The organism is Pseudomonas sp. D2002 (assembly GCF_013385735.1).
Lineage (GTDB): Bacteria > Pseudomonadota > Gammaproteobacteria > Pseudomonadales > Pseudomonadaceae > Aquipseudomonas.
On sequence record NZ_JACAPL010000014.1, the window covers coordinates 1 to 57,671 of the forward strand.

Genomic DNA, 57,671 nt, shown 5'->3' on the forward strand with positions numbered 1-57,671 from the left:
CCGCCGTAAGGGCGGAACCCATCTCAGCCATCACCCAAATAACGGATATGCCCCCGCCAGCACAAAGCCCCTAGCCACCACGCCAACACCCCCTCTAAACTGACCCGCCACGTGTTTTTCAAAGGATGAAACACAATGCACACACCTGAACCCCATATCGTCATCCAGCGCTTCACCGAGGCCCATCTTGAAGGCGTCGCTGCGCTCTATAACGAACCGGCCGTATGCCGTCAGGTGCTGCAAATGCCTTTCCAGTCCGTGCAGGCCTGGCGCAACAAGCTGGAGCTGGATAACGAGCGGCGCCTACAGCTGGTGGCCGTGCACGCCGGTGAAGTAATCGGCCAGCTTGGCCTGGAACAAACCCTGCGTGTACGCCGCAGCCATGTCGGCTCGTTCGGTATGGGCGTGGCCACCGCCTGGCAAGGCAAAGGCGTGGGTTCCAAACTGTTGACCGCCGCGCTGGACGTGGCCGACAACTGGATGAACCTGCGCCGCGTCGAACTCACGGTGTACGCCGACAATGAAGCCGCGCACAACCTCTACCGCAAGTTCGGCTTCGAAGTCGAAGGCCGGATGCGCGATTACGCCCTGCGTGACGGCGTATTCGTCGACACCCTGAGCATGGCCCGCCTGCGCCAGTCGGCTTAAGCCCCCAGCGCAAACGCCACCGCAGCCTGCGCATGCAGCTCGGTGGTGTCCAGCAACGGCAAGTCGCTGTGCTCCGGCTTGATCAGCAGACCAATTTCCGTGCAGCCCAAAATGATGGCCTCGGCGCCACGCGCAGCCAGTGACGCGATCACCCGCTGATAAGCCTCGCGTGACGCATCGCTGATCACACCGACACACAACTCCTCATAGATAATCCGGTGCACGGCCTGGCGCTCGTCTGCGTCGGGCACCAGCACGTTCAAGCCCTGCGCGGCCAGGCGCGACTTGAGAAAGTCCTGCTCCATGGTAAATGCCGTGCCCAGCAAACCAACCGTCAGCGTGCCGGCTTTTACGGCAGCAGCACCCGCCGCATCGGCAATATGCAAGAACGGAATCGACACCGCCGCCTCGATACGCGGTGCCACCAAATGCATGGTGTTGGTACACAGCACCACACAGTCGGCCCCGCCAGCCTGCAAGCGGCGTGCGGCATCCTCGAGAATCAGCGCGGCGTCATCCCAGCGCCCGGCATGTTGGGCCTGTTCCACCGGGCCGAAGTCCACGCTGTACATCAACAGCTGCGCCGAGCGCAGTGGGCCCAACTGGTCGCGCACGCGCTGGTTGATGATGCGGTAATACTCGGCGCTGGACTCCCAGCTCATGCCGCCGATAAGGCCGATGGTGCGCATGCGATGCTCCTGACAAGGAATGTCGCCTCACCTTACCCATCGGCCGCCGTTTAGTCATACGCAGTTGCCTGCAGAATTACCGGTGCAGTTTCATCTCTGAACGCGCGCGCTGTTGCGCAGGCGTTAATCATACGGCCAACCGCCGCATCTGCCATGATCACAGTTCGCAACCTGGCTCACCCAAGGAATTTTGCAATGGACGATGTACAGCAACTGGGCGAGATGCTTCGTCATTACGCCGACAGCGAAGCGCACAAAAAACAGCAATTCGACCTGCAATCGGCGCGCTGGGCGCAAAAACTCGGCGAGCTGTTCGGGCAAATCGAGCAGTGGCTGGAACCGGTCAAGACCGTAGGCCTGCTGGAAGTCCAGCGTGAAGCCTATGTGGCCAGCGGCCCGAGCCTGCCGGTTGAGGCGTCGAGCTTCAAGACCGAGAAACTGACGGTGCAGATCACCGGCAAGACCGTGGAGTTCGTACCGGAAGTCATGGGCGCCGGCGGCGCGATTGCCGTGTCGGTGATGGGCCTGACCGCCGCGCGGCACGGTAGTGTGTCGCTGGTGCTGCCAGCGGATAAAAACGACTGGCTGTGGAAGAAAACCAACGGCCTGAAAGACCCGGACACCTACGCCTTCGACGCCAACTTCCTGGCCATGCAGTTACAGAGCCTGATCCCGCGCGAACGCGGTTGAGCAAATTAACGCGGCGTTAGCTATACCTAAGGCTCGATGGTTCGATGATGCCCCTCAGGGAGGTCAATAATGAAACCAAGGCTAATGGTCAGCGCGCTATGCGTCGCGTCAATCACACTGGCAGGCTGTGCCAGTAAGGTCACCCAGCCGGATGAGTATTCCGGCTTTCTGTCGGACTACAGCCAACTCAAGGAAACCAAGTCACCTTCGGGGGCCGAGGTGATGCGTTGGGTCGATCCCGACTTGGACCTGAGCCGCTACACCGCGGCGTTTATCGAACCGACCCAGTTCTATCCCAAGCCCCAGGCCACCGCGAAAATCCCCGACAGTACCCTGAACGGCATCAACAGTTACTACAACCAGGCGCTCAAGCGTGAACTGGCCAAGTCGCTGCCGATTGCCAACGCGCCCGGCCCGGGTGTGATCGTGGTGCGCGCAGCCATTACGGCGGTCAGCAGCAAGACCGAAAGCCTCAAGCCCTACGAATATGTGCCTGTGGCGCTGGTCGCGGCGGCAGTCAGTACCGGCACCGGCATTCGTGACCAGGAAACTACCTTGGGCACCGAAGCGCAGTTCCTCGACGGTGCCAGTGGCAAGGTGATTGCCCAAGTGGTGCGCAAAGGCACCGGCAAGCCGCTGTCCAACGACTCGCAGGTGATGAAGGCCGATGACGTCAAAGGCGTCATCGATGGCTGGGCCTCGGACCTGCATCAGTCCTACGTGATGCTGAAAAAACAGTAACGGCTAAAACGCATTCCTTGCTGGCCGGTTGTAGTAGCTGAGCAGGGCGTCGTAGCGGCGGGTGATGAGGTAGTAGTCGTCACTCAGCTGTTGCGGCGGCGCGTGCTCGAGCCAGTCTTGAAGCATGCTTTGCAAGGCTTTGAGGTAGTCATCCGCGGGAGCTCTGAGGGTGTACCAGAGGTGCAGGGTTTCGTCGTTGAGATTTTTATCCGGGATGCGTTGCACAAACGCGGCACTGCGCTCATTGGCGCGCTGGACCGCAGCGGTCAATGCCGCCAGGGCCTTGGGTGTGAGGCTGGCGTCGCGTACGCCGCTGTCAATCAGCTCGACTGCCCGGCGCGCGGTAATCATGTAATCGAGCAACTGCCAGTGCAGGTCCTGCCCCAGGCGCGCCTCCAGCAAGTCCCGCTGTGCAGGGCGCAGGCGTTGCTCTTCGAGCGCCAGTGCGTTGCGCAATTGGCTGGAGAGGGCGATGTAGGCTGCGCCATTTCTGCTCAGGTCTTCCTCGTAGCGTTGCCGCATTACCTCGCCGAACACCTGCAGTCGAGACGAAGCGCCCAACGTCGAGGTGATTTTTTTCAGGCTCGACAGGTACTCGGCGGTCATGCCGATCAAGGGGCTGTCAGGTTGTTGATGCTCAAGTTTGGCGGTGATGGTGGGCGCACAGACGTCTTTCTGGATCTGCCGTGCCTGCGGCTCGTTATTGTCGCCGAACTCTTCGCGTGAGCGCGCATAGCGGCCCACCGGCAACGACGTTTGCACTTCAGGTTCGGCATCGGCCTGTGGCGGGTGAGCGGCCCGCTGGTAGGTCAGCCGTGTGTCACGGTCGACGCGGTTCATGCAATCGATAATCGGCGCCAACGCACTGGCGGTAGCCGTTTGCGGGCTGTCGAGCTGATCCACCCATAACTCGATCAGCTGGATGTGCTTGCCGGCGCCAGTCAGGCCGAACAGCATCAACATAAAAACTACGCCAATCGGCAATAACAGTCCCGGGTTCATTGTGTGGCCTCCTGGCCGTACCATTGCGCGTGTGTGGCCGGGGCCTGGCAGGCCTCGGCGTTTCGCGGCATGCGGCTGCACACGCGCTCGGTCCATTGCTGCAAGCCCTGGTTGCGACTGACCTGATGACGGCTGTCGAGGTATTTGAACGCGCCGAACACCAGCGCAAAGGCAATCGCGCCCAGGCCGATGGCACCCATGGCCTTGCGTGGAAAAATCGCCGCCCATTCCTTCACGCTCAGGCGTGCACGGCGTTTGCCCGCACCGACGGCCGCCAATACCGCCACCAGCGTCAGGCCGGCGACGGGGCCGAACTGCAGGCTGATGGCGATGCTCATGGCGGCACCCGGGATCAGGTCGCGCACCGGCAACAGCGGCAGACGAGTAGGGCTCAACCAACGCGGCAGTTTTGCCGCCAGGCGTTCATCCAGCACGCGCAGCCGATGTGCCAGCGGGCGCCACACCTGCCAGGCCAGCGCGCCACCGGCCATATAGGCGATTGACCACGCGAACGCGTCAGCGGCGGTGCTCACCAGTACGCCTGCCTGCCAGGGCGCCTGGAACAAGGCACCGGCCAGGCAGCCCACTACAATCGCCAACAGCAGCGGCAGGGTGTCGAAGGCGGTTTCCCAGTCTTGCCAAAAATACGGCGTGCCACCCGGCATGGCGAATGCCACCTCGGGATGGTCAGCTTTCAGGGTTGCGGCCAAGGCTCGGCACGCGTCCCAGTCTTGCTCACTCAAGCGCTGGGCAAAGGCGCGGCGCTGGCCCAGGGACATCGGCGCCAGTAACAACCGCGCGGCGCGCTGTTGTGGGGTGTCCGGCGCCGTGGCCGCCAACGCACGCTGATGGGCCATGAACACCGGGCCTTGCTGGCGCCGTAACAAATGCTGCCATTCGTCTTCAGGGCACCCGTGCGCGCTGCCATGCCAGCCCTGGCCGACGCGCACCGCTTCAAACACCGCAGGCGACCAGAAATGGCTTTCGGTCAGCATCGTCGCCAGCATCTGGTTAAACCACTGGGTATGTGCCGGCTGCTTGAGCCACGGTTGATCAAAGCGCGCCGCATAGGCCGCGAGAAACCCCGCTTCGTCACGCTGGGCCATGGCCAGCGCCAATGAATATTGGAGTGCTTTCTTGCAGCGGTTGGCCAGGGCGTCGATCAAGTCTTGCGGCAATTCCAGGCGTTGCCAGGCGCTGAGCCACTGGAACGTCTCGAACGCCCAGCGGCGATCTTCTTCGCTGACCTCGTCGTCAGCGATACAGCGCTTGAGCAGCGCCACTTCGAATTCCAGCCCAAGTCCTGCGGCCATCGCCTGCTGGTAGTGCGCCTGCAAGGTATCGGCGACTGGCGCCACGACCGTTGACGCCACAACCTCGGCCACGGTGACGGTGTCCTGCTCTTGCGCCCATTGCTGCCAATTCAACGCTTCTTCGTAGGCTTCACGCAGCCGCTGAAACCCCTCGGGGTCATCATCCGGTCGGGTTCTCTTCAACAACGTCGCGTATTGGCGCTTGATCGTACGGCCATCGGCATCCGAGGGCAGGCCGAGGACATCCCAGCAAGTCATGTGCGGTACGACTCCATTAAATCACCGCGCGCACCTTACTCGTTTTATTGGCCGATAAACCAGCATAAGTCAGCGAAGGCAGTGCCCGACCGAATCCTGTTGCGGCCGGGCGCCTGGTATTACTTGAGAGGCGTCAACGGCGGCAGTTTCCATTGGCCCACTTCAGGTTTGGGCAGGTAGATCCGCAGTACGGCGTAAAACGGACCGGGCGGTGCTGGCAGCCAGTTGCTCTGTTCGGCTTTCGGCGGCTCATGGTGCTGCAATGCCAGCGTCAGGCCGCCGTCGGCGTCCAGCTTGAGATTGGGCAGCATCTGCGAATTGATCTGGTAGCGTTTTTTGAGGTTGGGTGCCAGAAGTTTGGTCTTGGCGTCGTACATGGTCAGCGACCAGAACGCTTCGGCAGGCGGCAACTGGTCCTTGGCAAAGTGCACGGTATAGCTGTGACGCGCACCATTGGCGGGTTTGCCTTCACTGTCGACGCGGTAGCTCAGGTAGACGGCTTCATCGGGGGAGTTGCCGAAAATGCCCAGGTCAGCACCCGCGTAGCGGTAAAGGTAGTTGTTTTTGAGGCGGTCACGGCTGCCAAACAGATCGCCGCTGGACACTTGGTGAGTGTCGATCTTGTCTTTCTTGAAGGCGGCAAACTCAGCCCTGGCGTCGGCAATCCCGTCTTCCAGGGCTTTGCGTTGTTCGGCGGTCAACGCTTTGAGCTTGAATGGCGCTCCCGGGGCGATGCCGATCTTGGCAAAGCGCGCGAGCAGGTCTTTTTCGCTGTCTTGCGGCGCGGCGAAGGACAGCATGAAGTTCAAGTAGCGAAACAGCTGCGGGCCTTCAGTCATGGTGGCCATCGGCTTGGGCCAGACGATTTTCGGCACCGGGGCCGGAGCGGGCTGTTTTACATAGCTGCTCAGCGGCTGGACTTTGTAACCGGCCTGGATCTGCTTGACCTTGTTCAGGTCCTTTTCATCAAACAGCTGCGTGCGGTACAGGGCGTAGGCGATATTGCTTTCGCTGTAGACCACGCGGTCGATGTCGACCGGCTGCTGACCTTTCCAGTCGGGGCCGGCGATCATGTAATGGCCACCGTTGTTGCCGGTGCTGCGCGTGCCCAAGTACGCCATGTTCTGCGTGTAGAGGTCGATCAACTGCACCGAGTAGTAACGGTTGTCTTCGATTTTGGGCAGGGTCAGCACCAGCGGCTCTTTGCGCAGGTCCATCCACACGAAGGAGTAGGGCGTGTCCGAGTTCGGGGTGACGAACGCCGTGTCCTTGGGGGTGAACACCTGGGCGGTATTGCCGATATGGTTAAACGGAGCCTTGAAGTTGGCGCCGCCCTTGTCGACGGCCTGGGTGTAGAGCGTCTTGTACATCGCCACAACCGGGTAGCCATACAGGTAGGCCTCCTTGGCAATGGCCCGGGCTTCGGCAGGGGTTGCCGTGAAGTCGGCCAAGGCGCCGGTACTCATGAATATCGAGAGGCTCGCCAACAGCAGGCGCGTCGGTTTTCCAATCATGTTGTTGCGTCCTTCCAGAGTTCTTTTAGAGGGCGGGGAGATCAAAGCGCCGAGTTTCCAGTTTTATTTGCCGAACGTCACGTTAATCCCTGCAAACAACGTGAACTGCGGCAGACCGCCACCGTCCACTGCGGTTCGAGGCAAGCGGATGGGGATGTAATGGGGGCGGGGCGGTTTCACAAAGGTTATGAGGTATGCCGTTTGAAACTAGCAGCTATATTCATCCGCGCCAGCCATTCGACTGAAGAGCGTTCAGCCGTGGGCGTAACAACTCCATGTTGCACTACGTGCGAGGGGCTGACACACCGCTCCAACGGAGCGGCAGCAAAGGCTGGGAGACGATCAGGCTGCAAGCATGCCTTTGACTTTGTCGCGCAATTGATCGATGGAGAAGGGTTTGGCGATCACCTGCATGCCGGACGGCACATCGATGTTTTCAGCATAACCGCTGGCGAACAGGATCGGCAGGGAAGGGCGCAACTCGCGCACCTTGGTTGCCAGCTGTTTACCGTCCATATCGGGCAGGCCCACGTCGGTCATCATCAGGTCGATGACCAAGTCGGTAGTTTCGACGATCTTCAGCGCCTCTTCAGCATCTGCAGCTTCAACCACCGTGAACTCCAGTTCTTCGAGTACATCGACGATCAGCATGCGCACGATGGCGTCGTCTTCGACTACAAGGATGGTGGAGGGAGTGGCAGGCATAATGAAAATTCCCGAGAAATGGAGGGGCAGGTCTTTAGCGGTTGAAAGACTATTCTCTAATGAGTCGTGTCAATCTCGGCAAGTTCCGTTGGATGAGGCATTGTGAAGCGATTGGCCGCAAAAGTCGCGTGCAAGAAAATGCGTAGCGTCGGCGCGTCAATGGCTGACGATCTCTGACAGCCATTGACGCACGCGACTCGAACGAGGGCTAGAGCGTGGTGTTGAAGAGGGCGTATGGATTGTTGTAAGGCACCGTCATTATAAAATCGCCGTCGCTGAAGGTACTTATATCGTAATGGGGGACCCCGCCGGTCAAGGCCATCGGATCAAGCGTACCGGCGGACTTTCCACTGTTCAGAGTGGCCTCCAAGCCTCGGCGCATTGAAGCGGCGTCCGGAAAGGTCGCGAACCCAAAGTTTGGATCAAAGAAAAAAAACTCTTTGGGATTTTTGCTGAAGTCGACACCCGCGAGCAGTCCATGATTTTGGGTACTGATCTTTATCATTGTGGTATTCGTTGCAGTCTCCAGGCGGTTGATAATGCCGGTGTAGGGTTCCAGGGAAGTGCGTTGAATGCCGTGAAACGCATCGCGAAGAACCTGATGCATGCTATTCAGTTCTTTACGAAATGCCTTGATGAGAGGGGTTTCAGCATCCGAGGCCGCCTTGATGAAGTTACTGATGAACTCATCCCTGCGGCTATGTTGAATCGCCAGCGCCATCGTGTTCACCAACGCGGCACATTCGCCATTTGAAGCAAGGTCGGTTTGGCTAAGGTAGAAATTTTGCGGCATGGGCGTGGCTTTACCGCCCGCGGCAACGACTTCTGCCTGGAAAATTTTGAAGCTCTCAAGACTGTTCATCACCATGCGTTTTTCAATTTCCCTGGCCAGGGTGCCCACCGCTTCGGGATTGCCAACCTTGGTGACGGCCAGGTTTTTTATTTCCGACACCTTCATCGTCGGGTGGTAGCCAGGGATATCCTCGACATTTCCAAATTTAACCCCTCGGTCGTAAGCATCAATATTGCTTTTCTTTGCAGTGTCCAGGGCGTCTCTAAACGCATCGGCGGAGGCCTTGGGGCTTGGCGCAACATACTTGCCCAACCAGTCAAGAAGATTACTGTTTATTTGCCCATTGGCGGCAACAACGTCCGGCTTGAAATCTGCCCCCACGGCGCCAAAGCGCTCTTGCCTGATCGGGTCATAGCCACACCATTTGCCTTCGTGGAACACGGCACTGCCTTGAACGGTCTGCTCGCCGACTTTGAAGGTACCCACGGCTACAACCTCATGGGTTTTACTGGCTGCCTTCAATCCGTCGTAGCTAGCGTTGAAACCCTTTAGCGCATTGACGGCGTCGGTACCTTTGGCCAATAGAAACCGGCCGCCGCTGCCTAAAAGCCTGATGCCGCCTGTGGCCAAATCGCCCAAACCGCTCACAGGGTTGAGTGCGCCGATCGTGGCGGCACCGATAACTTTTGCCGCCTTGAGTGCTTTGGCACTGCTCGAAAGCGCAGAACTGCCGATCTTGATCAGCTTTCCTGCGGTGGCGGCGCCAGCGGTGAGAAAACCGAAGATATCCAGGGTGAGATCAAACGCGGCCTCGCCGTAGTTGCCCTTCTGAAAATTGACAATGGCCGATCTGAACGGAACCAGGTTGAGCAGGAAGTCGCTCAGTGGTTTAGGCCCGCCTTGTAGTTTGTCCAGGGTGGTCTGCCCGCGGGCTTGTTCCTTGATACTCGGGTCATCAAGGTCAAGGTGCTGAACAAATGCATCGGCAATCGCCCGGGAGCGGTCGCTGGTGAAACTATTGAAGGGGGCGTCATTCACCGGCCGTTCACGCGCCAGTTCGGCCGCGTTACTAGGCTTGAACGGGGTGATCGTTGAAACATATTTGCCTGCCCGGGTGTTTTTGGCTTCCACGCTGTAGGGAGACATCGGTTCAATTATTTCTTTGTTCATGTCCATCTTGTAAGCATGGGACTCGCCATTCAGCTCAATGCTGAACAACAGCCACGGCTTGTTCGCGTCATAGGTATTGTGAAAAACCCCTGTCAGTTCGTATGAGCCTTCTTGCAATACGCTGATTTTGCCGTACTCGAATATTTGCTGGTCCTCTGGTGAAAGCTGCGAAAGCATGTGCCGGACCGTCGTATTCACGGCGGCCTTTTTCTCGTCCATGACGCTTTTAAACTGCTGGTCGAACGCTTCCGTTACGCCAAACCTGGGGTTGGCGTTCAATGCCTCTAACGGGAAGTTCGGGTCAGTCGACTTGAAGGGTCTGGGGTTCGGCAAATCCATCATGGCCACATCCAGCAGCGAATGCAGGCCACCCAGCCCTAGTTGATCCGCCGTCCCCCGGTACTGATCAGTCCCCAGCACTTTTTCTTCGAGAAAGTTGCCGAAGATTGCCCCCTTTTCGGCAATTTTGCCCCGTGCGACGCCCTCTCGCGTCGGTATCTCCTTGTCCAGGGCTTTGGAGGCCGTGAGCCGCTCGCTAAGTTGTTCGTTGAAGGCGGTTCTGACTTTATCGAGCTGCTCGGGGGTGTAGGTGTCACTGGCACTTTTTTTGATTTCGCCGTGGATCACCCCCCACTCCACCAGCGCGTTGATTTGTGCGTATTCGGTGGCCTGTGACCGGCTCTCAAGGGTGCTTGCATGGGCCATGACGTCGGCGAACGTCATGGTGGCGACTGCCCCTGGCCGCTCAGCCTCTACGGCCGCCGCCGCAATCGACAGATTCACCCATGCCACGCTGCCAATCGTCACACTCTTGGGAATGTCTTTGATCAGGTACTGCGGGGCTACCCTGCTCAGGAGGAGGTGAGTGGCCAGTTTAGCGGTGTCTGCTGTGGCTCGGCCGGTTTCGACAAGGTAAACGCTGAGGCACTTGGCAACTGTCGAGGGGGATTGCTTTGCATGCGTAGGATCGTTCAGCGGCCAGCCTGCAATGTGGTCGCGTTGAGGAAACCAAGCCGATTCCCGATCCAGCCCTAGCTGAAGGGCGCTCAATACATAATCGTAAACGCTGGTACTTGAGGACACGCCATTGAGGTGCGCTTGCAGGGCTTGCCCCAACGCCTGAGCCTTGGGGGAGTCGAGCAGTTTTTGCAGTGCCAGGGCGGGGTCTTGCAGGTCGGCAGGCGTCACCGAACTGCCACTCAACAAGTAATTGAGTACGCCATTTTCATATTTCGGCAACGGTAAGCCAGGCAGAGCGTTGGGGTTTTTGAACAGAAATTCGAGAATGCCCTGCTGATCGGCCTGTGACATCGGAATGGGCCAGGAAAGCCCGCCGCCCATATTCCCCAGGGGAGACACTGCGCCTTTTTGCTCCAACTTGTGTGCTAGGGCCGTGACTTCAGCGGCCGTACGCGGCAGTTCAAAGCCCAGGTCAGTGATGACGGTGGCCAAGGCCTGCGGTGTGGATCGCGTTGAGGCGTAGGATGAATTCGGACGAGGCGCCAGGGTGGCGGTGCTCAACTGGGCAGACACCTGGTCCGGGGTGACGGGCTTGCCATCCACTTCGGTGGCGATGTTTCTAAGCGTTGCGGCCAGATCGCCCAGATTGTTCTGGTCTGCCAACAGTTGCCGCAGGGGCAGGGTCGGCGTGGTCTGAGGCGTACCGACACTGTTTGGCGGGAGTGAAGTTGTTACTGTGCCTGGGCTGCCTTGGGCACTTGGCACAGCGGGTTCATGGGCTTGGAGGGTATGACGGGGGCGGACGCTGACGGTGGGCTGTACTGCGGTGGTAATGCTCATCTAATGTACCTTTTGATGGGTCAGAAAAGACGCCTTCCCAAAAGATCTTCCGTGTTCCCGAGGCGCAATTCTGAGTGCCGCAATTCTGCGGACGCGTTCCGGCCCACGCCCAGGCATCTGTATTCAGGTGTGTTAACCCGTGAGGAAGCCGGCGTGAATCGGCGCGAGATACCCGCGCAGCGCGTAGGCATACGCCCTGAATTGACGCAGAAACATAGCCTTGGGGCGTGTTATTCGGGCAAACTCCCTGTTTTTCCGTACCTGGCCAAGGCATGCCCATGACTCCCGCGTCGACTGTCGATGAACAGAGCTTTCGTAAACTCCTGAGCCGTAACGTGGCCCTGCCGTTAGGCGTGGGTGTGCTCAGCGCAGCATTTTTCGTCGTGCTGATCACGTACCTGTTGTCGGTGATCCAGTGGGTGGAGCACACCGACCGGGTCATCAATAACCTCAACGAGTCGTCCAAGCTGACGGTGGACCTGGAAACCGGGCTGCGTGGCTTCCTGATCACCGGCGACGAGCATTTCCTCGACCCGTATGAAGTCGCAAAGCCCCGGATCATTGGCGATTTGCATAATTTGCAGGAGCTGGTGGCGGATAACCCGCAACAGGTGGACCGTCTTAAACGCCTGGAAGCGATGCAGGCCGAGTGGAACAAGTACGCGCAATCGATGATCGACCTGCAGCGCAGCAGCGGTGACTACCGTGCAGCGGTGAAGGCGGGCCGGGGCAAGAGCCTGACCGACGCCATCCGCCAGGAATATGTGAACGCGGTCGATATGGAGCAGCAGTTCCGGGTAACCCGTAACGCGGATGTCACTCGCACCACGGTGATCAGCGTCACCCTGTACCTGGTCTTTGTGCTCGGTTTGAGCGGCTTTCTGGCGTACAGCGGAAGAAGGAATTTAGTTTCTTTATCAGACAGTTACAGCGCAACCCTCGCGTCCCAACAGAAGATTGCGCGGCGCCTTGAGCAGCAAGCCTGGCTGCGTAATGGCCAGACCGAGCTGGCCGAACAAGTGCTGGGGCAACTCAGCTTGAACATGCTGGGCCGCAACATCTTGCAGTTCTTTGCCCAGTACATGGGCTCCGTGGTTGCGGCGCTGTATGTACGAGAAGAACACGGCGGCCTGAAGCGCGTCGCCACCTATGGTTTCTCCCGCGAACAGGAGCAGCAGGAACAGTCGATCTACAGTGACGAAGGCATCGTCGGGCAGGCCGCCCAGCTTGATCGCCTGATTCGCCTGGACGATGTGCCAGTAGATTACTTCAAGGTCAGTTCGGGCCTGGGCGAGGGCTCGACCCGCAGTGTGCTGGTGATGCCCACCAGCGATGACGACCGCGTCAACGGGGTGATTGAACTGGGCCTCCTGCGCCCGCTGGAAGACCGCGACGTCGAACTGCTGGAGCTGATTGCCGGCAATATCGGCACCTCCATCGAGGCCGCGCGTTACCGCCAGCGCCTGCAGGAAGTGCTGGCCGAGACCCAGCAGCTCAACGAAGAACTGCAAGTGCAGCAGGAAGAGCTCAAGACCGCCAACGAAGAACTCGAAGAGCAGTCGCGCATCCTCAAGGAATCCCAGGCTCATCTGGAAACCCAGCAGGCCGAACTTGAGCAGACCAACGAGCAGTTGGCCGAGCAGACGCAAACCCTGGCCGAGCAGCGCGACGCCATGGACCGCAAAAACGTCGAACTCAACCAGGCCCAACTCGCGCTGGAAGATCGCGCCGACGAATTGCAGCGCTCCAGCAAATACAAGTCCGAATTCCTCGCCAACATGTCCCACGAACTGCGCACGCCGCTGAACAGCTCGTTGATCCTGGCCAAGTTGCTGGCCGAAAACCCCCAGGAAAACCTCAGCGCCGAGCAGGTCAAGTTTGCCGAGTCGATTTACTCGGCCGGCAATGACTTGCTCAACCTGATCAACGACATCCTGGATATTTCCAAGGTGGAAGCCGGCAAGCTTGAAGTGCGTCCGGAGAACTCCAGTGTCGTGCGCCTGGTGGACGGCCTGCGCGGCATGTTCGAACCGCTGGCCGCCGACCGCAAGCTGGGCTTCCAGGTCGAGGTGCAGGAAGGTGCGCCGACCTTGCTGTTTACCGATCGCCAGCGCCTGGAGCAGATCCTCAAGAACCTGCTGTCCAACGCCATCAAGTTCACTGAGCAGGGTGAGGTCAGCCTGTCGGTGTCCCGCGCGCCGGGCGAGGGCATCGCTTTCACCGTGCGTGACTCCGGCATCGGCATCGCCCCGGACCAGCAGGAAAGTATCTTTGAGGCCTTCCGTCAGGCCGACGGCACCACCAACCGCCGTTACGGCGGCACCGGCCTTGGCCTGTCGATCTCGCGCGACCTGGCGGCGCTGCTCGGCGGCTCTATCAGCGTGACCAGCGAACCGGGTAAAGGCAGTGTGTTTACCTTGGTCTTGCCTGAGCAGTACGTCGAGCGCGAGGAGGGCGCCGCACCGGTTGAGCCGCCGCGCCAGGTGGTGACCGCGCCGGCACCCAAGCCTGTTGCGATCTCGCCGCTGCCGGTGATGGATGTGCAGCAGATCCCGCGCTTTGCCGATGACCGCGACAAGGCCCCGTTCACCACCCGTTGCATCCTGGTGGTGGAAGACGAGCCGAATTTTGCGCGTATCCTCTTCGATCTGGCCCATGAGTTGGGCTACAACTGCCTGGTCGCCCATGGCGCGGACGAAGGCTACAGCCTGGCTGAGGAATTCGTCCCGGACGCGATCCTGCTGGACATGCGCCTGCCGGACCATTCCGGGCTGACCGTACTGCAACGCCTGAAAGAACACGCCAGCACCCGCCACATTCCCGTGCACGTGATTTCCGTGGAAGACCGCGTCGAAGCCGCCATGCACATGGGCGCCATCGGGTATGCCGTGAAACCGACCACCCGCGAAGAGCTCAAGGACGTGTTTGCGCGCCTGGAAGCCAAGCTGACCCAGAAGGTCAAGCGCGTACTGCTGGTGGAAGACGATGACCTGCAGCGCGACAGCATTGCCCGCCTGATCGGCGACGATGACATTGAAATCACCGATGTCGGCTACGCCCAGGCTGCCCTGGACCTGCTGCGCACCAATATCTATGACTGCATGATCATCGACCTCAAGCTGCCGGACATGCTCGGCAATGAGCTGCTCAAGCGCATGGCCACCGAGGACATCTGCTCGTTCCCGCCGGTCATCGTCTACACCGGGCGCAACCTGACCCGTGATGAAGAGGCCGAACTGCGCAAGTATTCGCGTTCGATCATCATCAAGGGCGCGCGCTCACCTGAACGCTTGCTGGACGAAGTGACACTCTTTCTGCACAAAGTCGAATCGCAGCTGTCCCATGACCGCCAGAAGATGCTCAAGACTGCGCGCAGCCGCGACAAGGTCTTCGAGGGGCGCAAAATCCTGCTGGTGGACGACGATGTGCGTAACATCTTCGCCCTGACCAGCGCCCTGGAGCACAAAGGTGCGGTGGTGGTGATCGGCCGTAATGGCCGTGAAGCCATCGACAAACTCAATGAAGTCGACGATATCGACCTGGTGCTGATGGACGTGATGATGCCGGAGATGGACGGTTACGAGGCCACCGCCTTGATTCGCCAGGACCCGCGCTGGAAGAAGCTGCCGATTATTGCGGTGACGGCAAAGGCCATGAAGGACGACCAGGAGCGCTGCCTTGCGGCGGGCTCCAACGATTACCTGGCCAAGCCGATTGACCTGGACCGCCTGTTCTCGCTGATTCGCGTATGGCTGCCGAAGATGGAACGCATTTAAGTGGAGCGAAGTTTTTTGGATAAAAGCAGCGACATTGAGCTGCGCCTGCTGATCGAGGCGATTTACCTCAAGTACAGCTATGACTTTCGCGACTATTCCGGTGCGTCGGTCAAACGCCGCGTGGCCCATGCGCTGCGCCAGTTTGATTGCGCGACCATTTCCGCGTTGCAGGAGCGGGTGTTGCACGACCCTGCCGCGTTCATGCAGTTACTGCAGTTTCTGACGATCCCGGTCAGTGAGATGTTTCGCGACCCCTCGCACTTCCTGGCGATCCGCCAGGAAGTGGTGCCGTTGCTCAAGACCTACCCGTCGATCAAGATCTGGATCGCCGGCTGCAGCACGGGCGAGGAGGTGTACTCCATGGCCATCCTGCTGCGTGAAGAAGGCTTGCTGGAACGCACGATCATTTACGCGACGGACATCAACCCCGCGTCCCTGGACAAAGCCAAGCAGGGGATTTTTTCCCTGGAGAATGTGCGCGCCTACACGGCCAACTATCAGCAGGCCGGCGGCCAACGTTCATTTGCCGACTACTACACGGCGGCCTACGATTACGCGATCTTCGACAAGAGCCTGCGCGAAAACGTTACCTTCGCCGACCACAGCCTGGCGACCGACAGCGTATTCTCAGAAACTCAATTAATTTCATGTCGTAATGTATTGATTTACTTCAATAAAAAATTGCAGGATCGAGCGTTCGGATTGTTTCATGAGTCGCTGTGTCATCGCGGCTTCCTGGTGCTGGGCAGTAAGGAAACCCTGGATTTCTCTGCCTACAGCAAGCAATTCGAGCCCTTGGTCAAGCAGGAACGGATCTACCGAAAATCATGAGCGAGGCGCAAGCGCAACCTATCCGCGGGATTGAGGCCATCGTCGTCGGCGCGTCCGCCGGCGGCGTGGAGGCGTTGCTGAAGATTTTCGGCGAGTTGCCGGAAGGCTTCGGTCTGCCGATCATTGCCGTGCTGCACCTGCCGGATGAGCGTCGCAGCCAGTTGGCGGAAGTGTTTGCACGGCGTCTGCGGGTTCCGGTGAAGGAAGCGCAGGACAAGCAAGTGATCGAGGCGGGCACGGTGTACTTCGCCGGGCCCGGTTATCACCTGTCGGTCGAGCATGACCGCAGCCTGTCCCTGAGCCAGGAAGACCGCGTGCATCATTCCCGGCCAGCCATTGATTACCTGTTTGCGTCCGCCGCCGATGCCTACGGCAAAGGGCTGCTTGCCATTCTTCTGACCGGCGCCAACCAGGATGGCGCCCGTGGCCTGGTCCACGTCCAACAATCGGGCGGCACTACCATCGTACAAGACCCCACGGAAGCACGGATTGCCGTGATGCCGCTGGCGGCTCTGGCGTTGCATACACCCGACCATATTCTGACCTTGAGCCGCATTGCCTCATTGCTGGCTTCCCTGGAATCCTCCCCATGTTAAGTAATATCCAGGCCAAACTGCTGATCGTCGACGATCTGCCGGAAAACCTGTTGGCCCTCGAAGCGCTGATCAAGCGCGAGGATCGCCAGGTCTTCAAGGCCTTGAGCGCCGACGAGGCCTTGTCGCTGTTGCTGGAGCACGAGTTCGCCATGGCGATTCTCGACGTGCAGATGCCCGGCATGAACGGCTTCGAGCTGGCCGAACTGATGCGCGGCACCGAAAAAACCAAGAACATCCCGATTGTGTTCGTCAGCGCCGCCGGCCGCGAACTCAACTACGCCTTCAAGGGCTATGAAAGCGGCGCCGTCGACTTCCTGCACAAGCCGCTGGATATCCACGCGGTGAAGAGCAAGGTCAATGTGTTCGTCGACCTGTACCGCCAGAGCAAGGCCATGAAGCTGCAAGTGGAAGCCCTGGAGCGCAGCCGTCGCGAGCAGGAGCTGCTGCTGACGCGCCTGCAAGCCACCCAAGCCGAGCTGGAGCAAGCAGTGCGCATGCGTGATGACTTCATGTCGATCGTCGCCCACGAAGTGCGGACGCCGCTGAACGGCCTGATCCTCGAAACCCAGTTGCGCAAGATGCACCTGGCCCGGGATAACGCTGCAGCGTTTACCCTGGACAAGATGCACGCCATGGTCGACCGCGATGAGCGCCAGATCAAAAGCCTGATTCGCCTGATCGAAGACATGCTCGACGTGTCGCGCATCCGCACCGGCAAACTGTCGATTCGCCCGGCGCGTTTTGACCTCAGCCAGTTGGTGCACAACCTGGTGGAAAACTTCGCGCCACAAGTGGCCGCTGCCGAGTCATCGATGCACTTGGAGACCCAAGGCCCGGTGGAGGGCAATTGGGACGAGTTCCGCATCGAACAAGTGGTGTCCAACCTGCTGACCAACGCCTTGCGCTACGGGGCCAAGAGCCCGGTGGAAGTGCGGGTATACACCGAGCATGGCGAAGCGCGCGTCGAAGTACGTGACCATGGCATCGGCATCAGCGAGGACAACCAGAAGCGTATTTTCCAACAGTTCGAACGCGTGTCCGCCAGCCATGTGGCGGCGGGCCTGGGCCTGGGATTGTTCATCTCCGAGCAGATCGTGGCAGCCCACGGCGGCACGATCGAAGTGCAAAGCCAGATAGGCGAGGGCGCGCTGTTCCGGGTGTGCCTGCCGCTTGAGGCGTCGACATGAAATCAATCGTCACTTCGACGCAACCTCTGCGTGACCCCATGGTCGTAATTCCAGCTATTGACCGGACAAAGGCTTCCCATGAGTGAAGATGCACAAGATGTCGTTCTGATCGTCGAGGACGACGAATCCATTATGTTTGTGTTGGGTGAATACCTGGCAGGCTTGGGCTACCGGGTCTTGAAGGCTATTGATGGGGAGCAGGCTTTCGAGATCCTCGCGACCAAGCCGCACCTGGACCTGATGGTCACCGACTATCGCCTGCCGGGCGGGATTTCCGGGGTGCAGATCGCTGAGCCTGCGATCAAGCTGCGTCCGGAATTGAAAGTGATCTTTATCAGCGGTTACCCGCAGGAAATTCTCGACTGCAACAGCCCGATCACGCGCAACGCGCCGATCCTGGCCAAACCGTTTGATCTGGATACGCTGCAAGAGCATATCCAGCGCTTGCTGGCCTGAAGCGCAAGGGGGCTGCGTCCCTGCAGCCCTATTTTTTAATCATCTCACGCACTTTTGCCGTCAACAGATCAAACGTGAACGGCTTGGTGATCAGTTGCATCCCCGGGTCGAGAAAACCACCGCGCACTGCCGCGTGTTCGGCGTAACCGGTGATAAACAACACCTTGAGGTCCGGCCGCAGCTGCCGGCCGATTTCCGCCATTTGCCGGCCATTCATGCCGGGCAGGCCCACGTCGCTGATCAGCAGGTCGATACGCTGTTCGGACTCGATAATGGGCAGCGCCGTATTGGCATCACCCGCCTCGACGGAGGCATACCCCAGCTCTTTGAGCACTGCACACACCAACACCCGCACTGCCGGGTCATCTTCGACGATCAACACGGTTTCACCGGCATTGGCGAATGGCAGCAATGTCGGGTTAATGGGCGCCTGCGTCTGCATTTCGCCCAGGAAACGCGGCAGGAACAGGCTGACAGTGGTGCCGATGCCGACTTCGCTGTGGATCGTCACATGGCCGTGGGACTGGCGAGCAAAACCATAAATCATCGATAAACCAAGGCCGGTGCCCTGACCGATGGGCTTGGTGGTGAAAAATGGATCAAACACACGGCCCATCAAGTGCTCCGGGATACCGCAACCTGTGTCACTGACGCTCAGCTCAACGTAATCGCCGGGCTTCAACGTGCCGTAGGCGGCGGTGAACACGCTGTCCAGGTGGCGATTGGTGGTCTCAACCACCAGTTTTCCGCCGCCGGGCATGGCGTCGCGCGCGTTGATCACCAGGTTGAGCAGGGCGCTTTCCAGCTGGTTGGGGTCGGCTTCGGCGGTCCACAGTTGCTCGGTCAGGCGCATGTCGAGGGCGATGCTTTCGTTGATGCTGCGTTGCAGCAGCTCGCCCATGGACGTCACCAGCTGGTTGATTTCCACCGGTTTTGAGTCCAGCGACTGGCGCCGCGAAAACGCCAGCAACCGGTGGGTCAGGCCTGCGGCGCGGTTCGCCGACGTCACGCCGAGGTCGATCAGGCTGTCGAGATCGTCGAGTTTTCCGCGTGACACGCGTCGGCGCAATAGCTCAAGGCTGCCGATAATGCCGGTGAGCATGTTGTTGAAGTCATGGGCGATGCCGCCGGTCAATTGGCCCACGGCTTCCATTTTCTGTGACTGGCGCAGCGCCTCCTCATTGCTGCGCAGTTGCGCCGTGCGCTCTTCGACTTGCTGCTCCAGGGTCTCCAGCGTGCGTTGCAGGCGCAGCTCGCTTTCGCTCAAGTCGATCAAGCGGTCGCGCGCTTCATATTGCCGGCGTCGACCGCGCAGGGCGGCGCTGACCAGGCTGATCAGCGTCACCGGATGGAAAGGGCGCTCAAGGAACGTCACGTTGCCCAGCAGACCGCTCAAATGCGAAGAACCGTTATGGTCGCTGCCGCCATGGTGGGTCATCAGCACGATCGGCAGATCCGACCACGCCGGCTGTTGATGCAGGTGCTCCAGCAGCGGCTCGATATCCACGCCGCGCAGGGCTTCGGCGGCAATCACCAGCAAGCCGGCCCCTTGCTCCAGGGCTTCGCATAAATTCGCCAGGCTGGTGGCAACGATACCGCTGTAACCGGCTTCGTTGAGCATCATCAGCGCCAGAGAGCCGTCACGGCCCATCGGTGCCAGGATGATTGCACGCTCGGATTCGGGAGAAATGCGCGCCACTAGCCCTCATCCTTGAGCAGGGGCGAGCCGGCGCCCATGTAGGTCGGAATGCCGCGCAATACACCCTGGAAGTTGTCGAGGGGTTCGCCGACGGTCATGCCACGGTTGCCGATGCGGTATTCGCGAATCGTCGACTCGTGGGCACCGGTGCGTTTCTTGATGATCGAAATGGCCCGGCGTACCTTGCCCAGGGCTTCGAAATAACGCAGCAGAATCACGGTGTCAGCCAGGTAAGTGATGTCGACCGGCGCCTGCATGTCACCAACCAGCCCGTGCTGGGCGACGGTCATGAAGGTCGCAGCGCCGCGACGGTTCAGGTACAGCAGCAATTCATGCATGTGCAGGATCAGCGCGTTTTCTTCCGGCATCGCGGCCTGGTAGCCGTTGATGCTGTCGATAACCACGGTTTTGATCCCGCCTTCGTCGACGCAACGGCGTACCCGGTGCGAAAACTCGCCGGGGGACAGCTCGGCGGCGTCGACCTGTTCGATCAACAGGTTGCCGGTGGCTTGCAGCGCGGCGAGGTCGATGCCCATGTTGCCCATGCGCTCGAACAGCAAACCGAGTTCTTCGTCGAAGATAAACAGCGCAGCTTTTTCGCCACGGGCGACCGCAGCGGCGGCAAAGATCATCGAGATCAGCGATTTGCCCGTACCGGCCGGGCCGAGAATCAAGCTGCTGGAACCGGTCTCGACGCCGCCACCCATCAGGGCGTCCAACTCGGCGATGCCGCTGCTCAGGGTCTGGCGCACATAACCGCCGCGATGCTCGGCGGCGACCAGGCGCGGGAACACATGGATACCGTCGCCCATAATGGTGAAGTCGTGGAACCCCCCGCGGTATTTCTGCCCGCGGTATTTCACCACCCGCACGCGGCGGCGTTCGGCGCCGTAGTTGGGGGTCAGCTCTTCCAGGCGGATCACGCCGTGGGCCACGCTGTGCACGGTTTTATCCAGGGATTCGGTGGTCAGGTCGTCGAGCAGCAGCACCGTGGCGTCGTAGCGCACAAAGTAGTGCTTGATCGCCAGAATCTGGCGGCGATAACGTAGCGAGCTTTGCGCCAGCAGGCGGATTTCCGAAAGGCTGTCGATGACCACGCGGGTCGGCTTGACCCGTTCGACCACTTCAAAGATCTGGCGGGTGGCTTCGCCCAGTTCCAGGTCGGAGGAATACAGCAGGCTCTGCTGGTGGTCGGCGTTGAGCAAGCTCTCTGGCGGGGTGAGTTCGAAGATATGGATATTGTCATCCAGGTCCCAGCCGTGGGATTTGGCACCCTGGCGCAGTTCGCGCTCGGTCTCGGACAGGGTGATGTACAGGGATCGCTCACCGTTTTTCGCGCCGGCCTGCAAAAAGTGCAGCGCTACGGTGGTTTTACCGGTGCCAGGTTCGCCTTCCAGCAAGAACAGGTGGCTGCGTGATAGCCCTCCGGCAAGAATGTCATCAAGACCTTCGATGCCGGTGGCCGCCTTTTCACTGAACAGCTCTTTGGATGTAGACAAGAAGTGCCCTCGGGTCACGTACAAGTAGAGGAGCGCGCCGCCCGGGGCGCGCCATATTTACTTGACCGTAGTGGCACGTAGCGGTTCAACCGCTGGTGATATTTGTACAACACTGCATGGGATTTACAGTTTTTCCAACAGGTTACAGGCCTTGCTGCAGTGCAGGGTCGTCGGGGTTCTGTTGCTCAAGCTGGGCCAGCAAGACTTGCACGTTCTGCAATTGGCCGGTTTCTTTCCAGTAGTTCACGAGCAACACGCGGGCTTTGCGGTTGGCGGGATGGCGCTGAATGATGTCTTCCAACTGGCGCTGGGCCGCTTCCAATTCTTCCTGGGCGTGCAGGGTAGTGGCCAGGTCGTAACGGTAGTCTTGATTGTCCGGCTCCAGCTCCACCGCCTTGGACAGGCCGAGCAAGGCGTAAGGGCGTTCGCCATGGTGCAGCAGCCACATGCCCAGCGCGTGCTGCAAGTAGGCGGACTCCGGGTGCGCCGCCAGTTGCCGCGCCAGCAGTTGGCGGGATTCATCGGTCTTGCCCTGCTTATCCAGCAGCTCGATCTGCGCGACGACCGCTTGCAGGTTGTCCGGCTGCAAACGCATGGCCTGTTCCAACGCATTTTGCGCGTCCGGCAGCAGGGCGCTGTGGATGTAAAGGCGCGCCAGTTGAATCCAGCTTTCAGCGGTTTCGGGCTGACCCTTGAGCTGTTTCACGAATTCATCGAGTACTTGCTGCAACGGCCCGAAGTACAAACCGAGGGTGTCCGGCGAAAGGCCGAGCAAGGCGTTGGCGGCGGCAAAGCGCACTTCTTGTTCGGGATCATCCAGCACCGGCCCCAGCAACAGCACACGTTGGCCGTTGGGCACCAGGCCGACAATGCTGTGAATCGCCGCCTCGCGCACCAGTGGCGAATCATTGGCCAAGTCTTTATCGGCGAGTTTCAGCGCCTGGGGGCTTGGGTAGTTGGGCAATTCGGCGTGCAAAGCAGCGCGCCGTTCAGGCGAGAGGTCCGGGCGCCCGAGCTGTTGATACAGCACACGGGCCGCACCCGGTTCACCGTTATGCGCCTGCTTCAAGGCTTTGGCGTAACCATGGGCAATCGCCGGCGGCACATTCACCGGGGTAGAGCGTGAGAAAAACCAGGTGAGCAACACGATTAACAACAGGGCGCACAGGCCGATGATGGAGTAACGGCGTGACTTTGACATGCAGGCGTCCAAAAGCTGGGGCAGCTATTGCAAAGCCATCAGCTTCGGTCAGACCACGGCGAGTGTCAAACCCGCATCAGGTCAACACGTATTCAATCGGCTCCAACGCAGGCGGCAAGTCGACTTCGCCGAGCGCCGCAAGAATCTCGCGCTCCAGGGTGCGCACGAGGGCATTGCACGGCAGGTCGTTTTCATCGAAACCGAACGGGTCTTCGAGGTCGTCGCCGATTTCATCCAGGCCAAAGAAGGTGTAGCTGACAATGGCGGTGAACACCGGCGTCAGCCAGCCCAAGGGCTCGGCCATGGCGAACGGCAACAGAATGCAGAACAGGTAGATGGTGCGGTGCAGCAGCAGCGTGTAAGGGAAGGGCAGTGGCGTGTGCTTGATCCGCTCACACGAAGCCTGCACCTGGCTCAGGCTGACCAGTCGGGTTTCCAGCTGGGTGTAGCGCCATTCGCTGATCACGCCCTGTTCGGCCAACTGCGAAAACCGCGCGCCCAACTGCTGCAATACCTGGTCGGGGAGGTTGGGGTGCGCTTGATCAACTCCGATCCAGGGTGTTATCGCCCCAGCCTCATCCTCATGGCGCAGTCGCGCAATCAAACCGTGGGCAAAGCCGCAAAGGCCACGCAGCAACCCCGCACGCTCAACCGGGTCACCCAGCACCTGGGTTTCGCGAATCAGCGAGCGCACCTCAATGATCATTTGCCCCAGTTGCTTGCGGCCTTCCCACCAGCGGTCGTAGCAGGCGTTGTTGCGAAAACTCATGAAGATCGACAGCGACAACCCCAGCAAGGTGAAGGGCGTGGCGTTGACCTTGGAGAAATAGGCCGGGTGCAGGGTTTCGACCAGCACGATCACCGAGGCCAGCAGCGTGACCAGCAGGCTGCGCAAGGCAATGCGCTTGGCAATCGAACCCTTGAGGGAAAACAGGATACCCAGGAGGTTGGGTTTGGGACGGACGATCATCGCGGGGAGACTTCTTCGCTGGCGCAGGCCATCAGGTTAGAAGGCCGGGCCCAAAGCGTCCAATCACTTGGGCTGACCAACTGATCAGCGGGATCAATGATTGGCCAAACCAGTCAGCCAAGTTGAAGGCTTTGACCATTGCCGCTGCAGCGCTCTAGAGCGACTATTTCCACGATTTACATGCTGAAAAACGTCCTGAAAATAAAAACCACAAGGATTTGAAGCGATGCGTGAGTATTTGGCTGCCACCACCGAGTTTGATTACCAGCACACCGTCGATACCGCACTGGCCGGTAACCTGCAGGCGCTGAATGCCTGCGTGGAATGCTGCGACCGGCACGCGTTGCCGGGGCGCATCGCGCTGTTTTGGGAGGGCAAGGACGGGCAAAGCGCGACGTCAACCTTTACTCAATTGCAGGACCAGGCGGCCCGCTTCGCCAATTTCCTCTTGGCCCAGGGCGTCAAGCGCGGTGACAAGGTCGCGGGCCTGCTGCCACGCACGGCGGAACTGCTGGTGGTGGTGTTCGCCACCTGGCGCATTGGTGCGGTTTACCAGCCGCTGTTCACTGCGTTTGGCCCCAAAGCCATCGAGCACCGGCTGAGCAGTTCCGGCGCGGCGCTGGTGGTCACCGATGCGGTGAACCGGCCCAAGCTGGCTGAAGTCGAGGGCTGCCCGACCATCGTCACGGTCGCCGGCGCCAAGGGCGAAGGCATCGTGCGCGGCGATTACAGCTTCTGGGCCGAGTTGCCCAACTATTCAAATGCCTGCAAGCCAGTGTTGCTGGGCGCAGACGACCCATTCCTGTTGATGTTCACCTCGGGCACCACCGGCCCGTCGAAAGCGCTGTCGGTGCCGCTCAAGGCGATTGTCGCGTTCCAGAGCTACACCCGCGACGCCGTGGACCTGCGCCCCGAAGACGCGTTCTGGAACGTGGCCGATCCGGGCTGGGCCTATGGCATTTATTTCGGCGTCACCGGGCCGTTGTCCATGGGCCACCCGATCACCTTCTACGATGGGCCGTTCACCCTGGAAAGCACCTGCCGGGTGATCAACAAGTATGCAATTACCAACCTCACCGGTTCGCCGACCGCCTACCGCCTGCTGATTGCCGGTGGCGAGCAGTTCGCGCGGTCGATCAAGGGCAAGCTGCGCATTGTCAGCAGCGCCGGCGAGCCATTGAACCCCGAGGTTATCCGCTGGTTTGCCGACAACCTCGGCGTGACCATCCACGACCACTACGGCCAGACCGAGTTGGGCATGGTGCTGTGCAACCACCACGGCCTTGAGCATCCGGTGCATGTCGGCTCGGCCGGCTTTGCCTCGCCGGGGCACCGCATTGTGGTACTGGATGACGATAATCAGGAGTTGCCTGCCGGCCAGCCGGGCATCCTCGCCATCGACCGTGAACAGTCGCCGATGTGCTGGTTCGCCGGCTACGACGGCGTGAAGACCAAGGCGTTTGTCGGCAAGTACTACCTCAGCGGTGACACCGTGGAGTTGAACCCGGACGGCAGCATCAGCTTTGTCGGGCGCAGTGACGATGTGATCACCACCTCCGGCTACCGCGTCGGCCCGTTCGACGTGGAGAGCGCGCTGGTCGAACACCCGGCCGTGATCGAGGCCGCCGTGGTCGGCAAGCCCGACCCGGAGCGCACCGAACTGGTCAAGGCCTTCGTGGTGATCAACGCGCAATACCGCGCCACCCCGGAACTCGCCGAGGAGTTGCGCCTGCACGTGCGCAAGCGTCTCGCCGCGCATGCTTACCCGCGAGAAATCGAATTTGTCAGCGACTTGCCCAAGACCCCAAGCGGCAAGTTGCAGCGTTTTATTTTGCGTAATCAGGAAATCGCCAAAGCTCAAGCGATAACGGCGTGATCCCCTTCAAAGGAAATCATGATGCAGATTGAAAACAAGGTATTCCTGGTCAGCGGCGGCGCGTCGGGCCTCGGCGCGGCCACCGCTGAAATGCTGGTAGCCGCCGGCGCCAAGGTGATGCTGGTGGACCTGAATGCCGAGGCTGTCGAGGCCAAGGCCAGGCAGCTCGGCGCTAACGCCCGCAGCGCCGTCGCGGATATCAGCCAGGAAGCCGCTGCCGAAGCGGCGGTGCACGCTGCCGTTGCTGCCTTTGGCGCGCTGCATGGGCTGGTGAACTGCGCCGGCGTGGTGCGCGGCGAGAAGATCCTCGGCAAAAACGGCCCGCACGCCTTGGCCAGCTTTGCCCAGGTGATCAACGTCAACCTGATCGGCAGCTTCAACCTGCTGCGCCTGGCCGCTGCGGCCATCGCTGAAACCGAAGCGAATGCCGATGGCGAGCGCGGCGTGATCATCAACACCGCCTCGGTGGCCGCCTTTGACGGGCAGATCGGCCAGGCGGCGTATGCGGCGTCCAAGGGCGCCATCGCCAGCCTGACGCTGCCGGCCGCCCGCGAACTGGCGCGCTTCGGCATTCGGGTCATGACCATCGCCCCGGGCATTTTCGAAACGCCAATGATGGCCGGCATGATACCCGAAGTGCGCGACTCCCTGGCCGCCGGCGTGCCATTCCCGCCGCGCCTGGGCAAGCCCGCCGAGTACGCCGCGCTGGTACGCCACATCATTGAAAACAGCATGCTCAACGGCGAGGTGATCCGTCTCGACGGTGCCTTGCGCATGGCCGCCAAGTAAGGAGGATTTTTTATGAACGACCCCATCGTAATCGTCAGTGCCGCGCGTACGCCCATGGGCGGTTTCCAGGGCGACCTCAAAGGGCTGACCGCGCCGCAACTGGGCGCTGCCGCGATCCGCGCTGCCGTCGAACGCGCCGGTATTGCCAGCGATGCCGTGGATGAAGTGCTGTTCGGCTGCGTGTTGCCCGCAGGCCTCGGCCAGGCGCCTGCGCGTCAGGCGGCCTTGGGCGCCGGGTTGGACAAGGGCACCCGCTGCACCACGCTCAACAAGATGTGCGGCTCGGGCATGGAAGCCACGATTCTTGCCCACGACTCGCTGTTGGCCGGCAGTGTCGACGTGGTGGTCGCCGGTGGCATGGAAAGCATGTCCAACGCGCCGTATTTACTTGACCGCGCGCGCAGCGGCTACCGCATGGGCCACGGCAAGGTGCTTGACCACATGTTCCTCGACGGCCTCGAAGACGCCTACGACAAGGGCCGCCTGATGGGCACCTTTGCCGAAGACTGCGCCGAGCACAACGGCTTCAGCCGTGAGGCCCAGGACGCCTTCGCCATCGCCTCGCTGACCCGTGCCCAAGAGGCGATCACCCACGGCAGTTTCGCTGCCGAGATCGTGCCGGTGCAGGTCACCGTGGGCAAAGAGCAAAAAACCGTCCTGCATGACGAGCAACCTCCCAAAGCCAAGCTCGACAAGATCGCCAGCCTTAAACCGGCGTTCCGCGAAGGCGGCACGGTGACGGCGGCCAACTCCAGTTCGATTTCCGACGGCGCGGCGGCATTGCTGCTGATGCGCCAGTCCGAAGCGGACAAGCGCGGCCTCAAACCGCTGGCGGTGATCCATGGCCACGCGGCGTTTGCCGATGAGCCGGGGCTGTTCCCGGTGGCGCCGGTCGGCGCGATTCGCAAGCTGATGAGCAAGACCGGCTGGAACCTCGGCGACGTCGACCTGTTCGAGATCAACGAAGCCTTTGCGGTGGTCAGCCTCGTGACCATGAGCAAGCTGGAAATCCCTCACAGCAAGGTCAATGTCCACGGTGGCGCCTGCGCCCTGGGCCATCCGATTGGCGCATCGGGCGCACGGATTCTGGTGACCTTGCTCTCGGCCCTGCGCCAGAAAGGCCTCAAGCGCGGCGTTGCTGCAATCTGTATCGGCGGTGGTGAAGCCACGGCCATGGCCGTTGAATGCGTGTATTAAGGACCGTTTATGCTGCCCAATGACGAACAACTGCAAATCAGCGACGCGGCCCGGCAATTCGCCCAGGAGCGCTTGAAGCCCTTCGCCGCCGAATGGGACCGCGAGCATCGCTTTCCCAAGGAAGCCATCGGCGAAATGGCCGAGCTGGGCTTTTTCGGCATGCTGGTGCCGGAACAGTGGGGCGGTTGCGACACCGGCTACCTCGCCTATGCGATGGCCCTGGAGGAGATCGCCGCCGGTGACGGCGCCTGCTCGACCATCATGAGCGTGCACAACTCGGTGGGCTGCGTGCCGATTCTTAAATTCGGCAACGATCAGCAGAAAGAACAGTTCCTCAAGCCCCTGGCCAGCGGCGCCATGCTTGGCGCCTTTGCACTGACCGAACCGCAGGCCGGTTCTGACGCGAGCAGCCTGAAAACCCGCGCACGCCTGGACGGCGATCACTATGTACTGAACGGCTGCAAACAGTTCATCACCTCCGGGCAGAACGCCGGGATCGTGATTGTGTTCGCGGTCACCGACCCGGCCGCCGGCAAGCGTGGGATCAGCGCGTTTATCGTGCCCACCGACTCACCGGGCTATACCGTCGCGCGAGTCGAAGACAAACTTGGCCAGCATGCGTCCGATACCTGCCAGATTTTGTTTGAAGACGTGAAGGTGCCAGTGGCGAACCGGCTTGGGGAGGAGGGTGAAGGCTACAAGATCGCCCTGGCCAACCTCGAAGGTGGGCGCGTGGGCATCGCCTCGCAGTCGGTAGGCATGGCCCGCGCCGCGTTTGAAGCCGCCCGCGACTATGCGCGTGAGCGCGAAAGTTTTGGCAAAGCCTTGATCGAACACCAGGCCGTGGCGTTCCGCCTGGCCGACATGGCCACGCAAATCGCGGTCGCCCGGCAGATGGTGCACTACGCCGCCGCCCTGCGCGACAGCGGCAAGCCGGCCCTGGTCGAAGCCTCGATGGCCAAGCTGTTCGCCTCGGAAATGGCTGAAAAAGTCTGCTCGGCCGCCTTGCAAACCTTGGGCGGTTACGGTTACCTGAGCGACTTCCCCTTGGAGCGGATCTACCGCGATGTGCGGGTCTGCCAGATTTACGAAGGCACCAGCGATATCCAGCGCATGGTCATCTCACGCAATCTTTAAGGAGCCGATACATGAATTACGAAACCATTTTGCTTGAAGTGCAGGGCCGCGTCGGGCTGATTACCCTTAATCGCCCGCAAGCCCTGAACGCCTTGAATGCGCAACTGGTCAGCGAGTTGAACAAGGCGCTGGACGGCCTGGAAGCCAACCCGGAAATCGGCTGTATCGTGCTGACCGGCTCGAAAAAAGCCTTCGCCGCCGGTGCCGACATCAAGGAAATGGCCGAACTGACCTACCCGCAGATCTACCTCGACGACCTGTTCAGCGACAGCGACCGCGTGGCCAACCGCCGTAAGCCGATCATTGCCGCCGTCAACGGCTTCGCCCTGGGTGGCGGCTGCGAACTGGCGTTGATGTGCGACTTCATCCTGGCGGGCGATGGCGCCAAGTTCGGCCAGCCGGAAATCAACCTCGGCGTGCTGCCGGGCATGGGCGGCACCCAACGCCTTACGCGTGCAGTGGGCAAAGCCAAAGCCATGGAAATGTGCCTGACCGGGCGCTTTATCGATGCGGTGGAAGCTGAACGCTGCGGGATTGTGGCGCGCATCGTGCCGGCAGATGAGCTGCTGGAAGAAGCGTTGAAAGTCGCGACGCTGATCGCCGGCAAATCGGTGCCGATCAGCATGATGGTCAAGGAAAGCGTGAACCGCGCGTTTGAAGTGAGCCTGTCCGAAGGCGTGCGCTTTGAACGCCGAGTGTTCCATGCCGCGTTTGCGACACAGGATCAAAAAGAAGGCATGGCCGCATTCGTGGCCAAGCGTGCGCCTGAGTTCAAGGACAAGTAACCCGGTCTCAAGAACCCTGGAGATCAAACTGTGGGAGCGGCGGTGCGACGATTCGACTTGCTCGCGAATGCAGTTCATCAGTCACTGCATCTTTGACTGACCGACCGCATTCGCGAGCAAGCCCGCTCCCACATTGGTTAGGGGGTTGTCAGTTACACAACTGATTACCTAGACCCCTGTGGGAACTGGCTCTCAGAGCTGGTAGTTCTTGAGTTCCCGCGCAATCACCATCCGCTGAATCTCGCTGGTGCCCTCGTAAATCTGCGTGATCCGCGCATCCCGGTAGTAACGCTCCACCGGGTAATCCTCCAGATACCCATACCCGCCATGAATCTGCATCGCTGAAGAGCAGACCTTTTCGGCCATTTCCGAGGCGAACAGCTTGGCCTGGGACGCTTCCGACAGGCATGGCTTGCCGGCGCTGCGCAGGCGCGCCGCATGCAGGATCAGCAAGCGTGCGGCATTCAAGCGGGTTTGCATGTCGGCCAGCAGGTTGGCAACGCTCTGGTGCTCGATAATCGCCTGTTTGAACTGCACTCGGTCGCGGGCATACACCAGCGCCGCTTCAAACGCCGCGCGGGCGATGCCCAGGGCCTGGGCGGCAATGCCGATGCGCCCGCCTTCGAGGTTGGACAGCGCAATGGCCAGGCCTTTGCCGCGCTCACCCAGCAGGTTGGCTTCGGGCACCGAGCACCCGTTGAGGGTGACCGCGCAGGTGTCCGAAGCGCGAATGCCCATCTTGTGTTCCGTGCGATCGACCACAAACCCCGGCGTGGCGGTGGGCACTAGAAACGCGGAAATACCTTTCTTGCCCAAGTCCGGGTCGGTCATCGCAAACACAATCGCCAGCTTGGCGCGTTTGCCGTTGCTCACGAACTGCTTGGCACCGTTAATCACCCACTGGCCATCGCGCAGCTCGGCGCGCGTACGCAGGTTGTGCGCCTCGGAACCGGCCTGGGGTTCGGTCAGGCAGAAACAGCCGATGGCTTGGCCACTGGCGAGGTCAGGCAGCCAGGTTTGCTTCTGTTCGTGTGTGCCGTAGTTGAGGATGGGCCCGCAACCGACTGAATTATGGATACTCATCAGCGCGCCGGTGGCGCCATCGCCGGCGGAAATCTCTTCGACCGCCAAGGCATAGGCGACGTAATCGACATAGGTGCCGCCCCATTCTTCGGGCACTACCATGCCCAGCAGGCCCAGTTCACCCATCTTGGCGACCAGGGCATCATCGATCCAGCCGGCTTTTTCCCAGGCTTGGGCGTGAGGGGCGATTTCGCCACGGGCGAAGTCACGCGCCATGTCGCGAATCATCACTTGTTCTTCAGTGTATTCAATATCTTGCATGGCTTATCTCCCAACCTGCTTGAAGTCGTGGAAGAAACTCTCGACATGGCTGGCGTCCAGCCCGTGGATCGCGGGCGGGTTCCAACGCGGGGTTTTGTCCTTGTCGATGATCAACGCGCGCACGCCTTCGATCAGGTCGCCGCGCTCGAACCATTGGCGGTCCAGGTGCAGTTCCAGCGCGAAGCACTGCTCCAACGGCAGGCGGCGGCCACGGCGCAGCATTTCGAGGGTGACGGCCATCGCCAGCGGCGAGCGGGTCTGCATCAGGTTCGCGGTCGTCAAGGCCCACTCATGGGTGTCGGCCACGGTGACTTGCTGCAACTGCTCAACGATGCTCGGCACGTCCGGCAGGGCGAAGAAATGGTCAATGGCTGGGCGCAAAGCCGCCAGCGGTGGGTCGGGCAATTGCTGCACGGCCAATTTGGCCAGTACGCCTTGCAGGTCCTTGAGCGGCGAGTCCTGCCATTGCAGGCGGTCGAGCTTGTGGTCCAGGTCGATGAGTTTGGCGCTGTCGATGCACCAGTCCGCCAGCCCGCAGTACAGCGCGTCGGCAGCGCGAATCTGCACGCCGGTCACGCCGAGGTAAATTCCCAGCTCACCGGGAATGCGCGGCAGGAAGTAGCTGCCGCCCACATCCGGAAAATAACCAATCGCCACTTCCGGCATCGCCAGGCGGCTGCGCTCGGTGACTACGCGCAGGTCGGCGCCTTGTACCAGGCCCATGCCGCCGCCCAGGACAAACCCGTCCATCAGCGCCAGTACGGGCTTGCGGTAATGGTGGATAGCCAGGTCGAGGGCGTACTCCTCGACGAAGAAGTCTTCGTGCAGGCGCTCGCCGTTCTTGAAGCTGTCGTAGAGGGAGCGAATGTCGCCACCGGCGCAGAAGGCTTTTTCGCCCGCACCGCGCAATACCACGGCATAGACCTGCGGGTCATCTGCCCAGGCCTGCAATTGCGCGGTCAGGCTGCGGACCATGTCCAGGGTAATGGCGTTCAAGCTGGCGGGGCGATTTAGGGTGAGGTGGCCGATGTGGTTGCGGACGTCGGCCAACACTTCTCCCTGAAGAATCTCGGCACGGCTTGCTTCGGATGAAACCTGAGCAGTCATCTGTAACTCCCTGCTTTTATTGTTCTTTATCAAGATGTTCGCGGACGAACCCTCTCGCGATCGTACCAGTGCAAATTTGCCCCGTACAACCCGGAATCATGCAGGTCGTTTTTGCATTTATGCAGCAGGGCGGCTGGCCAGTACTTCGCCGATGCTGCGGCGTCGCGCATGGCCTTCTGCCGCGTGGATCAGTTGTTCAAGCTCCGTCGGCGCCACGTCGTAGAACTGCTCCATTTCAGCCAGCGCCTGCTTCAAGTCGGCCGCGGTGATCGACGGGTCCGTAAGCGGCGCAGCCTGGCCCATGACGACGCTCTGCGCCTCAAGCGTGCCCTTGGGGTAACGCGTGCGGGTTGCGTTGTTATAGGCCAGCGCGCACGCCAGCAATGCCCCTGCGCCGAGCATGACCGGCGCGAGTTCCTGCCAGCCGAGGGCAATCGAGGCCGGGTCGGCGAGCACCAGGGTCATGGCCAGGCCGCCTGCGGGAGGGTGCAGGCAACGTAGCCAGCAGATCAGGATAACCGTCATGCCGGCCGCCAGGCAGGCGCTGCCCAACGTACGGCCCAGCACCCGGGCGACCAGCAGCGCCACAACGCCGGCGCACAAGTAGCTGCCGATAATCGACCAAGGCTGGGCAAGTGCACCGGACGACACCGCAAACAGCAGCACGGCCGAAGCACCGAGCGGGCCGAGCAGGTGCAAGGCCACCTCCATGCCAAACACTTGGGCACACACCCACACGCTGAGCAGCGTGCCCAAGGCCATGCCGATGGCGGCGCGGCTCCATTCGGCGGGGCGGGTATTGATGGCGGAGGGTAACCAGCGAGCGAGCATCGAGCGGATCCATAACAAAGCGGCAAAAAAAAAGGCTCGCCTGGTTGCCCGGAAAAGCCCTTTGAAGGTTCCAACATTTGGGGGAAGGAACACACGCAGTGTGCCGAGCTTGATGCTTAAGCGCCAGTGCATATTAATGAGGGTTGAATGCAAGAATAGTGCAGTTAATTCGCTGCACTGAAAAGCGCAGGGCGGTTCTAGTGTGCCGGCGCGGTGCTCAAATGACCCAGTACACGTATATCCGCTTCTTCGCTGAATAGTTGCCTTTGCAGGCTTTCCTGTAGCGCAGGGTCGTTGGATAGCGGCCCTTTCAACGCCACCAGGGCGTCACGCAGTGCCATCAACCGATCCAGCCTCGGCGGAGGAATAAACAACAGATCTTCCTGCACGGCATTGCCCTCATAAGAAGTAGGCCACGGTATGTGTGTGGCCCACAGCGTCCTTGTCGTTATGCAGCATGCACTTACCCCAGACGGTTGAGATCGTGGTGGTAGATAGTTAATGCGCTGGGCAACGAGTCTACATTTGGGTTCCAGGCACAGGAAGACAAAGCGCGCCAGCCGTTACGCATAGCTATGTAGGTGTTTTCTTGGTGGTTATGACGAAAAACGCCCACTCTTCACAGAGTGGGCGTTGTTTATTAAACGGCTGCTGTAAACGCGATCAGGGCGAGGAGGGCTTGGCCAGATGCAGCAACACATAAGGGTCTTTATCGAACTCGCCGGTCAGCGTCGGCGTGAGCGAGCGCAAGCGCGGGTCCTGCAACCGATTGAAGTCCTGTGCACTCATCACCAGCCAGGCAGGCGCTTGCAGCGGCGCCAGGTCAGCGGATGACTGGGTAAACAGTGGCACCTTATCGCAGTCGAAGTTGACCATGAACTTGATGGCCTTGGCGTCTTTACCCAAGCCATGCAGAACCACCGGTGCCGGTTGCTGCATGATCTGCGCTTTGACCGCCAGGCTGAAGGAACGGGTGTCGTAGAGCGAGCGCTCCAAAGGTTCGACTACCACGATATAGGTCGACCACAGCGCAAGCACCGCCGCGAATGCCGGCGCCAGTGGCCGCCACCGAGGTTTCACTACCGCCAGCAACGCCAGTACCTGCAAAACGCCCAATACCGTGAAGATCACCCCAAGGCTGCTGAGCTGTTCCGGATAACGCCGCCGCGCCACCACCAAGCCAATCACCAGCAGCGCCGGCAACAGCGTCCAGACGCCCAGCATCAAGCCGCGCAACCACGCAAACAGCCGCCCCTGGGTGACCTGGAACGGATAGGCCGCGATGATCGCCGCCATCGGCAGCATCGGCAGAATGTAGCGGGCTTTTTTCGCCTGCGGCACCGACAAGCCCAGCATCACCAGCAAACCGGCCGCCGCGCAGTACAACACCAACTGCAACGCCGGGTCCGGCGCGCGACGCCCGCCCGCCGCCACGGCCAGCAGCGCCAACAGCGCCAGCGGATAGGCCAGGGCGTAATTGCCCATGGAACTGGTGAAGTAATACAGCACGCCGCCGGAGCCTTCGGTGCCATCCATACGCCCCAGGAACTGCATGCGGATCACGTCCTGCATGAAGTCCTCGCCACCACTGAGCTTGGCCAGCAATAACAGCAGGCCGACACACGCCGCCAGCAACGCCAGGGCGATCAGGCCGAAGGTGAACAGTTGGCGCCATTGCCGGTTAAGCGCGTAGTAGCTGCACAGCACACCCGTTGGAATCACCAGGCCGATCGGCCCACGGATGGCAAAGCCGACAATCAGCAGCAGGAACAACCAATGCAAGCGTTTGGCCGCGCCGAAGTGATCGTGCGCATAACCCAGGTAGAACACTGCCAGGGCAACCAAGGCGAGCATCTGGTCCAAAGACACCGCGCGGGTTTCGCTGATAAAGGTGCTGCTGAGCAGCAACATCGCGATGCTCAGCAGGCCCCAGCGCGTGGAGTAGGGCGCCGTCAGGCGGTACGCCAGCGTAACGATCAGCGCCGACGCAATGGATGTGGGCAACCACGCGGTAAAGCTGGTGACCTGGCCAAACGGCAACGACAACACCCACGTCAACAGTGTCGAGGTTGCCAGGTAATCGGCGTAGGGCTGGCCGTAGGTGGTGGGGAAGAAACTCGGCCCGTGGCGCAGCATTTCCTGGGCAAACACCACGAAGCGCGAGTCGAACCCGATAATCGCCTGGTGCCAGTTACCCAGGATAAACAGCACCAGTGCCAAGAGCCCAAGCCCCAGCGACTGGTGACGGACCGTTGCGGTGAGCAAGGGCGGATGAGCTTTGTTCACGTATCAGGCTTCCTTGACCTGCTGCACCCAGTTTTGCTGAGGGATCGGCAGTTCGCAGGAGTCACCTCGGCCCATGGGGAAATACTTGAAGCCTTTGCGTGCCAGGCGCTCACCGTCGTACAGGTTGCGACCGTCGAAGATCACCGGGTTTTTCAGGCGATCGTGGATCAGGTCGAAATCCGGGGCCTTGAACTGCTGCCATTCGGTGCAGACGATCAGCGCATCGGCGCCGCTCAATGCCGATTCCGGCGTGCCCAGCAGGGTCAGGCGCGACTCGTCACCGTAGATGCGCTGGGTTTCCTGCATGGCCTCGGGGTCAAACGCACGCACATTGGCGCCCGCTGCCCACAGCGCTTCCATCAGCACACGGCTGGGCGCATCGCGCATGTCATCGGTGTTGGGCTTGAAGGCCAGGCCCCACAAGGCGAAGGTTTTGCCCTGCAGGTTGCCCTTGAAGTAGGCGTTGATGCGTTCGAACAGCTTGCTCTTCTGGCGCTGGTTGATGGCTTCCACGGCTTCCAGCAGGTCGCTGGAGCAATTGGCCTCTTTGGCGCTGTGGATCAAGGCGCGCATGTCCTTGGGGAAACACGAGCCGCCGTAGCCGCAACCGGGGTAAATGAAGTGGTAGCCGATGCGCGAGTCGGCGCCGATGCCCAGGCGCACGGCTTCGATATCCGCGCCCAGGTGCTCGGCCAGCTCGGCGATCTGGTTGATAAAGCTGATCTTGGTGGCCAGCATGCAGTTGGCGGCGTACTTGGTCAGTTCGGCGCTGCGCAGGTCCATGAAAATGATGCGGTCGTGGTTGCGGTTGAACGGCGCGTAGAGGTCGCGCATCACTTCACGCACTTCTTCACGCTCGCAGCCGATGATGATGCGGTCCGGGCGGCGGCAGTCGGCAACGGCCGAGCCTTCCTTGAGGAATTCCGGGTTGGAGACGATATCGAACTCCAGGTGGCGGCCGGCCACGCGCAGGTTCTTTTCGATATGGGCGCGCAAGGTGTCGCCGGTGCCGACGGGAACGGTGGATTTTTCCACCAGAATCACCGGCTCGATGCGATGGCGGGACACCGCATCACCCACCGACAGTACATATTTGAGGTCGGCTGAGCCGTCTTCATCCGACGGCGTGCCCACGGCGATAAACAGCACTTCACCGTGCTCGACCGCGAGTTTTTCATCGAAGGTGAAGTGCAGGCGTCCGCTTTCCAGGTTTTCCTTGACCATGGCCGCCAGCCCCGGCTCGAAAATGGTCACGTGGCCTTTTTGCAGCGACTCGACCTTGCTCTTGTCAACGTCCATGCAGATGACATCGTGACCGACTTCGGCCAATACGGTGGCCTGCACCAGACCGACGTAACCACTACCAAATACACTGATTTTCATGGGGCATTCCTGGGGCTTGCAACGCTAGCACGACGAGAGTTAATAACCAGTACTCCGAGGATGACCAAGGCCACCCCCAGGGTTTTTGAAAGCGAAAAATGTTCGTTGAACACCGGCAGGCTGGCGGCCAGCAAGTACACCAGCGCGTAGCTGATGCTGAGCAGCGAATAGGCGCGACCCAGGGGCAAATGCTTGAGTGCGCCGAGCCAGCAGAGCATCGACAGCGCGTAGGCGATGATCGCCAGGACCACCACGCCCAAGGCGCTCACGTCGATGCTGTTGCTGTTGAACGCGTTCAGCCATTCGGCAGGCAGCGGCAGGCGCGTCATGCTCCAGCGCATGCCCAGCTGGGCGGCGCTGACCAGGCCGACACTGCCCAGGGCCAGGGCAAAGCCTTGAACCCGGCTCATACGTGACGCCCCAGCAACACCACACCGCCGATCACCAGCGCGACACCCAGCCAGTGACGGCCATCGATGTGTTCATGAAAGACGAAACGCGCCATCAGCGTGACCAGTACGAAATTCAGGCTGAGCATGGGGTAGGCGATGCCCACTTCCAGGCGCTGCAACACCAGCAGCCACACCAGCAAACCCAGGCCCAGGCACACAAACGCCGCCCACAGCCAGGGCGAACGCAGTTTGGGCGCCCAGCCGTCGGGCTGGTCGCGCCAGCTTTCCACAGCAAACTTCTGCGAAACCTGGCCCATGCACGTGAGCAGGCACGCACCCAATAACAGCAGGAGGGTGATCATTGCGCGGCCTGCGGGAAGATCAGGATCACCAGGTTGCCGCGCTCGTAGCGCTTGCCGTCCTGGGGCAGCAGGTTCACTTCAGCCACTTCATCGTCGCCCTTGACCCGCATGACCACGCCGACCGGCCCTTGTTTGCGCGCATCAGCCATCCATTGCTGGACCTGGCTGGTGTCGATTCTGCGGTGGGCGGTGTCCGCGTAGGCGATGCCATATTTCACTTCACCGACGGTGTTGTAGAGCGCGACATCCGGGCGGCCCAGGCGCCAGGACAAGGCCGACGCCGCGCCCAGGTCATTGCTGAGCAAGGCGGTGGTCGTTTGCAGCTCTTGCTGGTGGTCGATGATGAATTGATCCGGAATCTTGTTGTAAACCACCGAGTGGGGCAGCGCGGCCGGCACCAGCAGCACCAGCAAGCCGCTGCCGATCAGCGGCGCGGCCCACAGTTTTAACGGGCGCGCGGCGTGCAGCAGGTTGACGAGGATCCAGCCGAACAGGCAGACGAACACCAGCACCAGGCTGAAGGTTTCCACGCCGTGTTCATACACAGGCTTTTTCATCTGGAACCAGCTGAGCGCCAGCAAGGCCAGCACGCCGAACGCCAGGTTCAGCCAGCCGTTGATGCGCAATGCGCGGCCATGGCCCAGTGCAAGCTTGTTACTCAGGGTCGAGCCCATCAGCAAGGCCAAGGGCAGCAGGCACGGCATGATGTACGACGGCAGCTTGCCCTTGGCCAGGCTGAAGAAAGCCAGGGGCATCAACAGCCACAACAGCAGGAACGCCGTCTTGGGCAGGCGTTTTTCCAGCCATGCGTGTTTAATCGTGGACGGCAGCAGGGCAATCCATGGCAACGAGAACGCGACCATCAACGGCAGGTAATACCAGAATGGCTCGGCATGCTGGGCGTCCTCGCCGGCAAAGCGTTGGATGTGCTCATGCCAGAAGAAGAAGTTCCAGTAGTCCGGCTCTTGCAGGTGCACCGCCAGCGCCCATGGCAGGCTGACGACAATGGCGACGACGACCGCCACCACACCGTAACCGAGCAGTTCACGAAAGCGCTTCTGCCAGATCGCATAGGGCAGGGCGATCAGCACCGGCAGCAACCAGGCAAGAAAGCCCTTGGTCATGAAGCCCATGCCGCAGGCAAAGCCGAGCAAGGCCCAGGACCACAAACGGCCACGGCGCGTGGTGCTGTCGAAGCAAAACCACAGTGCAACGCCGGTCAGGTTGACCCAAAAGGTGAACTGCGGATCGAGGTTGGCATAACCGCCGAGCAACGCCACGCTGACAAAGCTCATGTACAGCACAGTACTGACCAGGCTTTTTTGCGGGTCATTCCACAAGCGGCGCGACACCAGGTAAACCAGCACAATGCTCAGCCCGGTGCTCAAGGCCGAGGCAAAGCGCACGCCGAACAGGTTCTGCCCGAAGATCGCCTGGCCCAGCGCAATCATCCAGTAGCCGGCGGCGGGCTTCTCGAAGTAGCGAATGCCCATGAAGTGCGGCGACGCCCACTTGCCGGTCAGCAGCATTTCCTGGCTGATTTGCGCGTAACGGGTTTCATCCGGAATCCACAGGCCGTGCGTGGCCAGCGGTAACAGGTAAAACACGCCGAACGCCAACAGGAGCAGGGGCAATGCCCAGCGCCGAATCATGCCTGCTGCACTCCGAGCCAACCCTCGCGGCCGCTCAGGGCGCCGCGCACCAGGTGTTGCTGGGGCAGGGTGGTCACGTCCGCGGGCAACAGCTCGCCCAGGGGTTTGAAGTCGATGCCGCGCTGCCCGGCCTGGGCCAGCAACTGGCGAAAATCTTCAGCCATCAGAATCCCTTCTACTTCTGCGTGGATCGTATAGACGTTCAGCTTCGACTCGGTAAACCGGTCAAGAATGAAGCTGTTGAAGTCTTTGGCAGCCACCACCGGCCCGACGACTTCGTCGAAGGTCGGCAGGTCTACCGGAATTTGTGGGGTGCCCGCGCTGCCATCGGCCAGGGTTGGACGAAACAGGCTGGTGCCCCGGCAATCGCTGTTGTAGCGAAAATTGAAGCCTTGCTTGGCTTGCACCACGCGTTCATCGGCGCGCCAACCGGCAGCCGCAGAACAATCGATGCGCTCACCGAGGATGTCGCTCAAGGTGTCGACGCCACGGCGGATCTGTTCGACCAGCTGTGCATCGCTCCAGCGCCCGGTGTTGGCCTGCCAGCCGTGGTGATCCCACGCGTGCAGGCCGACTTCATGGCCGGCGGCCTTGGCCTGGCGCATCAAGTGCCCCAGGTCGCGGCCAATCGGCTTGCCGGGCCACGCGGTGCCGGCCAGCAAGATGTCCCAGCCATACAGCCCGGCGGCATTGGAACGCAGCATCTTCCACAGAAATTGCGGGCGGATGAGGCGCCACAAGTGGCGCCCCATGTTGTCCGGCCCAACGCTGAAGAAGAACGTCGCTTTTACCCCTGCTTCATCCAGGGATTCGAGCAACCGCGGCACACCTTCACGGGTGCCACGGTAGGTGTCGACGTCGATGCGAAGGCCAGCCTGCATTACTTCTTGTCCGCGATTTCGAGCATGGCTTCACGCAGGAAGAAATCCAGGGTGTTGCCGATGGTTTCGCTCATCTCTACGGTCGGCTCCCAGTTCAGCAGGCGCTTGGCGTTTTCGATGCTTGGCTTACGGTGTGCCACGTCCTGGTAACCGGTGCCGTAGAACGCCTTGCTTTCTACGTCGCGGAAACCGGCGAACGGCGGGAAGTTGCTGCGCAGCGGGTGCGCTTCGAACTGACGCAGCAGTTCTTCGCCCAGTTGGCGGATGCTAGCTTCGTTTTCCGGGTTGCCGATGTTGATGATCTGGCCGTTGCAGACATCGTTGTCGTTATCAATGATGCGTGCCAGGGCTTCGATGCCGTCGGCGATGTCAGTGAAGCAACGCTTTTGCTCACCACCGTCGAACAGGCGGATCGGCGTGCCTTCCACCAGGTTCAGGATCAACTGGGTGATGGCGCGGGAGCTGCCGATACGGGCCGAGTCCAGACGGTCCAGGCGCGGGCCCATCCAGTTGAATGGACGGAACAGCGTGAAGTTCAGGCCTTTGTCGCCGTAAGCCCAGATCACGCGGTCCAGCAGTTGCTTGGAAACCGAGTAGATCCAGCGCTGCTTGTTGACCGGGCCGACCACCAGGTTGGAGGTGTCTTCGTCGAAGTACTGGTCCTGGCACATGCCATACACTTCGGAGGTCGACGGGAAGATCACGCGCTTGTTGTACTTGACGCAGTAGCGAACCAGTTTCAGGTTCTCTTCGAAGTCCAGCTCGAACACGCGCAGCGGGTTACGGGTGTATTCGATCGGCGTGGCGATGGCCACCAGCGGCAGGACCACGTCGCACTTCTTGATGTGGTACTCGATCCACTCGGAGTGAATGCTGATATCGCCTTCCACGTAGTGGAAGTTGGGGTGGCTGCGCAGGCGCTCGATGGCGTCGGAGCCGATGTCCAGGCCGTAGATTTCGTAACGGTCGTCACGCAGCAGGCGCTCGGACAAGTGGTTACCGATAAAGCCGTTCACGCCCAGGATCAGTACGCGGGTACGACGTGGCTTGCGGCCGGACTCGGCGCCGCGCAGTACGGAGCCGTCGACCAGGCCCAGTTCGTCGGCCAGGGAAGGACCGGCCAGGTACAGGCCGTTGGCGTTACGCTGGCCGAACTTGACCACCAGGGAATCTTCACCGCAGGCGATGCGCAGCGGGTTGACGCTGATCACACGGCCTGGCGCCAGGCGTTCGTTGCCCTTGACCACTTCGGCTTGCCAAACGATCAGCTTGTGCTCGCCGACCGCGCAGAAGGCGCCCGGGTACGGTTGGGTCACGGCGCGAACCAGGTTGAACAGTTCTTCAGCCGGCTTTTTCCAGTCCAGCTTGCCATCGGCGGCGGTGCGGCGGCCGAAGTAGGTGGCTTGGCTTTCGTCCTGGGCGGTTTCTGCCAGCTTGCCTTGAGCCAGTTGCGGCAGGGCGTCACGCAGCAGGTTGGTGGCGGCGTCACGCAGTTTGGCGTGCAGGGTCAGGCCGGTGTCAGTGCGGTCGATCACGACTTTCTGCTGGGCCAGGATCGCGCCGGCATCGGCACGCTTGACCATGCGGTGCAGGGTCACGCCGGTTTCGGTTTCGCCGTTGACCAGCACCCAGTTGGCCGGTGCGCGGCCACGGTATTTGGGCAGCAGCGAGCCGTGCAGGTTGAACGCGCCTTTTTTGGCGGTGGCCAGCAGGGCCTCGCTCAGCAGGTTGCGGTAGTAGAACGAGAAGATGTAATCCGGGTTCAGCTTGGCAATGCGCTCGATCCACAGTGGGTGGTTGGCGTCTTCCGGTGCATGCACCGGGATGCCGTTGCGGGCGCACAGTTGCGCGACGGAGCCGTAGAAATTGTTTTCCTTGGGGTCGTCGGCATGGGTGAACACCGCAGCAATTTCGTAACCCGCATTGAGCAGGGCTTCAATACCAGCACAGCCAATATCGTGGTAAGCGAAGACAACAGCTTTTGAATTCATGACGAAACCTGATCGGAAGGAGAAGTAGAAGTGGTATGGGAGGACACCAGGCCGTCAACGACGACCACTGGAGCCGGTGCTGCCGGTTGGTTGCGCAGCACTTTTTCAATGAAGAAACGCGGACGGGCGCGCACATCGCTGTACATGCGCCCCAGGTATTCACCCAGGAGGCCCATGCCGATGAACTGGCCACCGGTGAACACGAACAATACCGCAAACAGCACGAACGTACCGTCGCCGGCCCAGGTTGCACCGAAGGCGAGGCGCATGACGATCAAGGCAAAGGCGAACAACATGCCCAACGCGGCCAGGCTGAAGCCGACAATGCTCAGCAGGCGCAATGGCGTGGTGGTCATGCAGGTCAGCAGGTCGAACATCAGGCTGATCAAACGCATGGCGCTGTATTTGGACTCGCCATGTTCACGCTCGGCGTGGTGCACCAGGATTTCCGTGGTGTGGCGGGCAAAGCCGTTGGCCAGGATCGGGATAAAGGTGCTGCGCTCGCGGCAAGCGAGCATGGCGTCGACGATGGTGCGGCGGTAGGCGCGCAGCATGCAGCCGTAGTCGGTCATGGCCACGCCGGTGGAGCGCTGCACGGCCAGGTTGATCAGGCGCGAAGGCCAGCGGCGAAAGGCCGAGTCCTGGCGGTTGTTGCGTACGGTGGCCACCACGTCGTAGCCCAGGGCGGCTTGTTCGACCAGGCGCGGGATTTCTTCCGGTGGGTTTTGCAGGTCGGCGTCAAGCGTGATCACCACCTCGCCCCGGCACTGTTCGAAGCCGGCCATGATTGCCGCATGTTGGCCGTAGTTACGATTGAGGATCACCGCCACTACGTTGCTGCCGTCTTCTGCGGCAGCATCCTCCAGCAATTGGGCGGAATTGTCGCGACTACCATCATCCACCAGGATGATTTCGTATTCGTAGGCCAGTTGCTTGCAGGCTGCCGTCGTGCGACGCAGCAATTCAGGCAGGCTCTCTTGTTCGTTGTAGACCGGGATAACGATCGACACGCAATGAATAGGGTAGGGTTTCAAAGATTCATGACCTCGGGGCTAGAGCGATTGGAGCGTGAAAACAGCAGTAATCAGTGGCTGGATAGTCAGAAAACTGATTAAACATAGCGTGGGGTTGCGGCATTCATTCGACTTTCCTGAGGACGGGCAATGTTTTCTTCCATGGGCTAGCAAAGTAAAGACGAAAATCGTGAAAGGTAAAGCCTAATCAACAGGTTAGTCGGAGAACACACGGTTCGTTCTCAAGTCCTGCGGTCAAGATTAAGCGGAAAATTGTTGAACGAATATGAAAGGCGGATGAAAAACTCGTTTATTTGACAGGTAGACAGCTAGGGTTCAGCTAAGTAATAGAGCCGCCGGTGGTTACCTTTGATGGGTAAAACCAGGGCGTTTTTTCGACAGTACTGTGTGCCGCCGGTTTTATTCAACAAACTTCTCTGCATTGGCCCTCAAGTGCCGGTAAAGTAAGCCATCTCTTGCCAGGGTACTCGGATGAATAGCGTGCAGCTTTTACGCGGCCAGTTGCGGCCCGCGTTGATGGGATTGTTGATGGCTGTGGCCTGTGTCACGACCGTACGGGCCGATGACGGGGTTGCGCTCACCACCGTCGACCAAGTGCCCGAAGGCGTTGAAGTGCGCGGTAAACAGGTCGCGGCCTACACCTGGGACGACCGCCAAGGCAAGAACCTGCTGGTGCTCGCCGAGCAGGTCAGCGAGCGCGACGACGACGGCACCCAGTCGGCATTTGTCTACGCCGCCCAGTATTTGCTGAGCGGCGACCATCCCAAGCGCGTGTGGATGCTCTACGACGATGTGCAGCATTGCCAATTTGACGCGGCGCTGCGCTTCGACATGGCGGCGACCAAGGTCACCGACCTGGCGGGGGATGGCATCACCCAGGCCACCGTGGGCTATTCGCGTACGTGCACCAGTGATGTCAGCCCCAACGAATTCAAATTGATCATGCATGTCGGCAAGTCCCAGAAGTACCGCCTGCGCGGCGTCGACCGCGTCGGCGCAAGCTGGTGGGATGAAGAAGCCGGGGCCTTGCGTGGCATGCCATTGCCCAAGGATTGCAGCGTGGTGGCGCAGCAGGCCCTGGTCAGCCAGTACAAGGAACAGGGCACCGAATTGCCCTTGCCGGGCTGTTATGGCGATGAAAAAGACTTCGCCAAGGCCCCGGACAGCTACCTGGCATTCATGCGCCAGCACTGGTTCGCCTTGATGCAAAAGCAAGACACCGAGTGGAGCCAATCCCAGACCCAGCCGCAACCCGAAGACCCGACCGAGGATGACGAATCGGCCCCGTGATTTTGTGCCAGGGCCGGTCCTGCGTTAGACTCGGCCCTCGCCAATTCACTAAATACCTCGATTAAACAATGGTTTGCTTGAGGTATTTAATCCAAAGGCTGATCTACCTTGACTGAGTCTATTCGCAATCCGCTGACCCTCTACCTCACCCGCCTGGCCCCCTCCAGCCAACTGACCATGCGCTATGTGCTGCAGGATGCCGCCGACCGCCTGGGCTTCGAAGATATCAACCTCGAAGACATCGACTGGCACCTGCTGCAACCCGAACACGTGATTGCCCTGGTCGCCGCGCTGCGCGAAGACGGCTATGCGCCGAACACCTCATCGCTGTATGTGAATGCGGTGCGCGGGGTCATGAACGAAGCCTGGCGCATGAGCCTGATCAGCCAGGATCACCTGCTGAAGATGCGCTCGGTCAAAGCCGCCCCCGGCACACGCCTGGGGCAGGGGCGCAACCTGCGGCGTACGCTGATCCGCGAGATGATGGACGTGTGCGCCGCCGACCCACGGCCCCAGGGCCTGCGGGACGCGGCGGTCATCGGCATTCTGTATGGTTCGGGCATGCGCAAGTCGGAGTCGGTGAACCTGGACCTGGCGCAGATCAACTTCGCTGAGCGCAGTTTGCGTGTGACCGGCAAGGGCAATAAGGAGTTGATCAAGTACGCGCCGGCCTGGGCCTTTGACAAGCTGACGGCGTGGCTGGAATTTCGCCGCGAACAGCTCAAGGAGGGCGAGCAGGACGACTCCTTTCTGTTCAATCGCATCCGCCGGGGCAGCCACATCACCCGCGAACGCATCACCAAACACGCGATTTACTACATCGCCCGTCAGCGCGGCGAACAGGTGGGCGTGAAGATCATGCCGCATGACTTCCGGCGTTCGTTTATCACCCGGGTGATTGAAGAACATGACCTGTCGATCGCGCAGAAACTGGCGCACCACACCAATATCCAGACCACCGCCAGCTATGACGTACGCGACGATAATGAGCGGCGGCGGGCGGTGGATCGGTTTGATTTGTAGCTTCGATTAGCTCTTTGGGAGCCGGCTTTTGTGGCGAGAACGCTTGCTTGCGCTGGGGTGCGAAGCGCCCCTGAAAGCGGCGAGCGCTGCGCACTCGAACGGGAGCAAGCTCCCTCGCCACAGAAGCCAGCTCCAACAGGTAGAGCTTATAGAATGGGCTTGCCGCCAGTCACCGCATAGCGCGAACCGGAGATGTAACTGGCTTCATCCGAGGCCAGCAACACATAGATCGGCGCCACTTCCACCGGCTGGCCGGGGCGGCCCAATGGCGTTTCGCTGCCGAAGCTCTTGACGTCTTCATCGGTCATGGTCGAGACAATCAGCGGTGTCCAGATCGGGCCTGGCGCTACGCTGTTGACGCGAATGCCCTTGCTGCCCAGCAACTGCGCCAGGCCACCGGTGAAGTTGGCGATGGCGCCCTTGGTCGCGGCATAGGCCAGCAGCGTCGGCTTGGGCATGTCCGAATTGACCGAGCTGGTATTGATGATCGAGCTGCCGGCTTTCATGTGGGGCAGGGCGGCCTTGCAGATCCGAAACATCGCGGTGATGTTGATATCGAAGGTCTTGACCCATTCCTCATCCTCGATCTCTTCGAGGGTTTCGTGGGTCATCTGGAACGCCGCGTTGTTGACCAGCACGTCGATACGGCCGAACTGTTCGACGGTTTTGTCGACCAGTGCCTGGCAGTTGGCCTTTTGCGCAATATCACCCGGCAGCAGCAGGCACTGGCGCCCGGCTTCTTCGACCCAGCGTGCGGTTTCCTGGGCGTCTTCATGCTCGTCCAGATAGGAAATGGCCACATCGGCGCCTTCTCGTGCGAACGCGATGGCCACCGCACGACCGATGCCGCTGTCGGCACCGGTGATCAAGGCAATCTTGTTGGCCAGCCGACCGGAGCCTGTGTAGCTCTGCTCACCGCAATCAGGGTAGGGGTCCATTTTTTTCTGGGAGCCGGGCACGGATTGGGCTTGCGGGGCGAAGGGTGGGCGAGGGTAGTCAGTCATGTGTGTCTCCATAGAACTTGAAGGGTGCTATGGCGTTAGTAGTTTTACCGGCGGCGATAGTTGTGATGGATGTGGGGCACGCCCGACGAATGGTTTACCTGACACGCAGCGGGATTCAGCTGGGGCTGACCCCGCCTGCGTAGGGTTCAGCGGATGGGCGGCGTGTGCGCCAAGTGGGTGGGTAAACGACGCAGCGTCCACAAGGTGACTAACATTGCGGCAACCGCACACAGGGCAATGCCAATCAACATCGGCGCCGGCGTGTGGTCAGCGAACACGCCCACCAGGGTCATGGACACCGCCGCTGTGATCATCTGGATCGCCCCCAGCAGCGCCGACGCCGAACCTGCCACGGCGCCGTGATCCTCCATGGACAACACACCGGCCGCCGGCAATAAGAGGCCGAGGAAACCAAAGCCGATAAACAGCAACGCCATCATCAAGGCCAGGTTGTCGCTCCACACGGTAGTGGCGGCCAGCAACGTCATGACCACGGCCACGCCGACCACCGACCAGCGAATCAGCGGTGCCAGGCCAAAGCGTGCGCTCAGGCTTGCGGTCAGCTGGCTCATCGCGAAGAACGACGCGGCGTTCAGCGCGAAACACAGGCTGAACTGCGTGGGCGTGAGGCCGAAATACTCGATGTACACGAAAGGCGCACTGCCGATAAACACAAAGAAGGTCGCCAGGCCAAAACCGCAGACCACGGACAGGCCGGTGAATACCGGATCGCGCAGCAATGCGCCGTAGCTGCCGATTGCACTGCCCAGGGTCTTGCCCAGGCGGCGCTCGGCGGGATGGGTTTCGGGCAATTGCACGATGGTCATGATCAGGCACAGCACGGCCACTACCGCGAGCACCGCGAACACTTCACGCCAACTCCACAGCGAAATCACCACACTGCCGGCCAGCGGCGCCAGGATCGGTGAAACACTCATCACCAGCATCAGCAACGCCATCAAACGCGCCGCTTCATGGCCGGTATACAGATCGCGAACAATCGCGCGTGGAATCACCATGCCGGCGCATGCGCCAAACGCTTGCAGTGCACGAAAACCAATGAGTACTTCGATGGTCGGGGCCAACGCGCAACCGACGCTGGCCACGGCGAAAATCACCAAACCGGCATAGATCGGTGGCTTGCGACCGAACACATCGCTGATCGGCCCGTAAAACAACTGGCACACACCGATGATCATGAAGAACACCGTGAGGCTCATCTGCACTGCCGCCGGCGACGCCTGCAGGCTGGCCCCCAGGGTCGGCAGCGCGGGCAAGTAGCTGTCGATGGCGAACGGGCCAATGGCGGTGATCAACCCCAGCAGCAAGGCGAGGTGGGCAATACTTCGTGGCATGGGGTTTTCCGGGTCACAGCAAAAGATCGGCCAGCTTAGAGAGCGCCCCTTGGGTGCACAAGGTGGTGATTACACAGACGCTACATTTTCCTGCCTTCGCAGTTTTTCTCCCGCAGCGAATTCGACGTTGATCGCCCAACGTTAAAAATAGATTGAATATTCACACCTAATGTTATTTAAATAACAAAAAAGAGCGCCTCGACCTGCCTGGTCGTGCCGCAACAAGGTGGAATAGCAATGAGCAAGATCGCAGTCATCGGCAGCAATATGGTGGATCTGATTACCTACATCGACCGCATGCCGGCCCAGGGCGAAACCCTGGAAGCGCCGGGCTTTGCCCTGGGTTGCGGTGGCAAAGGCGCCAACCAGGCCGTGGCGGCCGCCAAGCTGGGCGCCGAGGTAGTGATGTTGAGCAAGGTCGGCGACGACATGTTCGCCGACAACACCCTGGCCAACTTCCAGCGCTTTGGCATCGACACCCGCTATGTGCAGCGGGTGCCCGGCGTCTCCAGTGGTGTGGCGCCGATTTTTGTACAGGCCGACTCCCACAACAGCATCTTGATCGTCAAAGGCGCCAATGCGCACTTGTTGCCGGCGGATATCGACGCGGCGGCCGCCGACCTGCGTGAGTGCACGCTGATTGTGCTGCAACTGGAGATCAACCTGGAGACGGTTTACTACGCCATCGAATTCGCGCACCGCCATGGCATCGCGGTGCTGCTCAACCCGGCACCGGCCCTGGCCGGGCTGAGTGCCGAGCATCTATCACAGCTGGATTTCTTGATCCCCAACGAATCGGAACTGGCGTTGATCACCGGGCTGGTCGTTGACTCGCCGGACAGCGCCCGCAATGCAGCACGCACCCTGGTCGCCAGCGGCATTCGTCACGTGATCGTCACCCTCGGCGAGCTTTCTTCGATGGCGTGGGCACAGATGCTACGGGCCACGCGCACTTTTTGCTCGATCACCCTGATGGTGCGGCGTTCTACACGCGTTATCAGCCCGAGCAGTTCGAGCACGCTGCGCGCTGGATCCTGCACACGCCGGACCAGCAAGTGGCGGCGTTCGTGTTGCCGTCAACCTGTCAGCCCGAAGGCTATAACGCCGAAAAGGCCAAAGGCCAGGTGCGCTCGCTGGCGGCAGGGGCCAGTGCTTCGTTCAGTGTGACCACCGGTTACTTGAACGCGCAGGAACGCCGGAAGTTGCTGGGTTAAACCAGCAATTGCGCGCCGCTGGCCTGGATGGCGTCTTTGTAGACGCGGGGTATTTTCTTGTCGCTGACCACGTAGTGAAAGTCTTCCAGTGCGGCGAAGTGAGCGGTGCGCACCGTGTCGAACTTGCTGAAATCGGCCAGCAACACACGCTGCTGGGCCTGGCGTAGAACCTTTTGCTTGACCTCGACTTCATTGAAGTTGAAGCACGTCACGCCGAATTCCTGGCTGACACCGGCGGCGGTCACAAAGGCCCAGGTCAGGCGCACGCTGTCGAGGATGCTGCTTTCGGCGCTGCTTTCAAACACCTGGTTCTTGCGGTGAAAGGTGCCGCCGCACAACACGATGTGGCAGTTGGGTTTGTTCTGCAGCTTGAGCAGCACGTTCAACGAGCTGCACACCGCGGTGAACTCCAGCTCATCAGGGATGAAATCAATCACAAAGGGCGAGGTGGTGCCGCAGTCGAAAAACACCGTGTCACCAGGCTGTATCAAGCGTGCAGCGAGTTTGCCGATGCGGCGTTTTTCCTCGACGTGGCGCGTGTCCTGGTCGGCGACGCGGTAATCGCTGGCCTCATTGCCAACCCGGGTGATGTAGCCGCCGAGCAGACGCAAGTGCTCGGTGAAGTGGTTGAGATCACGGCGCAGGGTCATCTCGGAAACGTCCAGCAGCGCCGCCATTTCCCGCAGGTGAATGGCGTTCTGATCCTGCAAGGCTTGTTGGATAAGCTTGAGTCGCTCGGCTTTTTTACTGTCCACGCGTATTCCAGGGCTTGATTGTTTATGTTAGATAAGTAACATTAAGTGATAATATTGTAACGCATTAATGTGGGCAGCATGACAATTGGCCCGCGATCATTGGCAACATACAGGCAAGGGCACGTTAAATGAATACGCTTCAACCCGCAGCATTGGCCAAGTACATCGATCACACCTTACTGGCGCCCGACGCCTCCCGTGAACAGATTCGCACCTTGTGCGAGGAAGCCCGGGAGCATGGCTTCTATTCGGTGTGCCTGAACTCCGGGCAAGTGCCTTACGCCGCGTCATGCCTGGTCGACGCTGGCGTGGTGATTTGTGCGGTGGTGGGCTTTCCACTGGGCGCCGGCTTGAGCGACACCAAGGCGTTTGAAGCTGAGCGGGCGATTGCCGCCGGGGCAGGGGAGATCGACATGGTGCTCAACATCGGCTGGCTGAAAGAAGGGTTGCTGGACGAAGTACGCGAAGACATCGCCTTGGTCCACAAAGCCTGTGGTGCCGTGCCGTTGAAAGTGATCCTGGAGACCTGCCTGCTCACCGACGCCCAGAAAGTCCAGGCGTGTGAGATCTGCCGGGACTTGGGTGTGGCCTTCGTGAAAACCTCAACGGGGTTCAGCAAAAGTGGCGCTACAGTCGAGGACGTTGCACTGATGCGCAAAACCGTGGGCACAGGCGTTGGGGTCAAGGCGTCCGGTGGCGTGCGTGATTATCCGACGGCGGTGAAGATGATCGAGGCCGGCGCTACGCGTTTGGGCAGCAGTTCGGGCATCGCGATTGTGGGCGGAGCGATGACGGCGGCGAGCGGTTATTGATCGGTTTAATATAACTCAACTAAATATACATTTAGTTGAGTTATAGTTTTTATGCATATAAATAAGCCTCAAGACGAGGCGAGGGCGGCTGTTCGACGTGCGCTGATGCGTTCGACGGTTTGCATGTGCTCCGTGCCCCAAGTGCACAACGAACCAAGCGCCATGGCCAGGGAATGACCGAACGGCGTGAGTGAGTATTCCACCTTCGGCGGCATTTCCTGATAGTCGATGCGCGCAATGATTTCATCGCGCTCCAGCTCTTTGAGTTGCTGGATCAGCACCTTGTCGGTCACGCCACCTATTGCGCGGCGCAGTTCGCCATATCGGTGTACATCCTGCGCCAGATGATAAAGGACCAACGGCTTCCATTTACCGCCAATCACCGCCAGGACGGCGCCCAGACCGCAGTTGAACGTGGTAATCGACATGGCTTCGCTCACTGAATTGGGTACTTACCAAAAGGTGCATACTATTCAAAATAATAGCGTGGATCTACAGTCGGGCCTCACATTCTCGGGAGTTCATCATGAGCAGGCTCAACGGCAAAATTGCAGTGATCACCGGCGGCAACAGCGGCATTGGCCTGGCCACCGCCATTCGTTTCGCAGCCGAAGGCGCACAGGTGGTGATTGTGGGGCGCCGCCAGGAAGAACTGGATAAAGCGCTACGCCTAATCGGCCCTGAAGCCATTGCCATTCAGGGCGACATTTCAAACCTGGGCGACCTGGAACGCATCTTCACGCAAATCAAAGCGGATAAAGGCCGAATTGACGTGCTGTTCGCCAATGCAGGCTTGGGTGACTTCCAGCCAATCGGCTCAATCACTGAAGAATCCTTTGATCGCACATTCGGTATCAACGTCAAAGGCACGTTGTTCACCGTACAAAAAGCCTTGGCGCTGATGAGTACGGGCGGTTCGGTGATCCTGACCGGCTCAACCACAGGCACCATGGGCACACCAGCGTTCAGCGTCTACAGCGCGACAAAGGCTGCACTGCGTAATTTCGCCAGAAGCTGGGCGCTGGACCTGAAAGGCACCGGCATTCGCGTCAACGTACTTTCACCTGGACCAATCTCGACACCGGGCCTTGACCTGGCGTTGTCAGGTACTGGCCAGAAAGATGCGATCATCGACGACATGACGGGACAGATCCCACTGGGCCGAATTGGCCAGGCAGAAGAAGTTGCGGCGGCAGCGTTGTTCCTGGCGTCGGATGAGAGCAGCTTCATGACCGGCAGCGAAATGTTTGTGGATGGCGGGTTTGCTCAGGTGTGAGGCTGAAAGGGGTTTTGCCCGTTGAAATCTGATGGGCACAGCCCCTGATTACGTAACATGATATTACGCATAATGTATATTATGTTAAATGATGTGTCTGGTTAAGGATGTTCATGAGGCTCGTAAGGCACTGATTCGACGAACCCTCTTCTGGCATCCATTCTCTCAACGCGCCATGTCCTTCGTGTTCATGGCGAGTCCTTGAATGAGGTGACTGACGATTAAGCTGAACGCGATAGATCGCTTGTACCTGCATTTGACAGCCCGCCATACGGATCCGGTTTAGGTTGAACCTCTGCTACTCAGGTGGACTCCCAAGTCTAAATCCAGGAGAAACGTATGACCCAGACAGCTTTGGTCGTAGGCGCCAGCGGCATCGTCGGCAGCGCCATCACTCAGTTACTCATCGACAACAAGTGGCAGGTTGCCGCGCTATCGAGGCAACCGTCGCAATCGCAAGGCGTGATCCCCGTCGCGGCAGACCTGCAAGATCCAGCTTCGCTGGAACATGCGCTTGCGGATCTGAAACCTACTCATGTGTTCATCACCACATGGTCACGGCAAGCCACGGAGGCCGAAAACATTCGCGTTAATGCCGCCATGGTTCGCAATGTGCTCGACGCCATTCGACCCGCCAGAAGCGTTAAGCACGTAGCGCTGGTTACTGGCCTGAAACACTACCTCGGCCCTTTCGAAGCCTATGGTAAAGGCAGCCTTCCGCAAACGCCGTTCCGAGAAGAGCAAGGGCGTCTGGATGTCGAAAATTTCTACTACGCCCAAGAAGACGAGCTCTTCGCCGCTGCTGAAAAGGACGGCTTCACCTGGAGCGTTCATCGCCCGCATACCGTCACCGGGGTTGCCATAGGCAACGCGATGAATATGGCAACCACCCTCGCCGTCTACGCCTCGATTTGCAAACAAACCCATCGCCCTTTTGTATTTCCGGGATCAAGAGTGCAGTGGGACAGCCTCACCGATATGACGGATGCACGACAATTGGCGAAACAACAACTGTGGGCGGCCACCACGCCGGCGGCAGCCAACCAGGCATTCAACGTGACTAATGGCGATGTGTTTCGCTGGAAATGGATGTGGGGCCGAATTGCCGAATACTTTGACGTGCCTGCTGCCGATTATCCTGCCTCGCTCTTACCGCTCGAACAGCAAATGGCTGACGACCAAGCCGTATGGAAGCAGATAGTCGCGGAGCACGGCTTGAAGGAAGCTGATATTGGTCGCCTGATATCCCCATGGCATACCGATGCAGACCTTGGTAGACCCATCGAAGTCGTCACTGATATGTCGAAAAGCCGTGCAATGGGCTTCACCGCCTACCAAGCAAGCGATCAAGCATTTTTCGATGTGTTCGACAAACTACGCGAGATGCGCTTGATCCCCTAGGTCGTGCCACAACGGATAGGCTTAAGGGCATTCGCTTAAGCCTTCTGTAGCACAAACACCAAGCAAAAGCGTGTGCCTGCTCCAGTGCTCTCAACGGTTACCCGCCCGCCATGCAATTGCATGATTGAGCGGACGATTGCTAACCCCAAACCACCCGAGTCGTCCGGCTGATTGCGTGACGGGTCGCATCGGTAGAAGCGCTCAAACAACCGAGGTAGATGTTGCGCCGAAATCGGCGGGCCTTGGTTGTGCACAGTGACTTCGATCCTGTCCTCCCATACCACACTGCTAATAGTCACCGCGGTACCAGTCGCGCCATAACGCAGCGCGTTGGACAGCAGGTTAGCCAATGCTCGACGGACCAAGGTCGGATCAGCACGCAAGTGGTCATGGGCCTGATTGATCAGCGTGACGTCACGCTCTTGCGCCACGCCTTCAAAATACTCACACAGTTGCTCGACTAGATCGTGCAGGTTAATGAGCTCATGACTTACCGATGCATGCGACTGCTCGTTACGAGCGAGAAACAGCATGCTGTCGATCATTCGCGCCAGACGCTCATATTCTTCCTGATTGGAAACCAGTAGGTTCTGGTAGTCCTCAATTGAACGACCATGCCTGAGCGATTGTTGGGTATGCCCCATCAGGTTAGTGAGCGGGGTACGCATCTCATGGGCGAGATCCTCTGAGAATCGTGAGAGCTGGGCGAAGCCCTCTTCGAGGCGTGCGAGCATTTGATTAAGCGCCTGGCTGAGCACTTGCAGCTCACTGAATTCGTTGAACTCATCCAGCCGCAGATGCAGATGGTGTACATCAACTGCGGCAGCGCGCTTCGCCAGCAGGCGCACAGGTCGTAAGCCTCGCTGACTGACCCATCCGCCGAGTACAAAAGCCAGCAGCGCGCCGACCGACATTGCGAGCCAGAGCTTGAGTCGGTAGGCCCCCAGCATCTGCTCGCGCTCGCTCAACAACTTGCCAGCAATCAGGGTCAAGCCGCGATCACCCTGCATGACATGCTGCCAGGCAAGCCGCACCGACACCAAAGTGTCACCATCACCCAACTGAGCCTGGGCTGCGGCCGGTAACGTGGGCAAGCTCATACTGACGGGGTTGATTTCGATCAGCACCTGGCCGGTGTCATCGATAATCCACAGCAGGTTGTCGCGATTACCCAGCATATTTTCGTATAGCTTGGGCCGATTTCTGAGTTGCTCGACGCTGACACTGTCGTTGATCAACGCCTGCATGCGCTCCAGGCGCCCGAGCAGGGACTGGTCATCGCGCCACGCGATTTCTCGCTGTAACGACTGATAAAGATAAAAACCAATGGAGCCCAGCAGCAACGCGCTGACTAACGCGAACATGACCGCCAGGCGCAAGCTCAGGGCGCGCGGAAACAGTTTCAGGATTGCACCTCAAGCATGTAGCCGATGCCACGCACTGTCTGTATCAACTTGAGCGGGTAAGGATCGTCAACCTTGGCGCGCAGTCGCCGGATGGCGACGTCGACCACATTGGTATCACTGTCAAAGTTCATCTGCCAGATCTGCGAAGCAATCAACGAGCGCGATAGCACCTCTCCTTCACGGCTGACCAGCAGGTGCAACAGGGCAAACTCCTTGTTGGTCAGGGTCAGGCGTTCACCCTGGCGCGTGACCTTGCGTCGCAACAGATCCAGGCTGAGGTCTGCAACCAGAAACTGCTCGACCTCACGGGGCGGGCCCCTGCGCAGCAGTGTACGTACGCGTGCCAACAACTCGGCATAGGAAAAGGGTTTGACCAGGTAATCATCGGCCCCTGACTCGAGCCCTTTGACCCGATCCTCCACAGAGTCTCTGGCGGTAAGAAAAAGCACCGGGGTTTGCCACTTGCGCCGGATAATCTGCAGCAATTGCCAGCCGTCAAGGCCCGGCAGCATGACGTCCAGGATGATCAGGTCGAACTCACTTTCCTGCGCCAGATACTGGCCCTCCAGGCCATCCAGGGCGACCTCCACCACGTAGCCCGATTCAGTCAGGGCTTTGTGCAGGTAATCCGCTGTTTTCGCTTCATCTTCTACGACCAGGATACGCATCTTTTCCTCCGGAACTGGAGCATAGGCTAGCGCGCCCGAGCGTTTTGGCACATTACATCTTGGTAATCATCAGGCAATCATTCTGACGGAGTGCACGGGGCATCATGCCTGGCTATGACTCAGCCAGACCACACAAAGGACAAAGCATGCGTATAAGCCTATCGACTTCATTGCTGATGTCACTCGCAATGAACTCAGCGCTCGCCGTTGCAGCCCCGGATCAAGTGCTGCAACGCAACGACGTGTCACTGGCAATGGCCAACGATTTACTGAATGCCGCGCTGACAGCCTGTCATGCCGATGGCCGTACAGGCGTTGCTGCCATTGTCGACCGTGGGGGCAATTTAGTCGCCTTGCAGCGCGACGATAACGTGGGGCCACACAACACATTAGCCGCCCAACGCAAAGCCTATACCGCCCTGTCGACCAAAACGCCAACACGACTATTGGCAGAGCGTGCCCGCAGCACACCCGATGCGGAAAACCTCAACACCCTGCATGAGCTGTTACTGCTGGGCGGCGGCGTGCCGTTGCTGTTTGAAGGGCAAGTCATTGGCGCGATCGGCGTGGCCGGTGCCGGCGGCGCAGCAAACGATGAAAGTTGCGCACTGGCCGCTATCAACAAAATTTTACCTACTGTCAAAAACTAAGGACATCATCATGACTGGATTAAAAACGTTTTTCGCGGGCCTTGTATTGAGTGTCGTATCGTCACTGGCGTTAGCGGCAGGAAACCCGCTCAGCGTGCATGTACTCAACTTACAAGATGGTCTGCCCTCCCCTGGCGTCAATGTCACGCTGGAAAAACAGGACGGCAAGAACTGGAACATGCTCAACAGCGCCGCGACAAACGAGCAAGGCCGTATTCCCGGGCTGTACCCCGATGGCCAGGCCCTGGAGAAAGGCATCTACCGTGTCACCTTTAAAACCGGTGAGTGGTTCAAAGCGCACAACGTCTCAAGTTTCTTTCCAGAGGTACCCGTCATTTTTGAGGTAGACGGTGCCGTTGCGCACTACCACATCCCATTACTGCTCAGCCCCTACGGTTTCTCTACCTACAGAGGGAATTGAGCGTCGACTGAAAAGACAAGGCCGCCCCTGATCTCATGGGCGGCCTTTCTGCTTGATTATTTGACCAACGTTATGTCGATGACCTGCATCGCACCGCTGGACTCGTTCTCGCAAGCCACAGGCGATCCGTTCACGAAAGCAGGCTGACCGCCCGTAGCACAGCAAAAAAAATAGTGCCCATTGTCAGTCTGGTTCTTTCAGCATATCGTGTAAAAAACTTATACAAGAGCATGGTCGATGTACAATAAAGTGAATTGGCCGCTGACGCTGTATTTTGACGGTGAATGCCCTCTGTGTGCGCGCGAAATCAAGCTCCTGCGCGGCCATGCCGTAAAGGATCGACTGCTGTTTGTGGACATCAGCAGCGGTGCATTCGACGCCAAGGCACTGGGGTTCACGTTCGAGCACATGCAGTCCTCGCTGCACGCCCGTTTCGCTGATGGGCGCTGGGTAACCGGCCTGGATGCCACCCTATGGAGCTGGCGAGCCGCCGGCTTGGGTTTTTGGGCAACGCCACTGACGTGGCGCGCATTGCGCCCGTTGTTTGAGTTCGGTTATCGCCTCTTCTGCCGCTTACGTCCCCATTTGGCGTGGTTACCTCACCCAGATAGTGGCCGTCGCTGTGTCGATAACCGTTGCGCGGTGCCGGCGCCCAAACCCGCATCAGACGGGCAGCCCACGTTGAAAAAAAAGCAGCCCTAGAAAGCCTCGCTTTGTCATGACCCCGACGCAGAACCTGGGTCATGGCTGATCTGGCGAACCCTGTGTCATCTGCGTCAGATCGTGCGCAGCAGATACTCTCCTACCGCCATGGATTGCCGACACATAAAGCGCAGCATGGCTGCGAGGAATCAAGATGAACCCATCATTAGCCGAGCATTACCGTGAAATTCTCGTCGGCGTAGGCGAGAACCCTGAGCGTGAAGGACTGCTGGATACCCCCAAGCGCGCAGCAAAAGCGATGCAGTACCTGTGCAATGGCTACACAATGAGTCTGGAGGAAGTGATTAATGGCGCCTTGTTCGAATCGCAAAACGATGAAATGGTCATCGTGCGCGACATCGAACTGTATTCGTTGTGTGAGCATCACATGCTGCCCTTCATCGGCAAGGCGCATGTAGCGTACATCCCCACCGGAAGGGTACTGGGCCTGTCGAAGGTGGCCCGGGTGGTGGATATGTTCGCCCGTCGCCTGCAGATCCAGGAAAACCTGACCAAACAAATTGCCGACGCCATTCAGCACATCACCGATGCCGCCGGCGTGGCGGTGGTCATTGAGGCGAAGCACATGTGCATGATGATGCGGGGTGTGGAGAAACAAAATTCAGTGATGACCTCATCCGTGATGCTCGGCGCCTTTCGGGAGTCCTCTGCTACACGTCACGAGTTCCTGCAACTGATAGGCCGACTGGGTTAACACCAAAAAATCGCATCAGACCGCAGGAGAGCCTGGATGAACACTCCCTTCACGATGAATTCCCTCGGTGAGGGCTATCGAGCCCTCGTAATAGGCGCCAGTGGGGCGCTCGGCTCGGCTTTTTGTGAGTTGCTCAATCAGGATCCACGGTGCGCGCATGTTCGTGAGTTGGGGCGCAACAGTGTTCCATTCCTCGATCTGGAGAATGCCGACAGTATCGCCAGAGCAGCGGCCGAATTGACGGAGGAAGCACCGTATCAGTTGATCTTGCATGCCGCCGGCCTGCTCCATCGCGACAAAATAAAGCCTGAAAAAAGTTACTCTGCGATTGATGCAGATGCGTTGCAGTCGGTATTTCAAGTCAACACAATCGGGCCTGCGCTGGTTTTGCGTC

Annotated in this window: 51 protein-coding genes (1 of these 51 running past the window's edge); 24 read left to right on the forward strand and 27 right to left on the reverse strand. The window is 59.9% G+C overall.

The genetic code is table 11. The annotated features are described in order from the left end of the window. Positions 1-135: 135 nt before the first annotated feature. On the forward strand, positions 136-648 hold the full coding sequence (locus HX783_RS24355) for a GNAT family N-acetyltransferase (RefSeq protein WP_177018541.1): 513 nt from the start codon (positions 136-138) through the stop codon (positions 646-648). On the opposite strand, the gene HX783_RS24360 is transcribed toward HX783_RS24355, so the two are convergent. Then, on the reverse strand, positions 645-1,337 hold the full coding sequence (locus HX783_RS24360; RefSeq protein ID WP_177018542.1) for an aspartate/glutamate racemase family protein: 693 nt from the start codon (positions 1,335-1,337) through the stop codon (positions 645-647). The two genes, HX783_RS24355 and HX783_RS24360, sit on opposite strands and share 4 nt — an antisense overlap. Before the next feature lie 195 nt (positions 1,338-1,532). Between HX783_RS24360 and HX783_RS24365 the strand changes: the two genes are divergently transcribed. After that, positions 1,533-2,027: a hypothetical protein gene (locus tag HX783_RS24365; RefSeq protein WP_177018543.1), complete on the forward strand. Its 495-nt coding sequence runs from the start codon at positions 1,533-1,535 to the stop codon at positions 2,025-2,027. Between the two features lie 69 nt (positions 2,028-2,096). Further along, positions 2,097-2,768: a DUF3313 domain-containing protein gene (locus HX783_RS24370; protein ID WP_177018544.1), complete on the forward strand. Its 672-nt coding sequence runs from the start codon at positions 2,097-2,099 to the stop codon at positions 2,766-2,768. A 3-nt stretch (positions 2,769-2,771) separates the two neighbouring features. Here the strand turns inward: HX783_RS24370 and HX783_RS24375 are convergent, their stop codons facing one another. The 5 genes from HX783_RS24375 to HX783_RS24395 form a co-directional block, all read right to left on the reverse strand. Then, positions 2,772-3,770, reverse strand: a complete 999-nt coding sequence (locus HX783_RS24375; protein ID WP_177018545.1) for a DUF3829 domain-containing protein — start codon at positions 3,768-3,770, stop codon at positions 2,772-2,774. Next, entirely contained in the window at positions 3,767-5,341 is a 1,575-nt protein-coding gene (locus tag HX783_RS24380; protein WP_177018546.1) for a J domain-containing protein, read from the reverse strand. Before HX783_RS24380 ends, HX783_RS24375 begins: the two co-directional genes overlap by 4 nt. A gap of 119 nt (positions 5,342-5,460) precedes the next feature. Then, positions 5,461-6,855, reverse strand: coding sequence for a DUF1254 domain-containing protein (locus HX783_RS24385; protein ID WP_177018547.1), 1,395 nt, complete (start codon positions 6,853-6,855; stop codon positions 5,461-5,463). A 342-nt stretch (positions 6,856-7,197) separates the two neighbouring features. Further along, on the reverse strand, positions 7,198-7,560 hold the full coding sequence (locus tag HX783_RS24390; RefSeq protein ID WP_177018548.1) for a response regulator: 363 nt from the start codon (positions 7,558-7,560) through the stop codon (positions 7,198-7,200). 208 nt (positions 7,561-7,768) lie between these two features. Next, on the reverse strand, positions 7,769-11,323 hold the full coding sequence (locus HX783_RS24395) for a hypothetical protein (protein ID WP_177018549.1): 3,555 nt from the start codon (positions 11,321-11,323) through the stop codon (positions 7,769-7,771). A 278-nt stretch (positions 11,324-11,601) separates the two neighbouring features. Between HX783_RS24395 and HX783_RS24400 the strand changes: the two genes are divergently transcribed. The 5 genes from HX783_RS24400 to HX783_RS24420 all read left to right on the forward strand — a co-directional run bounded on the left by HX783_RS24400 (position 11,602) and on the right by HX783_RS24420 (position 18,169). Next, positions 11,602-15,099, forward strand: coding sequence for a response regulator (locus HX783_RS24400; RefSeq protein ID WP_177018550.1), 3,498 nt, complete (start codon positions 11,602-11,604; stop codon positions 15,097-15,099). After that, positions 15,100-15,930, forward strand: coding sequence for a protein-glutamate O-methyltransferase CheR (locus HX783_RS24405; protein WP_174245630.1), 831 nt, complete (start codon positions 15,100-15,102; stop codon positions 15,928-15,930). Continuing rightward, complete coding sequence (locus HX783_RS24410; protein WP_159956619.1) at positions 15,927-16,526, forward strand: chemotaxis protein CheB; 600 nt, start codon at positions 15,927-15,929, stop codon at positions 16,524-16,526. The genes HX783_RS24405 and HX783_RS24410 overlap by 4 nt, the downstream gene beginning before the upstream one ends. Beyond that, entirely contained in the window at positions 16,520-17,713 is a 1,194-nt protein-coding gene (locus HX783_RS24415; protein ID WP_177018551.1) for a hybrid sensor histidine kinase/response regulator, read from the forward strand. The genes HX783_RS24410 and HX783_RS24415 overlap by 7 nt, the downstream gene beginning before the upstream one ends. A gap of 78 nt (positions 17,714-17,791) precedes the next feature. Continuing rightward, positions 17,792-18,169: a response regulator gene (locus tag HX783_RS24420; RefSeq protein ID WP_003217591.1), complete on the forward strand. Its 378-nt coding sequence runs from the start codon at positions 17,792-17,794 to the stop codon at positions 18,167-18,169. A gap of 28 nt (positions 18,170-18,197) precedes the next feature. Here the strand turns inward: HX783_RS24420 and HX783_RS24425 are convergent, their stop codons facing one another. The 4 genes from HX783_RS24425 to HX783_RS24440 all read right to left on the reverse strand — a co-directional run bounded on the left by HX783_RS24425 (position 18,198) and on the right by HX783_RS24440 (position 23,538). Further along, entirely contained in the window at positions 18,198-19,820 is a 1,623-nt protein-coding gene (locus tag HX783_RS24425) for an ATP-binding protein (RefSeq protein ID WP_218175355.1), read from the reverse strand. 47 nt (positions 19,821-19,867) lie between these two features. Then, entirely contained in the window at positions 19,868-21,367 is a 1,500-nt protein-coding gene (locus HX783_RS24430) for an ATPase domain-containing protein (RefSeq protein WP_159956616.1), read from the reverse strand. Between the two features lie 142 nt (positions 21,368-21,509). Continuing rightward, positions 21,510-22,568: a HEAT repeat domain-containing protein gene (locus tag HX783_RS24435; RefSeq protein WP_159956615.1), complete on the reverse strand. Its 1,059-nt coding sequence runs from the start codon at positions 22,566-22,568 to the stop codon at positions 21,510-21,512. A 76-nt stretch (positions 22,569-22,644) separates the two neighbouring features. Beyond that, complete coding sequence (locus HX783_RS24440) at positions 22,645-23,538, reverse strand: bestrophin family protein (protein WP_177018553.1); 894 nt, start codon at positions 23,536-23,538, stop codon at positions 22,645-22,647. Positions 23,539-23,764: 226 nt separating this feature from the next. Between HX783_RS24440 and HX783_RS24445 the strand changes: the two genes are divergently transcribed. Genes HX783_RS24445 through HX783_RS24465 form a run of 5 tightly spaced genes read left to right on the forward strand, consistent with a single transcriptional unit; the run spans position 23,765 to position 29,322 of the window. Beyond that, positions 23,765-25,414 (forward strand): AMP-binding protein, encoded by a 1,650-nt coding sequence (locus HX783_RS24445; protein WP_177018554.1) that lies wholly within the window; start codon positions 23,765-23,767, stop codon positions 25,412-25,414. 21 nt (positions 25,415-25,435) lie between these two features. Continuing rightward, the gene (locus tag HX783_RS24450) at positions 25,436-26,203 is read left to right on the forward strand and encodes an SDR family NAD(P)-dependent oxidoreductase (protein WP_177018555.1); all 768 of its coding nucleotides are present in this window, start codon (positions 25,436-25,438) and stop codon (positions 26,201-26,203) included. 12 nt (positions 26,204-26,215) lie between these two features. Continuing rightward, entirely contained in the window at positions 26,216-27,400 is a 1,185-nt protein-coding gene (locus HX783_RS24455; protein WP_177018556.1) for an acetyl-CoA C-acyltransferase, read from the forward strand. Positions 27,401-27,409: 9 nt separating this feature from the next. After that, positions 27,410-28,537: an acyl-CoA dehydrogenase gene (locus HX783_RS24460; RefSeq protein WP_159956606.1), complete on the forward strand. Its 1,128-nt coding sequence runs from the start codon at positions 27,410-27,412 to the stop codon at positions 28,535-28,537. 11 nt (positions 28,538-28,548) lie between these two features. Beyond that, positions 28,549-29,322 (forward strand): enoyl-CoA hydratase, encoded by a 774-nt coding sequence (locus tag HX783_RS24465; protein ID WP_177018557.1) that lies wholly within the window; start codon positions 28,549-28,551, stop codon positions 29,320-29,322. Between the two features lie 192 nt (positions 29,323-29,514). Here the strand turns inward: HX783_RS24465 and HX783_RS24470 are convergent, their stop codons facing one another. The 11 genes from HX783_RS24470 to arnC all read right to left on the reverse strand — a co-directional run bounded on the left by HX783_RS24470 (position 29,515) and on the right by arnC (position 42,585). Beyond that, positions 29,515-30,666: an acyl-CoA dehydrogenase family protein gene (locus tag HX783_RS24470; RefSeq protein WP_177018558.1), complete on the reverse strand. Its 1,152-nt coding sequence runs from the start codon at positions 30,664-30,666 to the stop codon at positions 29,515-29,517. Between the two features lie 3 nt (positions 30,667-30,669). After that, complete coding sequence (locus tag HX783_RS24475; protein ID WP_177018559.1) at positions 30,670-31,773, reverse strand: enoyl-CoA hydratase/isomerase family protein; 1,104 nt, start codon at positions 31,771-31,773, stop codon at positions 30,670-30,672. A gap of 117 nt (positions 31,774-31,890) precedes the next feature. Beyond that, entirely contained in the window at positions 31,891-32,604 is a 714-nt protein-coding gene (locus HX783_RS24480; RefSeq protein ID WP_177018560.1) for an HPP family protein, read from the reverse strand. A 663-nt stretch (positions 32,605-33,267) separates the two neighbouring features. Further along, positions 33,268-34,890, reverse strand: a complete 1,623-nt coding sequence (locus HX783_RS24490; RefSeq protein ID WP_177018562.1) for a phospholipid carrier-dependent glycosyltransferase — start codon at positions 34,888-34,890, stop codon at positions 33,268-33,270. A 3-nt stretch (positions 34,891-34,893) separates the two neighbouring features. After that, positions 34,894-36,273 carry a UDP-glucose/GDP-mannose dehydrogenase family protein gene (locus HX783_RS24495; protein WP_177018563.1) on the reverse strand — a complete coding sequence of 460 codons (1,380 nt, stop codon included), beginning with the start codon at positions 36,271-36,273 and terminating at the stop codon, positions 34,894-34,896. Next, complete coding sequence (gene arnF, locus HX783_RS24500; protein ID WP_177018564.1) at positions 36,270-36,683, reverse strand: 4-amino-4-deoxy-L-arabinose-phosphoundecaprenol flippase subunit ArnF; 414 nt, start codon at positions 36,681-36,683, stop codon at positions 36,270-36,272. The genes HX783_RS24495 and arnF overlap by 4 nt, the downstream gene beginning before the upstream one ends. Beyond that, the gene (arnE, locus tag HX783_RS24505; RefSeq protein WP_177018565.1) at positions 36,680-37,027 is read right to left on the reverse strand and encodes a 4-amino-4-deoxy-L-arabinose-phosphoundecaprenol flippase subunit ArnE; all 348 of its coding nucleotides are present in this window, start codon (positions 37,025-37,027) and stop codon (positions 36,680-36,682) included. The genes arnF and arnE overlap by 4 nt, the downstream gene beginning before the upstream one ends. After that, a complete protein-coding gene (arnT, locus tag HX783_RS24510; protein ID WP_159956588.1) occupies positions 37,024-38,679 on the reverse strand; it encodes a lipid IV(A) 4-amino-4-deoxy-L-arabinosyltransferase in 1,656 nt (551 codons plus the stop codon). The genes arnE and arnT overlap by 4 nt, the downstream gene beginning before the upstream one ends. After that, positions 38,676-39,560: a 4-deoxy-4-formamido-L-arabinose-phosphoundecaprenol deformylase gene (gene arnD, locus HX783_RS24515; protein ID WP_159956587.1), complete on the reverse strand. Its 885-nt coding sequence runs from the start codon at positions 39,558-39,560 to the stop codon at positions 38,676-38,678. Before arnD ends, arnT begins: the two co-directional genes overlap by 4 nt. Continuing rightward, positions 39,560-41,551, reverse strand: coding sequence for a bifunctional UDP-4-amino-4-deoxy-L-arabinose formyltransferase/UDP-glucuronic acid oxidase ArnA (gene arnA, locus HX783_RS24520; RefSeq protein ID WP_177018566.1), 1,992 nt, complete (start codon positions 41,549-41,551; stop codon positions 39,560-39,562). Before arnA ends, arnD begins: the two co-directional genes overlap by 1 nt. Continuing rightward, positions 41,548-42,585: an undecaprenyl-phosphate 4-deoxy-4-formamido-L-arabinose transferase gene (gene arnC, locus HX783_RS24525; RefSeq protein WP_159956585.1), complete on the reverse strand. Its 1,038-nt coding sequence runs from the start codon at positions 42,583-42,585 to the stop codon at positions 41,548-41,550. Before arnC ends, arnA begins: the two co-directional genes overlap by 4 nt. A gap of 471 nt (positions 42,586-43,056) precedes the next feature. On the opposite strand from arnC, the gene HX783_RS24530 reads away from it, so the two are divergent. Beyond that, positions 43,057-43,875 carry a M949_RS01915 family surface polysaccharide biosynthesis protein gene (locus HX783_RS24530; RefSeq protein ID WP_159956584.1) on the forward strand — a complete coding sequence of 273 codons (819 nt, stop codon included), beginning with the start codon at positions 43,057-43,059 and terminating at the stop codon, positions 43,873-43,875. Positions 43,876-43,983: 108 nt separating this feature from the next. Further along, a complete protein-coding gene (gene xerC / locus HX783_RS24535) occupies positions 43,984-44,898 on the forward strand; it encodes a tyrosine recombinase XerC (protein ID WP_177018567.1) in 915 nt (304 codons plus the stop codon). A 146-nt stretch (positions 44,899-45,044) separates the two neighbouring features. On the opposite strand, the gene HX783_RS24540 is transcribed toward xerC, so the two are convergent. Next, complete coding sequence (locus HX783_RS24540; protein ID WP_177018568.1) at positions 45,045-45,902, reverse strand: SDR family oxidoreductase; 858 nt, start codon at positions 45,900-45,902, stop codon at positions 45,045-45,047. A 146-nt stretch (positions 45,903-46,048) separates the two neighbouring features. Beyond that, positions 46,049-47,257, reverse strand: a complete 1,209-nt coding sequence (locus HX783_RS24545; protein WP_177018569.1) for a multidrug effflux MFS transporter — start codon at positions 47,255-47,257, stop codon at positions 46,049-46,051. Between the two features lie 237 nt (positions 47,258-47,494). Between HX783_RS24545 and HX783_RS24550 the strand changes: the two genes are divergently transcribed. Next, positions 47,495-48,424: a ribokinase gene (locus tag HX783_RS24550; protein ID WP_256347282.1), complete on the forward strand. Its 930-nt coding sequence runs from the start codon at positions 47,495-47,497 to the stop codon at positions 48,422-48,424. Between the two features lie 43 nt (positions 48,425-48,467). Here HX783_RS24550 and deoR read toward each other — a convergent pair whose 3' ends face one another. Next, on the reverse strand, positions 48,468-49,226 hold the full coding sequence (gene deoR / locus HX783_RS24555; RefSeq protein ID WP_159956573.1) for a DNA-binding transcriptional repressor DeoR: 759 nt from the start codon (positions 49,224-49,226) through the stop codon (positions 48,468-48,470). Positions 49,227-49,354: 128 nt separating this feature from the next. Here deoR and deoC point away from each other — a divergent pair, with 128 nt between their 5' ends. Beyond that, positions 49,355-50,038, forward strand: a complete 684-nt coding sequence (gene deoC, locus HX783_RS24560) for a deoxyribose-phosphate aldolase (RefSeq protein WP_177018570.1) — start codon at positions 49,355-49,357, stop codon at positions 50,036-50,038. Positions 50,039-50,106: 68 nt separating this feature from the next. Here deoC and HX783_RS24565 read toward each other — a convergent pair whose 3' ends face one another. After that, positions 50,107-50,466, reverse strand: coding sequence for a helix-turn-helix domain-containing protein (locus HX783_RS24565; RefSeq protein ID WP_177018571.1), 360 nt, complete (start codon positions 50,464-50,466; stop codon positions 50,107-50,109). 98 nt (positions 50,467-50,564) lie between these two features. Between HX783_RS24565 and HX783_RS24570 the strand changes: the two genes are divergently transcribed. Together HX783_RS24570 and HX783_RS24575 are read left to right on the forward strand one after the other, a co-directional pair. After that, entirely contained in the window at positions 50,565-51,314 is a 750-nt protein-coding gene (locus tag HX783_RS24570) for an SDR family NAD(P)-dependent oxidoreductase (protein WP_177018572.1), read from the forward strand. A gap of 339 nt (positions 51,315-51,653) precedes the next feature. Further along, entirely contained in the window at positions 51,654-52,715 is a 1,062-nt protein-coding gene (locus HX783_RS24575) for an SDR family oxidoreductase (protein ID WP_177018573.1), read from the forward strand. A gap of 35 nt (positions 52,716-52,750) precedes the next feature. Here HX783_RS24575 and HX783_RS24580 read toward each other — a convergent pair whose 3' ends face one another. Both HX783_RS24580 and HX783_RS24585 read right to left on the reverse strand, forming a co-directional pair. Then, entirely contained in the window at positions 52,751-54,121 is a 1,371-nt protein-coding gene (locus HX783_RS24580; RefSeq protein ID WP_177018652.1) for a heavy metal sensor histidine kinase, read from the reverse strand. Continuing rightward, positions 54,118-54,789, reverse strand: coding sequence for a heavy metal response regulator transcription factor (locus HX783_RS24585; protein WP_017479552.1), 672 nt, complete (start codon positions 54,787-54,789; stop codon positions 54,118-54,120). The genes HX783_RS24580 and HX783_RS24585 overlap by 4 nt, the downstream gene beginning before the upstream one ends. Positions 54,790-54,935: 146 nt before the next feature. Here HX783_RS24585 and HX783_RS24590 point away from each other — a divergent pair, with 146 nt between their 5' ends. The 5 genes from HX783_RS24590 to HX783_RS24610 form a co-directional block, all read left to right on the forward strand. Then, positions 54,936-55,439: a heme-binding protein gene (locus tag HX783_RS24590; RefSeq protein ID WP_177018574.1), complete on the forward strand. Its 504-nt coding sequence runs from the start codon at positions 54,936-54,938 to the stop codon at positions 55,437-55,439. Positions 55,440-55,449: 10 nt separating this feature from the next. Next, complete coding sequence (gene uraH, locus HX783_RS24595) at positions 55,450-55,860, forward strand: hydroxyisourate hydrolase (RefSeq protein WP_159956555.1); 411 nt, start codon at positions 55,450-55,452, stop codon at positions 55,858-55,860. 237 nt (positions 55,861-56,097) lie between these two features. Next, positions 56,098-56,562: a thiol-disulfide oxidoreductase DCC family protein gene (locus HX783_RS24600; protein WP_159956553.1), complete on the forward strand. Its 465-nt coding sequence runs from the start codon at positions 56,098-56,100 to the stop codon at positions 56,560-56,562. 154 nt (positions 56,563-56,716) lie between these two features. After that, a complete protein-coding gene (gene folE, locus HX783_RS24605; RefSeq protein WP_064452409.1) occupies positions 56,717-57,277 on the forward strand; it encodes a GTP cyclohydrolase I FolE in 561 nt (186 codons plus the stop codon). 36 nt (positions 57,278-57,313) lie between these two features. Next, a protein-coding gene (locus tag HX783_RS24610; RefSeq protein WP_177018575.1) for an SDR family NAD(P)-dependent oxidoreductase crosses the window boundary here: on the forward strand, positions 57,314-57,671 show its 5' portion. The gene runs 353 nt beyond the window's last position; only the first 358 of its 711 coding nucleotides appear in the window; its start codon is at positions 57,314-57,316; its stop codon lies off the right edge, out of view.

What these genes read in the sequence shown, in the direction of transcription:
- HX783_RS24585 (WP_017479552.1), bottom strand. Translation starts at nt 54,789, where the DNA reads ATGCGTATCCTGGTCGTAGAAGATGAAGCGAAAACAGCGGATTACCTG.
- HX783_RS24420 (WP_003217591.1), top strand. Translation starts at nt 17,792, where the DNA reads ATGAGTGAAGATGCACAAGATGTCGTTCTGATCGTCGAGGACGACGAA.
- HX783_RS24440 (WP_177018553.1), bottom strand. Translation starts at nt 23,538, where the DNA reads ATGATCGTCCGTCCCAAACCCAACCTCCTGGGTATCCTGTTTTCCCTC.
- HX783_RS24495 (WP_177018563.1), bottom strand. Translation starts at nt 36,273, where the DNA reads ATGAAAATCAGTGTATTTGGTAGTGGTTACGTCGGTCTGGTGCAGGCC.
- HX783_RS24565 (WP_177018571.1), bottom strand. Translation starts at nt 50,466, where the DNA reads ATGTCGATTACCACGTTCAACTGCGGTCTGGGCGCCGTCCTGGCGGTG.
- HX783_RS24435 (WP_159956615.1), bottom strand. Translation starts at nt 22,568, where the DNA reads ATGTCAAAGTCACGCCGTTACTCCATCATCGGCCTGTGCGCCCTGTTG.
- uraH (WP_159956555.1), top strand. Translation starts at nt 55,450, where the DNA reads ATGACTGGATTAAAAACGTTTTTCGCGGGCCTTGTATTGAGTGTCGTA.
- HX783_RS24395 (WP_177018549.1), bottom strand. Translation starts at nt 11,323, where the DNA reads ATGAGCATTACCACCGCAGTACAGCCCACCGTCAGCGTCCGCCCCCGT.
- HX783_RS24390 (WP_177018548.1), bottom strand. Translation starts at nt 7,560, where the DNA reads ATGCCTGCCACTCCCTCCACCATCCTTGTAGTCGAAGACGACGCCATC.
- HX783_RS24365 (WP_177018543.1), top strand. Translation starts at nt 1,533, where the DNA reads ATGGACGATGTACAGCAACTGGGCGAGATGCTTCGTCATTACGCCGAC.
- HX783_RS24455 (WP_177018556.1), top strand. Translation starts at nt 26,216, where the DNA reads ATGAACGACCCCATCGTAATCGTCAGTGCCGCGCGTACGCCCATGGGC.
- HX783_RS24385 (WP_177018547.1), bottom strand. Translation starts at nt 6,855, where the DNA reads ATGATTGGAAAACCGACGCGCCTGCTGTTGGCGAGCCTCTCGATATTC.
- HX783_RS24540 (WP_177018568.1), bottom strand. Translation starts at nt 45,902, where the DNA reads ATGACTGACTACCCTCGCCCACCCTTCGCCCCGCAAGCCCAATCCGTG.
- arnE (WP_177018565.1), bottom strand. Translation starts at nt 37,027, where the DNA reads ATGATCACCCTCCTGCTGTTATTGGGTGCGTGCCTGCTCACGTGCATG.
- HX783_RS24360 (WP_177018542.1), bottom strand. Translation starts at nt 1,337, where the DNA reads ATGCGCACCATCGGCCTTATCGGCGGCATGAGCTGGGAGTCCAGCGCC.
- HX783_RS24550 (WP_256347282.1), top strand. Translation starts at nt 47,495, where the DNA reads ATGAGCAAGATCGCAGTCATCGGCAGCAATATGGTGGATCTGATTACC.
- HX783_RS24570 (WP_177018572.1), top strand. Translation starts at nt 50,565, where the DNA reads ATGAGCAGGCTCAACGGCAAAATTGCAGTGATCACCGGCGGCAACAGC.
- HX783_RS24375 (WP_177018545.1), bottom strand. Translation starts at nt 3,770, where the DNA reads ATGAACCCGGGACTGTTATTGCCGATTGGCGTAGTTTTTATGTTGATG.
- HX783_RS24590 (WP_177018574.1), top strand. Translation starts at nt 54,936, where the DNA reads ATGCGTATAAGCCTATCGACTTCATTGCTGATGTCACTCGCAATGAAC.
- HX783_RS24575 (WP_177018573.1), top strand. Translation starts at nt 51,654, where the DNA reads ATGACCCAGACAGCTTTGGTCGTAGGCGCCAGCGGCATCGTCGGCAGC.
- HX783_RS24355 (WP_177018541.1), top strand. Translation starts at nt 136, where the DNA reads ATGCACACACCTGAACCCCATATCGTCATCCAGCGCTTCACCGAGGCC.
- HX783_RS24425 (WP_218175355.1), bottom strand. Translation starts at nt 19,820, where the DNA reads ATGGGCCGTGACGGCTCTCTGGCGCTGATGATGCTCAACGAAGCCGGT.
- HX783_RS24445 (WP_177018554.1), top strand. Translation starts at nt 23,765, where the DNA reads ATGCGTGAGTATTTGGCTGCCACCACCGAGTTTGATTACCAGCACACC.
- HX783_RS24460 (WP_159956606.1), top strand. Translation starts at nt 27,410, where the DNA reads ATGCTGCCCAATGACGAACAACTGCAAATCAGCGACGCGGCCCGGCAA.
- HX783_RS24400 (WP_177018550.1), top strand. Translation starts at nt 11,602, where the DNA reads ATGACTCCCGCGTCGACTGTCGATGAACAGAGCTTTCGTAAACTCCTG.
- HX783_RS24480 (WP_177018560.1), bottom strand. Translation starts at nt 32,604, where the DNA reads ATGCTCGCTCGCTGGTTACCCTCCGCCATCAATACCCGCCCCGCCGAA.
- HX783_RS24450 (WP_177018555.1), top strand. Translation starts at nt 25,436, where the DNA reads ATGCAGATTGAAAACAAGGTATTCCTGGTCAGCGGCGGCGCGTCGGGC.
- HX783_RS24415 (WP_177018551.1), top strand. Translation starts at nt 16,520, where the DNA reads ATGTTAAGTAATATCCAGGCCAAACTGCTGATCGTCGACGATCTGCCG.
- arnA (WP_177018566.1), bottom strand. Translation starts at nt 41,551, where the DNA reads ATGAATTCAAAAGCTGTTGTCTTCGCTTACCACGATATTGGCTGTGCT.
- HX783_RS24545 (WP_177018569.1), bottom strand. Translation starts at nt 47,257, where the DNA reads ATGCCACGAAGTATTGCCCACCTCGCCTTGCTGCTGGGGTTGATCACC.
- HX783_RS24370 (WP_177018544.1), top strand. Translation starts at nt 2,097, where the DNA reads ATGAAACCAAGGCTAATGGTCAGCGCGCTATGCGTCGCGTCAATCACA.
- HX783_RS24410 (WP_159956619.1), top strand. Translation starts at nt 15,927, where the DNA reads ATGAGCGAGGCGCAAGCGCAACCTATCCGCGGGATTGAGGCCATCGTC.
- arnD (WP_159956587.1), bottom strand. Translation starts at nt 39,560, where the DNA reads ATGCAGGCTGGCCTTCGCATCGACGTCGACACCTACCGTGGCACCCGT.
- deoC (WP_177018570.1), top strand. Translation starts at nt 49,355, where the DNA reads ATGAATACGCTTCAACCCGCAGCATTGGCCAAGTACATCGATCACACC.
- arnT (WP_159956588.1), bottom strand. Translation starts at nt 38,679, where the DNA reads ATGATTCGGCGCTGGGCATTGCCCCTGCTCCTGTTGGCGTTCGGCGTG.
- HX783_RS24600 (WP_159956553.1), top strand. Translation starts at nt 56,098, where the DNA reads ATGTACAATAAAGTGAATTGGCCGCTGACGCTGTATTTTGACGGTGAA.
- HX783_RS24465 (WP_177018557.1), top strand. Translation starts at nt 28,549, where the DNA reads ATGAATTACGAAACCATTTTGCTTGAAGTGCAGGGCCGCGTCGGGCTG.
- HX783_RS24530 (WP_159956584.1), top strand. Translation starts at nt 43,057, where the DNA reads ATGAATAGCGTGCAGCTTTTACGCGGCCAGTTGCGGCCCGCGTTGATG.
- HX783_RS24380 (WP_177018546.1), bottom strand. Translation starts at nt 5,341, where the DNA reads ATGACTTGCTGGGATGTCCTCGGCCTGCCCTCGGATGCCGATGGCCGT.
- HX783_RS24470 (WP_177018558.1), bottom strand. Translation starts at nt 30,666, where the DNA reads ATGCAAGATATTGAATACACTGAAGAACAAGTGATGATTCGCGACATG.
- HX783_RS24475 (WP_177018559.1), bottom strand. Translation starts at nt 31,773, where the DNA reads ATGACTGCTCAGGTTTCATCCGAAGCAAGCCGTGCCGAGATTCTTCAG.
- folE (WP_064452409.1), top strand. Translation starts at nt 56,717, where the DNA reads ATGAACCCATCATTAGCCGAGCATTACCGTGAAATTCTCGTCGGCGTA.
- arnF (WP_177018564.1), bottom strand. Translation starts at nt 36,683, where the DNA reads ATGAGCCGGGTTCAAGGCTTTGCCCTGGCCCTGGGCAGTGTCGGCCTG.